The 57,671-nt window shown below is 65.8% G+C and carries 49 protein-coding genes, 1 tRNA gene and 1 rRNA gene; 28 read left to right on the forward strand and 23 right to left on the reverse strand.

What is annotated here, in order from left to right; all coding sequences use genetic code 11:
- The 5 genes from rrf to ehuA form a co-directional block, all read left to right on the forward strand.
- Nucleotides 1–88 (forward strand): 5S ribosomal RNA (gene rrf, locus MWU77_RS16000); the annotation flags it as partial.
- A 298-nt stretch (nucleotides 89–386) separates the two neighbouring features.
- The gene (ehuB, locus tag MWU77_RS16005) at nucleotides 387–1,286 is read left to right on the forward strand and encodes an ectoine/hydroxyectoine ABC transporter substrate-binding protein EhuB (protein ID WP_247274211.1); all 900 of its coding nucleotides are present in this window, start codon (nucleotides 387–389) and stop codon (nucleotides 1,284–1,286) included.
- A gap of 16 nt (nucleotides 1,287–1,302) precedes the next feature.
- A complete protein-coding gene (ehuC, locus tag MWU77_RS16010) occupies nucleotides 1,303–2,037 on the forward strand; it encodes an ectoine/hydroxyectoine ABC transporter permease subunit EhuC (RefSeq protein WP_169688482.1) in 735 nt (244 codons plus the stop codon).
- Complete coding sequence (ehuD, locus tag MWU77_RS16015) at nucleotides 2,034–2,678, forward strand: ectoine/hydroxyectoine ABC transporter permease subunit EhuD (RefSeq protein WP_169688483.1); 645 nt, start codon at nucleotides 2,034–2,036, stop codon at nucleotides 2,676–2,678. Before ehuC ends, ehuD begins: the two co-directional genes overlap by 4 nt.
- Before the next feature lie 61 nt (nucleotides 2,679–2,739).
- A complete protein-coding gene (gene ehuA, locus MWU77_RS16020; RefSeq protein WP_247274317.1) occupies nucleotides 2,740–3,504 on the forward strand; it encodes an ectoine/hydroxyectoine ABC transporter ATP-binding protein EhuA in 765 nt (254 codons plus the stop codon).
- A 10-nt stretch (nucleotides 3,505–3,514) separates the two neighbouring features.
- On the opposite strand, the gene MWU77_RS16025 is transcribed toward ehuA, so the two are convergent.
- Nucleotides 3,515–5,059: an adenylate/guanylate cyclase domain-containing protein gene (locus MWU77_RS16025; protein WP_247274212.1), complete on the reverse strand. Its 1,545-nt coding sequence runs from the start codon at nucleotides 5,057–5,059 to the stop codon at nucleotides 3,515–3,517.
- A 42-nt stretch (nucleotides 5,060–5,101) separates the two neighbouring features.
- On the opposite strand from MWU77_RS16025, the gene nucS reads away from it, so the two are divergent.
- Both nucS and MWU77_RS16035 read left to right on the forward strand, forming a co-directional pair.
- Complete coding sequence (gene nucS / locus MWU77_RS16030) at nucleotides 5,102–5,779, forward strand: endonuclease NucS (RefSeq protein ID WP_247274213.1); 678 nt, start codon at nucleotides 5,102–5,104, stop codon at nucleotides 5,777–5,779.
- 3 nt (nucleotides 5,780–5,782) lie between these two features.
- Nucleotides 5,783–6,121 (forward strand): ATP/GTP-binding protein, encoded by a 339-nt coding sequence (locus MWU77_RS16035; protein WP_247274214.1) that lies wholly within the window; start codon nucleotides 5,783–5,785, stop codon nucleotides 6,119–6,121.
- Nucleotides 6,122–6,173: 52 nt separating this feature from the next.
- On the opposite strand, the gene MWU77_RS16040 is transcribed toward MWU77_RS16035, so the two are convergent.
- Entirely contained in the window at nucleotides 6,174–7,364 is a 1,191-nt protein-coding gene (locus tag MWU77_RS16040; protein WP_240959232.1) for a hypothetical protein, read from the reverse strand.
- 79 nt (nucleotides 7,365–7,443) lie between these two features.
- Entirely contained in the window at nucleotides 7,444–7,929 is a 486-nt protein-coding gene (gene mce / locus MWU77_RS16045) for a methylmalonyl-CoA epimerase (RefSeq protein ID WP_169688487.1), read from the reverse strand.
- A 97-nt stretch (nucleotides 7,930–8,026) separates the two neighbouring features.
- Here mce and MWU77_RS16050 point away from each other — a divergent pair, with 97 nt between their 5' ends.
- The 3 genes from MWU77_RS16050 to MWU77_RS16060 all read left to right on the forward strand — a co-directional run bounded on the left by MWU77_RS16050 (nucleotide 8,027) and on the right by MWU77_RS16060 (nucleotide 10,685).
- Entirely contained in the window at nucleotides 8,027–9,217 is a 1,191-nt protein-coding gene (locus tag MWU77_RS16050) for an acetyl-CoA C-acetyltransferase (protein WP_247274215.1), read from the forward strand.
- A 105-nt stretch (nucleotides 9,218–9,322) separates the two neighbouring features.
- On the forward strand, nucleotides 9,323–9,682 hold the full coding sequence (locus MWU77_RS16055; protein WP_169688489.1) for a DUF3817 domain-containing protein: 360 nt from the start codon (nucleotides 9,323–9,325) through the stop codon (nucleotides 9,680–9,682).
- Nucleotides 9,683–9,794: 112 nt separating this feature from the next.
- Nucleotides 9,795–10,685 (forward strand): tetratricopeptide repeat protein, encoded by an 891-nt coding sequence (locus tag MWU77_RS16060; RefSeq protein ID WP_247274318.1) that lies wholly within the window; start codon nucleotides 9,795–9,797, stop codon nucleotides 10,683–10,685.
- Between the two features lie 69 nt (nucleotides 10,686–10,754).
- On the opposite strand, the gene MWU77_RS16065 is transcribed toward MWU77_RS16060, so the two are convergent.
- Genes MWU77_RS16065 through MWU77_RS16075 form a run of 3 tightly spaced genes read right to left on the reverse strand, consistent with a single transcriptional unit; the run spans nucleotide 10,755 to nucleotide 16,456 of the window.
- A complete protein-coding gene (locus tag MWU77_RS16065; RefSeq protein WP_169688490.1) occupies nucleotides 10,755–12,206 on the reverse strand; it encodes a metallopeptidase in 1,452 nt (483 codons plus the stop codon).
- Nucleotides 12,207–12,239: 33 nt separating this feature from the next.
- Nucleotides 12,240–14,441, reverse strand: a complete 2,202-nt coding sequence (gene glgB, locus MWU77_RS16070; RefSeq protein WP_247274216.1) for a 1,4-alpha-glucan branching protein GlgB — start codon at nucleotides 14,439–14,441, stop codon at nucleotides 12,240–12,242.
- Nucleotides 14,438–16,456 (reverse strand): alpha-1,4-glucan--maltose-1-phosphate maltosyltransferase, encoded by a 2,019-nt coding sequence (locus MWU77_RS16075; protein ID WP_247274217.1) that lies wholly within the window; start codon nucleotides 16,454–16,456, stop codon nucleotides 14,438–14,440. The genes glgB and MWU77_RS16075 overlap by 4 nt, the downstream gene beginning before the upstream one ends.
- Nucleotides 16,457–16,947: 491 nt before the next feature.
- Here MWU77_RS16075 and glgP point away from each other — a divergent pair, with 491 nt between their 5' ends.
- Nucleotides 16,948–19,524 carry an alpha-glucan family phosphorylase gene (gene glgP / locus MWU77_RS16080; RefSeq protein WP_247274218.1) on the forward strand — a complete coding sequence of 859 codons (2,577 nt, stop codon included), beginning with the start codon at nucleotides 16,948–16,950 and terminating at the stop codon, nucleotides 19,522–19,524.
- A 64-nt stretch (nucleotides 19,525–19,588) separates the two neighbouring features.
- On the opposite strand, the gene MWU77_RS16085 is transcribed toward glgP, so the two are convergent.
- The 3 genes from MWU77_RS16085 to MWU77_RS16095 are packed head-to-tail and all read right to left on the reverse strand — an operon-like array spanning nucleotide 19,589 to nucleotide 23,566.
- Nucleotides 19,589–21,622 carry an ATP-dependent DNA helicase gene (locus MWU77_RS16085; RefSeq protein WP_247274219.1) on the reverse strand — a complete coding sequence of 678 codons (2,034 nt, stop codon included), beginning with the start codon at nucleotides 21,620–21,622 and terminating at the stop codon, nucleotides 19,589–19,591.
- A 25-nt stretch (nucleotides 21,623–21,647) separates the two neighbouring features.
- Nucleotides 21,648–22,223, reverse strand: a complete 576-nt coding sequence (locus tag MWU77_RS16090) for a nicotinamidase (RefSeq protein ID WP_247274319.1) — start codon at nucleotides 22,221–22,223, stop codon at nucleotides 21,648–21,650.
- 5 nt (nucleotides 22,224–22,228) lie between these two features.
- Nucleotides 22,229–23,566: a nicotinate phosphoribosyltransferase gene (locus MWU77_RS16095; RefSeq protein ID WP_247274220.1), complete on the reverse strand. Its 1,338-nt coding sequence runs from the start codon at nucleotides 23,564–23,566 to the stop codon at nucleotides 22,229–22,231.
- A gap of 69 nt (nucleotides 23,567–23,635) precedes the next feature.
- Between MWU77_RS16095 and clpS the strand changes: the two genes are divergently transcribed.
- The 7 genes from clpS (at nucleotide 23,636) to rdgB (ending at nucleotide 28,668) form a co-directional block, all read left to right on the forward strand.
- Nucleotides 23,636–23,971, forward strand: coding sequence for an ATP-dependent Clp protease adapter ClpS (gene clpS / locus MWU77_RS16100; RefSeq protein ID WP_374229887.1), 336 nt, complete (start codon nucleotides 23,636–23,638; stop codon nucleotides 23,969–23,971).
- Between the two features lie 26 nt (nucleotides 23,972–23,997).
- Nucleotides 23,998–24,576: a DUF2017 domain-containing protein gene (locus MWU77_RS16105; RefSeq protein WP_169688497.1), complete on the forward strand. Its 579-nt coding sequence runs from the start codon at nucleotides 23,998–24,000 to the stop codon at nucleotides 24,574–24,576.
- On the forward strand, nucleotides 24,573–25,652 hold the full coding sequence (locus MWU77_RS16110) for a P1 family peptidase (protein ID WP_169688498.1): 1,080 nt from the start codon (nucleotides 24,573–24,575) through the stop codon (nucleotides 25,650–25,652). The genes MWU77_RS16105 and MWU77_RS16110 overlap by 4 nt, the downstream gene beginning before the upstream one ends.
- A 46-nt stretch (nucleotides 25,653–25,698) precedes the next feature.
- Nucleotides 25,699–26,322: a rhomboid family intramembrane serine protease gene (locus tag MWU77_RS16115; protein WP_247274221.1), complete on the forward strand. Its 624-nt coding sequence runs from the start codon at nucleotides 25,699–25,701 to the stop codon at nucleotides 26,320–26,322.
- A gap of 129 nt (nucleotides 26,323–26,451) precedes the next feature.
- Nucleotides 26,452–27,213 carry a cyclic nucleotide-degrading phosphodiesterase gene (locus MWU77_RS16120; protein ID WP_247274222.1) on the forward strand — a complete coding sequence of 254 codons (762 nt, stop codon included), beginning with the start codon at nucleotides 26,452–26,454 and terminating at the stop codon, nucleotides 27,211–27,213.
- 47 nt (nucleotides 27,214–27,260) lie between these two features.
- Nucleotides 27,261–28,049 carry a ribonuclease PH gene (rph, locus tag MWU77_RS16125; protein WP_169688501.1) on the forward strand — a complete coding sequence of 263 codons (789 nt, stop codon included), beginning with the start codon at nucleotides 27,261–27,263 and terminating at the stop codon, nucleotides 28,047–28,049.
- Nucleotide 28,050: 1 nt separating this feature from the next.
- A complete protein-coding gene (rdgB, locus tag MWU77_RS16130; protein WP_169688502.1) occupies nucleotides 28,051–28,668 on the forward strand; it encodes an RdgB/HAM1 family non-canonical purine NTP pyrophosphatase in 618 nt (205 codons plus the stop codon).
- Nucleotides 28,669–28,721: 53 nt separating this feature from the next.
- Here rdgB and MWU77_RS16135 read toward each other — a convergent pair whose 3' ends face one another.
- On the reverse strand, nucleotides 28,722–29,291 hold the full coding sequence (locus MWU77_RS16135) for a TetR/AcrR family transcriptional regulator (protein ID WP_169688503.1): 570 nt from the start codon (nucleotides 29,289–29,291) through the stop codon (nucleotides 28,722–28,724).
- A 116-nt stretch (nucleotides 29,292–29,407) separates the two neighbouring features.
- Here MWU77_RS16135 and MWU77_RS16140 point away from each other — a divergent pair, with 116 nt between their 5' ends.
- Entirely contained in the window at nucleotides 29,408–30,649 is a 1,242-nt protein-coding gene (locus MWU77_RS16140; RefSeq protein WP_247274223.1) for an oxygenase MpaB family protein, read from the forward strand.
- 51 nt (nucleotides 30,650–30,700) lie between these two features.
- On the opposite strand, the gene MWU77_RS16145 is transcribed toward MWU77_RS16140, so the two are convergent.
- Nucleotides 30,701–31,129: an ATP-binding protein gene (locus MWU77_RS16145; RefSeq protein ID WP_247274224.1), complete on the reverse strand. Its 429-nt coding sequence runs from the start codon at nucleotides 31,127–31,129 to the stop codon at nucleotides 30,701–30,703.
- A 39-nt stretch (nucleotides 31,130–31,168) separates the two neighbouring features.
- Nucleotides 31,169–31,552: an STAS domain-containing protein gene (locus MWU77_RS16150; RefSeq protein WP_247274225.1), complete on the reverse strand. Its 384-nt coding sequence runs from the start codon at nucleotides 31,550–31,552 to the stop codon at nucleotides 31,169–31,171.
- A gap of 162 nt (nucleotides 31,553–31,714) precedes the next feature.
- Here MWU77_RS16150 and MWU77_RS16155 point away from each other — a divergent pair, with 162 nt between their 5' ends.
- Genes MWU77_RS16155 through MWU77_RS16165 form a run of 3 tightly spaced genes read left to right on the forward strand, consistent with a single transcriptional unit; the run spans nucleotide 31,715 to nucleotide 34,994 of the window.
- Nucleotides 31,715–32,917: a PP2C family protein-serine/threonine phosphatase gene (locus MWU77_RS16155; protein ID WP_247274226.1), complete on the forward strand. Its 1,203-nt coding sequence runs from the start codon at nucleotides 31,715–31,717 to the stop codon at nucleotides 32,915–32,917.
- Nucleotides 32,914–34,557, forward strand: a complete 1,644-nt coding sequence (locus MWU77_RS16160; RefSeq protein WP_247274227.1) for an ATP-binding protein — start codon at nucleotides 32,914–32,916, stop codon at nucleotides 34,555–34,557. Before MWU77_RS16155 ends, MWU77_RS16160 begins: the two co-directional genes overlap by 4 nt.
- Nucleotides 34,554–34,994 carry a response regulator gene (locus tag MWU77_RS16165; RefSeq protein ID WP_247274228.1) on the forward strand — a complete coding sequence of 147 codons (441 nt, stop codon included), beginning with the start codon at nucleotides 34,554–34,556 and terminating at the stop codon, nucleotides 34,992–34,994. Before MWU77_RS16160 ends, MWU77_RS16165 begins: the two co-directional genes overlap by 4 nt.
- Before the next feature lie 10 nt (nucleotides 34,995–35,004).
- On the opposite strand, the gene MWU77_RS16170 is transcribed toward MWU77_RS16165, so the two are convergent.
- The 7 genes from MWU77_RS16170 to MWU77_RS16200 form a co-directional block, all read right to left on the reverse strand.
- Nucleotides 35,005–35,382 carry a DUF3817 domain-containing protein gene (locus MWU77_RS16170; protein ID WP_247274229.1) on the reverse strand — a complete coding sequence of 126 codons (378 nt, stop codon included), beginning with the start codon at nucleotides 35,380–35,382 and terminating at the stop codon, nucleotides 35,005–35,007.
- Complete coding sequence (locus MWU77_RS16175; protein WP_247274230.1) at nucleotides 35,379–35,795, reverse strand: transcriptional regulator; 417 nt, start codon at nucleotides 35,793–35,795, stop codon at nucleotides 35,379–35,381. Before MWU77_RS16175 ends, MWU77_RS16170 begins: the two co-directional genes overlap by 4 nt.
- Before the next feature lie 74 nt (nucleotides 35,796–35,869).
- The gene (locus MWU77_RS16180) at nucleotides 35,870–38,224 is read right to left on the reverse strand and encodes an arylsulfatase (RefSeq protein WP_169688511.1); all 2,355 of its coding nucleotides are present in this window, start codon (nucleotides 38,222–38,224) and stop codon (nucleotides 35,870–35,872) included.
- A gap of 57 nt (nucleotides 38,225–38,281) precedes the next feature.
- Nucleotides 38,282–39,661 (reverse strand): hypothetical protein, encoded by a 1,380-nt coding sequence (locus tag MWU77_RS16185; protein ID WP_247274231.1) that lies wholly within the window; start codon nucleotides 39,659–39,661, stop codon nucleotides 38,282–38,284.
- An 83-nt stretch (nucleotides 39,662–39,744) separates the two neighbouring features.
- Nucleotides 39,745–40,116, reverse strand: a complete 372-nt coding sequence (locus MWU77_RS16190) for a cupredoxin domain-containing protein (protein ID WP_247274232.1) — start codon at nucleotides 40,114–40,116, stop codon at nucleotides 39,745–39,747.
- Between the two features lie 286 nt (nucleotides 40,117–40,402).
- Nucleotides 40,403–40,489: transfer RNA gene (locus tag MWU77_RS16195), tRNA-Leu, on the reverse strand.
- A 17-nt stretch (nucleotides 40,490–40,506) separates the two neighbouring features.
- Nucleotides 40,507–41,004: an HNH endonuclease gene (locus MWU77_RS16200; RefSeq protein WP_169688514.1), complete on the reverse strand. Its 498-nt coding sequence runs from the start codon at nucleotides 41,002–41,004 to the stop codon at nucleotides 40,507–40,509.
- A 409-nt stretch (nucleotides 41,005–41,413) separates the two neighbouring features.
- Between MWU77_RS16200 and MWU77_RS16205 the strand changes: the two genes are divergently transcribed.
- Nucleotides 41,414–50,695: a type I polyketide synthase gene (locus tag MWU77_RS16205; RefSeq protein WP_247274233.1), complete on the forward strand. Its 9,282-nt coding sequence runs from the start codon at nucleotides 41,414–41,416 to the stop codon at nucleotides 50,693–50,695.
- A gap of 12 nt (nucleotides 50,696–50,707) precedes the next feature.
- On the forward strand, nucleotides 50,708–51,133 hold the full coding sequence (locus MWU77_RS16210; protein ID WP_247274234.1) for a holo-ACP synthase: 426 nt from the start codon (nucleotides 50,708–50,710) through the stop codon (nucleotides 51,131–51,133).
- A gap of 20 nt (nucleotides 51,134–51,153) precedes the next feature.
- Here the strand turns inward: MWU77_RS16210 and MWU77_RS16215 are convergent, their stop codons facing one another.
- From MWU77_RS16215 to MWU77_RS16225, 3 genes are all read right to left on the reverse strand, one after another.
- Nucleotides 51,154–51,939 carry a TetR family transcriptional regulator gene (locus MWU77_RS16215; protein WP_169688517.1) on the reverse strand — a complete coding sequence of 262 codons (786 nt, stop codon included), beginning with the start codon at nucleotides 51,937–51,939 and terminating at the stop codon, nucleotides 51,154–51,156.
- Nucleotides 51,940–52,029: 90 nt separating this feature from the next.
- Nucleotides 52,030–52,818 carry an ABC transporter permease gene (locus MWU77_RS16220; RefSeq protein WP_374229889.1) on the reverse strand — a complete coding sequence of 263 codons (789 nt, stop codon included), beginning with the start codon at nucleotides 52,816–52,818 and terminating at the stop codon, nucleotides 52,030–52,032.
- A complete protein-coding gene (locus MWU77_RS16225) occupies nucleotides 52,815–53,762 on the reverse strand; it encodes an ATP-binding cassette domain-containing protein (RefSeq protein WP_247274235.1) in 948 nt (315 codons plus the stop codon). The genes MWU77_RS16220 and MWU77_RS16225 overlap by 4 nt, the downstream gene beginning before the upstream one ends.
- 90 nt (nucleotides 53,763–53,852) lie before the next feature.
- On the opposite strand from MWU77_RS16225, the gene MWU77_RS16230 reads away from it, so the two are divergent.
- Complete coding sequence (locus MWU77_RS16230) at nucleotides 53,853–54,608, forward strand: TetR/AcrR family transcriptional regulator (protein ID WP_169688519.1); 756 nt, start codon at nucleotides 53,853–53,855, stop codon at nucleotides 54,606–54,608.
- Complete coding sequence (locus MWU77_RS16235) at nucleotides 54,605–55,960, forward strand: dipeptidase (protein WP_247274236.1); 1,356 nt, start codon at nucleotides 54,605–54,607, stop codon at nucleotides 55,958–55,960. Before MWU77_RS16230 ends, MWU77_RS16235 begins: the two co-directional genes overlap by 4 nt.
- On the opposite strand, the gene bcp is transcribed toward MWU77_RS16235, so the two are convergent.
- Nucleotides 55,961–56,434, reverse strand: a complete 474-nt coding sequence (gene bcp / locus MWU77_RS16240; RefSeq protein WP_169688521.1) for a thioredoxin-dependent thiol peroxidase — start codon at nucleotides 56,432–56,434, stop codon at nucleotides 55,961–55,963. It abuts the gene before it with no gap.
- Nucleotides 56,435–56,507: 73 nt separating this feature from the next.
- Between bcp and MWU77_RS16245 the strand changes: the two genes are divergently transcribed.
- Both MWU77_RS16245 and MWU77_RS16250 read left to right on the forward strand, forming a co-directional pair.
- Nucleotides 56,508–56,732, forward strand: coding sequence for a DUF3618 domain-containing protein (locus MWU77_RS16245; protein WP_169688522.1), 225 nt, complete (start codon nucleotides 56,508–56,510; stop codon nucleotides 56,730–56,732).
- Nucleotides 56,733–56,880: 148 nt separating this feature from the next.
- A complete protein-coding gene (locus tag MWU77_RS16250) occupies nucleotides 56,881–57,654 on the forward strand; it encodes a L,D-transpeptidase family protein (protein WP_247274237.1) in 774 nt (257 codons plus the stop codon).
- The last annotated feature ends 17 nt before the right edge of the window (nucleotides 57,655–57,671 follow it).

Raw genomic sequence — 57,671 nt, forward strand, 5'->3', positions numbered from 1 at the left:
CGGTCCCTTTCCGAACCCGGAAGCTAAGCCTCATTGCGCCGATGGTACTGCACTCGTCAGGGTGTGGGAGAGTAGGTCGCCGCCGTGCATTCGTTCCGAAGGGGGACTCACTTTGTGGGTCCCCCTTCGTGTTTTTCGTTGCCGTGTATTCGTTCCGGTGAGGGGCTCCACTTCGTGGGGCCCCTCACCGCGTTGTCTGAATATTTCTGTCTTCCCGCTGCTCTGGAACCTTCGCGCAGGTTACGAGATGGTAACAACGCGATTCTGGTTTCCGGTTTGACCCTTTCTGTCGGTAACGTCCGCTGGGCAGATCCGTTGGGTCGTGCTGCAAGGCGGTACGGATCCTCCCGGGTCGTTCCTAGTGACGACGAAAGGGATTTGGGACGATGAGTATGCGACTTGGTAGAAATGCGGCCGTGAGGTTCGCCGCTGGTGTTGCCGGACTGGGACTTGTCGGTGGATCTATCGCCGGCTGCACCAGTACGGACACCGGAAGCGCGGAGGGTGGGACAACCCTCGAGAGCTTGCGAGAGGCCGGAACTGTCACTGTCGGATTCGCCGGTGAGGCCCCGTACAGCTTCATGGAGGACGGCGAACTCACCGGTGCGACCGTTGCCCTTCACCGTGAGATCTTCAAGAACCTCGGTATCGAGAACGTGGAAGGCGTCGCCACCGACTTCGGTGCGCTCATTCCCGGTCTCCAGGCAGGTCGGTTCGACGTTGTCAGTGCCGGCATGTCGATCCTGCCGCAGCGATGCGAGCAGGCGCTGTTCAGTGAGCCCGAGTTCAACTACACGACAGCGTTGATGGTGCCTGAGGGCAATCCTCAGAACCTGTCGGACATCCAATCGGTCAGCGACTCGGGCGCCAGCCTGGCGGTCATGACAGGCGCGATCGAGTCGGATTATGCCGCGGAGTCGGGAATCGACGCGATGCAGGTCGCATCCGCGCAGGACGGCATGGACGCGGTGATCAACGGTCGTGCCGACGTCTTCGCTCTCACCGGTATCTCGCTCAACTGGATGAAGCAGAACAACGAGTCGGCACCGGTCGACGTCACGCAGTCGTTCGTCGCCGAGATCGGCGGAGTGCCTCAGGTCGGTGCAGGCGGCACCGTCTTCCGCTTGGGCGACGAAGAACTTCGCGACGCCTACAACGAAGAGCTTCAGAAGATCACGTCGGACAAGGACAAGTACCTGTCGATCGTCGGTGAATTCGGTTTCACCGAAGAGGAATTGCCCGATCCGGAACTGACCACGGCGATGCTCTGCGAGGGCGTCTCCTGAGAGCGGGTTCTCCAGAATGGATTTCGGTTCGAAGATCGAGGCGCTGACAAATGCGTTTCCTCGAATACTCGATGGAATCCTGGTCACTCTCTACCTCACGATCGGTAGTGCGTTCTTCGCGTTCCTGCTGGCCGTCGCCTTCGGGCTGGCGGCCGGCGCGAAGAACCTGGTCCTGAGGGGGAGTTCCCGGATCGTCATCGAGTTCTTCAGGGGTACTTCGCTTCTGGTGCAGTTGTTCTGGTTCTTCTATGTCATGCCGCTGTTCGGCTACCGGCTCGAGCCGATCGTGTGCGGCATCCTCGCACTGTCGTTGAACTACGGCGCGTACGGTGCCGAAGTGGTGCGCGGCGCGATCGCGTCGGTCCCGCGTCCGCAATGGGAGGCCGCGACCGCGCTGAATTTCAGTTATTGGCAGCGTCTTCGGAAGGTCATCTTTCCGCAAGCATGGGCAGAAATGATTCCCCCGCTGACGAACTTGCTGATCCAGCTGCTCAAGGGCACAGCGCTCGCAAGCTATATCCTCTTGCAGGATCTGACCTTCGAGATCGAGCAGTTGCGTCGCACCACCGGCGACACACTTTTCGCCTTCGGTGTCGGGCTCGTCTTGTACTTCATTGTGGGATATGCGTTGACGCTGTTGATGAATGCGCTCGAGGTGCGGGCGAAGAGCAGGCTGGGGACAGGGCCATCGATGCGTGAGATCTTCGGCCTCGCACCGGTTGTCGACAAGCCCGAGGAGGTGAAGACATGACCGTCGACTGGAGTTGGCAACGCGCCTGGGATGCGCTTCCGGTGTTGCTCGAAGGATTCAAGATAACCCTGCTCGCCACAGTCCTCGGTTTCTTTCTCGCCGCAGTGTTGGGCTTAGTTGTGGCAATCGCCCGACGAAGTTTGCCGCGTCCCTTGTCGATGGTGCTCGGAGCCGTCGTCGAGTTCATTCGCCTCACACCGTTGGTCGTCCAGTTGCTCTTCGTGTACTACATGCTTCCGCAGTTCAGTGCGCTGCAGATCGGTATCGCGGTATTGGGCATCCATTACGCGACGTACATGGCCGAGGTGTATCGGGCCGGGATCGAAGCCGTACCTGTGGGGCAGTGGGAGGCAGCAAGGGCATTGTCGTTGCCGAGCAGCCGTACGTGGCGGGCGGTCATCTTGCCGCAGGCCGTGCGTCGGGTGGTTCCTGCGCTGGGAAATTACGCAGTCTCGATGTTCAAGGACACGCCGTTTCTCTTCACCATTTCGGTGGTCGAGATGGTCACTGCAGCGCAGCAGTTCGGTGCCAGGAATTTCCAGTATCTCGAGCCGTTGACATTGGCCGGATTGATCTTCCTGATAGCGAGCTACCCGACCTCATTGCTGATTCGCCGATTGGAGCGTCGTCTTGCCTACTGATCTGACCAAGGACACCGGTGGAGCTGCGGATCCATCCGGCGGTGGAACGTCGGGCGAGCCGATGATCCGGTTCGAATCCGTAGTGAAGCAGTTCGGCGACAACGTCGTGCTCGACCACCTCGACTTCGATGTCGCCCCCGGCGACCGCGTGACCTTGATCGGGCCGAGTGGCTCGGGCAAGACCACGATCCTGAGGCTTCTCATGACCTTGGAGAAAGTCGACGGCGGAGTGGTATGGGTCAAGGGCGAGCCGTTGAGCCACGAGTACAAGGGAACCAAACTTGTTCCCGCGTCCGAGAAACACCTGCGCAAAGTGCGGCAGAGCATCGGCATGGTGTTCCAGCATTTCAACCTGTTTCCGAACATGAACGTGATGGAGAATCTCACCGAGGCGCCCATCCACGTGCTGGGTCGCAAGAAGGCCGATGCGGAAGCTCGGGCGCGCGAACTACTCGCGATGGTGGGTCTGTCCGACAAGGAGAAAGCGCACCCGACTCAGCTGTCGGGCGGTCAACAGCAGCGCGTGGCCATCGCCCGTGCACTGGCGATGGACCCCGACATCCTGCTGCTCGACGAGGTCACCTCGGCGCTCGACCCGGAGCTCGTCGCCGACGTGCTCGACGTTCTACGGCAGATCGCGGACACCACCGACATCACGATGCTGATCGTGACGCACGAGATGCACTTCGCCAGGGACGTCTCCAACCGTGTTCTGATGTTCGACAGGGGGCGAATCATCGAACAGGGCACGCCCGAGGTCATTTTCACCAATCCGAAAGAGGAGCGGACCCGCAAGTTTCTCGACGCAGTCCTCGCAGAGGAGTGAGGGAGCGAGGTCACTCGGCCGGTACTGCCAGCCGAGTGGCCTCCGCCCGGCCGCGCAATGTGATTTCGTCCTGCACGGTCCATTCGGACGCCTCGTCGCTCGTGGCGGTGTCGACGGCGCGACCCGATGCAAGGACGTAACCCGGCACGGTTTTCGCGAGGTCGGACAAACGCGCCGCCTCGTTCACCGGGTCTCCGATGACGGTGTACTCGAAACGTTCTGCGGCGCCGATGTTTCCCGCGACAGCCCGACCTGCCGCAACCCCGATTCCGGCGCGACACTCGGGGATCTCGTCGGCGAGTCGATGTGCCATCGTGCGAGCGGTCCGCAACGCACGACCGGACGCATCGTCGACCCGCAGCGGTGCACCGAAGATCGCCAGCGCCGCGTCACCCTCGAACTTGTTGACCGACCCACCGGCGCGGTGGACTTCCTCCACGACCACCGCAAAGAAGCGATTGAGCAAGGCGACGACCTCGACAGGGGGCCACTCGCTTGCCAGGGCCGTAGACCCGACGATGTCGATGAACAGCACCGCGACATCGCGTTCTTCGCCGCCGAGGATGTCTGCGCTCTCGAGAGCTTCGGCCGCGACATCTCTTCCGACGTGCCTACCGAAGACTTCTCTGATGCGCTCGCGTTCCCGCAATCCATCGGCCATGCGGTTGAATCCGGCCTGGAGTTCGCCGAGTTCGGTGCCGTCGTACACCACGATTTTCGTGTCCAGGTCGCCTTTCTCGATCTGTGACATGCCGTATTGCACCGATTCGATCGGGGCAATACTCGAGCGCACGCTGAGGAACAGCAGCAACGAACCGACGAGCAGGGTGATGCTTCCGAGCGCGAGGATGGTCACGGCGAAACGGACCGGGGTGACCGGACGAATGAAACTGAACACCGCGATCAGCATCAGTCCGATCACGGGGATACTGCTGCCGAGAACCCACGCGAGCATCACCCGACCGGTGGTTCCGGCAAGGCGATGACGTCGGGGTGCCCCTGCCTCGAGTGCCCGTGCTGCGATCGGCCGAAGCGCGAATTCGGTGAACAGATAGACGAACCCGCACACGGTGGTTCCGGCGAGCAGGATCGTGATGGACACCTTGGGAATAGTGTCGGGATCGATGATCCCGAGGCACGTGGTGAACAGGACCAGCCCGATGACCCAGAGGAAACCCTGTTGCAGGGTCATCCGCAGCGGGAGATTCAGGGCAGTGCGTTGCTCTCGGGCGGTGGGACGACGGCCGTCGAGAGCCCAGGCCAGATGATCCACACCGTAGCGGGTGCCGAGAACCGTCCCGACAACGATCGCCACGACCACATACGCCGGAGCGAGGACGGCGATCACAATGAGGAACTCCGAGGTGAGCAACGACGGCCCGGGGATCACGACATTGATGAGGGTCGCTGCGATCAAGGCGCCGACGATGTGAGTGCCCGCCAGCGAGAGAGTCAGCAAAGACTGGACCCGAATTCGGAGCCGCCGGACCGGCTCCTCAGGCTGTCCCAGGATCGCGGAACCGAGCGGCGCGGTACGGCTGTTGCGTGCTGACATGGTCGTTCGAGCGTAGACGAGGTCATCCCTTAGGGTGGGCGTGTGCGCCTAGTGATTGCTCGTTGCCGTGTCGACTACATCGGACGTCTGACCGCACACCTTCCCACCGCACGCCGATTGTTGTTGGTGAAAGCGGACGGGTCGGTGAGCGTGCATGCCGACGACCGTGCCTACAAGCCTCTCAACTGGATGAGCCCGCCGTGCTGGTTGTCGGAAGAGGCTCCGGAGGAGGACACCGCGGCGCTCTGGGTGGTCACGAACAAGGCCGGCGAGCAGTTGCGAATCACCATCGAGGAGATCGAGCACGACTCGAGCCATGAACTCGGAGTCGATCCGGGCCTGATCAAGGACGGTGTCGAAGCGCACCTACAGGAACTGCTCGCCGAACATGTGGAAACCCTCGGTGCGGGATACAGCCTGGTGCGGCGCGAGTTTCCGACGGCCATCGGCCCTGTCGACCTACTGTGCCGCGATGCCGACGGCGCCACGGTCGCGGTCGAAATCAAGCGGCGTGGTGAGATCGACGGGGTGGAACAGCTCACGCGCTATCTCGAACTGCTCAATCGGGATCCGCTTCTCGCGCCCGTGAGCGGAGTGTTTGCCGCCCAACAGATCAAGCCGCAGGCCAAGACGCTCGCGACCGATCGCGGTATCCGCTGCCTGGTACTCGATTACGAGGCGTTGCGGGGGACCGAGAGCACCGAGTTCCGGCTGTTCTGAGCCATGCCACGCCGGAATCGTCCACATGCGTCGCGTAAACACGCAAAGGCGAACACCGACTCGTCGGGCTCGGGGTCCTCGTCCTTCGGTTGGGCGACCACGCGGTCCGAGTCGGGCCCTGCCGGTGCGGAATCCGAACAGTTCACGGTGCGGACGGTGCCGGGGTCGCGAGCGACGAAACCGTATCGCTGTCCGGGATGCGACCACGAGATCGCACCGGGGACGCCCCACATCGTGGCGTGGTCGAACGACGTTCCCGGCGGTGCCGACGATCGTCGGCATTGGCACAACGGATGCTGGTCGGCCCGCGCACGACGGGGGCCGACCCGGCGTTGGTCCTGACCCGGCGTTGGTCCTGACCAGACGACGGTCCTGCTACCCGGCGTGGTTGCGACTACCGCCGCACTCTGCTCGCCACCGCAGGCGAACGACCACTGCCGCCGGGGCGCGGAGACTCGCCTCGGGCCGGAGCCGGCGGCTGAGTCTGCTTCGGAGCCTTCGGGGTTGTGCCTCGGTCGCTTACGCGTGCTTCGGCTTCGTCTGAGTCGGTGCTGTTGCTCGCACTCTTCTCGGTGTCGGGCTTGTCGGACCCCGGCCGCGAGTTCGTGGTGCTGGGCTCGCCGTTCTTGCCTCCGCGCCGGGCGCTGTCGGACTCGGCCTTTGCTGCGGGCTGGGCGGACGCGTTGTCCTCGACATCCGACGGTGCTGGGGTGTCGTCCGAGAGGTTGCGGGCAAGGAGGTCGGTTTCCTCGGTTGCTGCCGCGAGCATGTCGGGTACGCCGTCGAGCTGTTCACGGACGGCATCGAGCTGCCCGAGGATGCGTCCCCGCATGACGAGCAGTTCCTCGGTGAGCCCCTTGGCGTTCGCGATCTTGCGTTCGGAGGCCTCGGTGGCCACAGCGAGGCGTCGACTCGCTTCGGAGGTGGCCTGTTCGAGGCGACGCTCTGCTTCGCCCTTGCTCGAGCGCTCGAGCTCGTCGAGTGAACCGAGCAGTTTCGACCGGCGTTCGGACATCGTGATCTCGAAGTCCTGCTGCACCTGCTCACGCTTGCTTTCGGCCTCGGCGGCGCGACGGTCGGCCTCGGCGCGCGCGGCGGCGACGATCCGGTCGGCTTCGGTACGTGCGGCAGCCATCGTGCGGGAGTGTTCTTCCTCGCAGGCAAGGCGACGGTTCTCGAGGTCCTCGAGTCGCTTCTCGAAATCGCCGCGGAGGCGAATGCCTTCTTGCTCGGCGAGAGAGACCATCTCGGCGGCATCGCTCTCAGCGCGGGCTCGAAGCTCCGACGCTTCGTCGGATGCCAGTCGGAGCATCCGGGAGATGCGGTCGCTCATGCCTTCCGCGGTGGTCGGAGGCACCGAGAGGCGATCGACGTCCTTGCGGAGATCGTCGATCTCGTTCCGGGCATTCTCCAGCTGACGGGCCAGATCACGGGCCTGTGCGGATGCTGCGTCGCGGTCGGTTGCCGTCACGCGGAGCTCGGCTTCGAATCGGGCGAAGTAGTTGGTCACCTCGTCGCGGTCGAAGCCCTTCCGCACGATGGAGAACGGCAGGTGACTGGGAGCGCGATCACGATCGAAGACCATGAAGCCAATCTACCCGCTCGAATCCGGGATCACTTGGGCAGCTCCAGCACCACAGTGCTGGAGCTACTCACACATCGGGTCAGTGAGCGGGGTTCGCGGCGGGCTCGACGAGCTCGACGAGAACGCCACCGGCATCCTTCGGATGCAGGAAGTTGATCCGCGAATCGGCCGTGCCGCGACGCGGTGCGTCGTACAGAAGTCGCACGCCTTGTTCACGCAGGTGCGTGGAGATCGCATCGAGGTCGGTGACCCGGTAGGCGAGCTGCTGCAATCCGGGGCCGCTACGGTCGATGAACTTCGCGATGGTCGAGTTCTCGTCGAGCGGGGCCAGCAGCTGGATCTGGGTGGCACCGTCGGGGCTGCCCGGAACGGAGAGCATGGCCTCCCGGACGCCCTGCTCCTCGTTGATCTCTTCGTGCGTGGACACGAGCCCGACGTTCTCGGCGTACCACGTGAGTGCGGCGTCGAGATCGGGGACGGCGATGCCGACGTGGTCGATCGCCGTGACGAGCCCGGAGGACAGAGCTGCCGCGACAGGCGACGATGTGGGGGAGGTCTCGGTCATACCTCTGACGGTAGCGGTACCGTTGGTCAAGCTCATATCGGGTCCCGGGTATCCCACCGAGTGAGCATCCGCATTGTCTATTCGGAGGACATTTCCCGTGAGCAGTTCTGTCATTGTCGCTGGAGCCCGTACACCGATGGGTCGCCTGCAAGGTTCGTTGAAGGACTTCTCGGGAGCCGCTCTCGGCGGAGTCGCCATCAAGGGCGCCCTGGACAAGGCCGGGGTCGCGCCGGAGAAGGTCGATTACGTGATCATGGGCCAGGTGCTCACCGCAGGCGCCGGCCAGATCCCCGCACGTCAAGCCGCTGTTGCCGCGGGCATCCCGATGGATGTCCCCGCTCTGACCATCAACAAGGTGTGTCTGTCGGGCCTCAATGCCATCGCGATGGCCGATCAATTGATCCGCGCGGGCGAATTCGACATCGTCGTCGCGGGCGGTCAGGAGTCGATGACGCAGGCCCCGCACATGCTCGAGAAGAGTCGCGCCGGATTCAAGTACGGCGACGTGACTCTGCGCGATCATATGGCCTACGACGGTCTGCACGACATCTTCACCGACCAGGCGATGGGACTGCTGACCGAATCGGCGAATGCCGATTCCGATTTCGTTTCTCGTGAGGAACAGGACGCGTTCGCCGCGGCCTCGCACCAGAATGCGGCGCGTGCCTGGAAGGACGGTCTGTTCGACGACGAGGTCGTGCCCGTGTCGATCCCGCAGCGCAAAGGCGATCCGATCGTGTTCGCCACCGACGAAGGCATCCGCGCCGACACCACCGTCGAATCGCTCGGCAAGTTGCGTCCGGCGTTCGCGAAGGACGGCACGGTCACTGCAGGCTCGGCATCCCAGATCTCGGACGGTGCGGCAGCGGTGGTCGTGATGAGCAAGGCCAAGGCCGAGGAACTCGGTTTGAGCTGGATCGCGGAGATCGGTGCGTCGGGTGTCGTCGCCGGTCCCGACTCGACCCTGCAGCAGCAGCCGGCCCGCGCGATCGCCAAGGCGTGTGAACGCGAGGGCATCGCCCCCGCGGATCTCGATCTCGTCGAGATCAACGAGGCGTTCGCCGCAGTGGGTATCGCGTCGGCTCGCGAGCTCGGGATCGATGCTGCCAAGGTCAACGTCAACGGTGGGGCGATCGCACTCGGTCACCCGCTCGGTATGTCCGGTGCTCGCATCGCGCTGCATCTCGCGTTGGAGCTGAAGCGTCGAGGCGGCGGCATCGGTGCGGCTGCATTGTGCGGTGGTGGCGGGCAGGGCGACGCGCTGATCGTACGGGTGCCGAAGGCCTGATCTTCGAACTCGGATCCCTCGCGGCCCTCGACGTCCAGCGTCGAGGGCCGTGATGTCTCTCACTCCACTACGGGTCGTCGTAGATTAATGGGCACAATGGCCCTTATGACGACGATCTTCGACCTGTCCACTCCCGCGAAGAGGTTCCGCCTCGTAGCCATCTGGGAGGCGGTGACCTGGCTGGCCCTGCTGATCGCGATGTTCTTCAAATGGGTTCTCGGGTACGAGGAAGCCATCCGCATCCCCGGCATGGTGCACGGCGTTGCCGGATTCATGCTGTTCGTCGTCGTCACCTTCATCACCGCGTGGGCGCTGAAGTGGGACATCAAGACCACGTTCCTGGCGCTCGTGTCGAGTGTCCCGCCGTTCGGCACCATCGTCTTCGAGCGGTGGGCCGTCAAGACCGGCCGCCTCGCAGAACTCTCCGAGCCCGGTAGCCGCCAGGACGCACCCGCCACCGTCTGACCGTCCGCCACCGTCTGACCGTCCGCAGCTTCATCGGCCGCGGCATGCCAAACTGGAAGACGTGACTCGACCCGGTTCCCGTCCTTCACGTTCCGCCGCCGCGGCCGCGGCGCTGTCCGGCGCGGTGGATCTCGCGCCCCTCAAAGACAGGGCTGCTACGCCGCCCCCTCCGCCTCCCTCCGGTGACGGCACGCAAGGTGCACTCCCACCGATCGTGGACGTCACCGAGGCCACCTTCGAAACCGAAGTGCTCCAGCGCTCGACCCAGGTACCCGTCATCGTGGACCTGTGGGCCACCTGGTGCGAGCCCTGCAAACAGCTCTCGCCGCTTCTCGAGAAGCTCGCCACCGAGGCCGCAGGTGCATGGGTGCTCGCCAAAGTCGACGTCGACGCCAATCCTCGGATCGCCCAGGCCTTCGGAGTCCAATCTGTGCCGACCGTCGTGGCGATTGCCGCAGGCCAGCCGTTGGCAGACTTCCAAGGCGTCCAGCCCGAACCGGCTCTGCGGCAGTGGCTCGAGGCGATCGCCCAGGCTGTCGAAGGCAAGTTGTCGGGCCCACCCTCCGCAGAGGCCGAACCGGCCGAACAGCCCGAGGATCCGCGATTCGTCGCGGCGGAGCAGGCTCTCGAGCAGAACGATTTCGAGGGCGCCGAAGCTGCGTACAACCTCATTCTCAACTCCGAGCCCGACAACGCCGATGCCAAGGCGGCGCTGCGGCAGGTGAAATTCCTGGCCCGGTCCCAGGGCGTTCCTGCGGACGCGGTAGCGCGTGCGGATGCTGCTCCTGCCGATCTCGAGGCGCAACTCGCCGCCGCCGACGCCGAACTGTCCGCGCAGGACCCCGAGGCGGCCTTCGAGCGGATCATCGCATTCGTCAAGCGCAGTGCCGGCGACGACCGCACTGCAGCCCGCACACGACTACTCGAGCTGTTCGAGCTGTTCGACCCGGCGGAGCCATTCGTGGTGTCTGCACGTCGCAAGCTTGCTGCAGCGCTCTACTGACCGGTCCATTCGCGACCCGACCCCTTCGCGACCGGACCCCGTCGCCGCGAGGACTCACCGGCCGCTGTCTCAGCGGTAGCGGCCGGTGCACGAGTTCTCGCCGCCGAGTACTCCGGTGCGGAACGCATCCACCCGAGCGAACCCACTCGGGACGGTATTGCCGTTGACATCGCTCGCGGCGAGGCCGTCGCGGAGCAACCCGGACACGGCCTCGTCGAGATCCCCAGGGGAAAGCCACACCATCTCGGCGTCCGAGTCGAGTTCCGAAGCGACCGTGCTCGACGGGCTCAAGGCCGCGCTGATCACCCCCGACAGGCATGCAGCACGCAACGCGGTGCGGGCATCTGCGAGGCCTTGACCCGCATCCTTCTGCACCGCGAGCGCGTACCGGGACGCGACAAGGACGTAGGCGTTGTAATCACCGCGCACATCGGCACTGAAACCGTCGCGTCGCGAACTGTCCGGGGTGCCGACCGCGGCGAGTTCCTCGAGGTCGACCCCCACGGTGTTCGTTGCCGGACAGTACGACACCGGCACCGTCGTCTTCGCGTCGGGACAACCGAGATCCGCACCCGACAATTCCAGCTCGGGAGGCGATTCGAGGTCGAACACGTGGTGGAACGACTCGAAGATGGTCTCGACCGACTCCGCAGTCACCGGTAGTTCGCCGTCGTCGATGCTGTCGAAATACTGGGGCAGATCCGCGCGCCGGGATTCGATCTCTGCCGCATCGATACGCGGACAGGTCGCGGCACCGTCCGTGAAGCCGATCTGCACCGCCGTCACGCGTTCGAACGCGGATCCGTGGATGGAATCCGGATCGTTCGGGTCGCTGTCGCGAAACAACACCATCGACGCCAGGACATTGTTGAGGCCGTCCGCCGTGTTGAGTTCGAAGTGCTCGGAGTCGCCCTCGGCGACGTGTCGCATGAAGGCCCCGGCGAAACAGTCCGCCTGCTGCTCGAACACGATGCCGGGATCATCGTCGCCGACGATACCCGCCGTGTACTGGATGGCATGCCCGTACTCATGGGCGAGTACGGTGACCGCCGACATGGGGCCGAAGTCCTCGACGAGTTGCGGCATGAGGTAGGTGCGGTCCCAGCCGATGACGTCCCCACCGCTGCAGTACGCCGCATTGATGAAGTCATAGGTGGACTCACCGCAGAAACGGGGGCCGCGACGCTCGGAGGGATCCCACGAGATGATCGTGCCGACCGGCACGAAGTCGCCTCGCGCGACCGAGCTGTACTCCTGCCGCCAGTACTCTTCGAGGTCGGCGATCGCGTTACCCGCAAGGATGTCGATCGCACCGCCATCGGTGTTCTCGATCGTCACGTCGGCATCGGAGACACCACTGCGTGGCCCGGTCGGGCCCGACACCACGGGTAGACCTGCGACGGTGAACGGATTGTCGTAGATCGACACCGCTGTTCCCGAGACCTGCTGCGTACAACCGGCCACCAGGACAGCCACAAGAATCGGAAGTACCGGGGCGAACCATCGGCGTCGTCGTGTCACGTCGATCCATTCTCCATCAGTCGCTGCCGGCGATCACCGCCGCGGCGACAGCCAGATCGCGCCGTGCGCCGGAAGCGTCACCCGAGCCGAAGCCGGGCGCCCGTGCCACGAATGTGTCGTGGCGATCACCGCGCCGAGATTACCGGTGCCGCTTCCCTGATACGCGGTCGCGTCCGTGTTGAGAACTTCCTCCCAGGCACCCGGTTCCGGCAGCCCCACACGGTAGTCGGCCTGCATGCTGCCCGAAAAGTTGTACAGGCACGCGATCACCGAACCGTCGCTGCCGTAGCGCAGGAAACTGAGCACATTGTTGTGGGCATCGTTGGCATCGATCCACGAATACCCGCCGGGAGTGGTGTCGAGCGTGTACAGCGCCGGATGGTGGCGGTATACGCGGTTCAGATCGGCGACCAGCGTGCGGATACCCGCATGCAATGCTCCGGTGTGCGGATCGTCGAGCTGCCACCAGTCGAGACCGCGTTCCTCCGACCACTCACCGACCTGCCCGAACTCCTGTCCCATGAACAGCAACTGCTTCCCGGGGTGCGACCACATGTACGCGAGCATCGCGCGCAACCCGGCGGCTCTCGTGTGGTCGTCGCCGGGCATGCGCGTCCACAACGTGCCCTTGCCGTGGACGACCTCATCGTGACTGATCGGCAGCACGAAATGCTCGCTCCACGCATACATCAAGGAGAACGTGATCTCGTGGTGGTGGAAAGTCCGGTGGACCGGGTCGTGCATGAGATACCCGAGGGTGTCGTGCATCCAGCCCATGTTCCATTTCATCGAGAACCCGAGCCCCCCGACATTCGTCGGCCGCGTCACACCGGGCCACGCCGTGGATTCTTCCGCGATCGTCACGACACCGGGGTGGTGCTTGTGCACTGTCGCGTTGAGTTCCTGAAGGAACGCGACGGCATCGAGGTTCTCACGCCCACCGAATTCGTTCGGGGTCCAGCCGCCCTCGGGCCGGGAATAATCCAGATAGAGCATCGACGCCACGGCATCGACACGCAATCCGTCGATGTGGAACTCTTCGATCCAGTACAACGCGTTCGCGACGAGGAAGTTGCGTACCTCCTTACGGCCGTAGTCGAACACATAGGTACCCCAATCGAGCTGTTCGCCGCGCTGGGGATCGGCGTGTTCGTAGAGCGGAGTGCCGTCGAAACGGGCGAGTGCCCAGTCGTCCTTCGGGAAGTGCGCGGGCACCCAGTCCATGATCACGCCGACATTCGCGGCGTGCAGTCGATCGACGAACTCACGGAACTCGTCGGGCGTCCCGAACCGCGCTGTCGGCGCGTAGTACGAGGTGACCTGGTAACCCCATGACCCACCGAACGGATGCTCGGCGACGGGCATGAGTTCCACATGGGTGAAACCGGTTTCCCGCACGTATTCGGCCAGCTGGTCGGCGAGCTCGGAATAGGTCAGTCCCGGACGCCACGACCCGAGATGCACCTCGTACACACTCATCGGTTCCTGCCAGGGCTGGGCCTGGGCGCGCGAGGCGAGCCACTGCTCATCGCGCCACTCGTGCGAGCTGCGTGTGACCACCGACGCGGTCGCCGGTGGCACCTCGGTGGCGAATGCCATGGGATCGGCTTTGTCACGGATCGAACCATCGTGCCCGTGGACGCGATACTTGTAGAGCTGACCCGGCTCGACACCGGGCACGAACAACTCCCACACACCGCTCGACCCCAGAACGCGCATCGGAGCGGTACCACCGCCCCACAGGTCGAAGTCGCCGATCACCGTCACACCACGAGCACCTGGAGCCCACACCGCAAACGATGTGCCGGTGACCGTGCCGTCGGGAGTGTCGTACGAGCGGGGGTGGGCACCCAGGACTTCCCACAACCGCTCGTGCCGACCTTCACTGATCAGATGGCGATCGAGTTCGCCGAGAGTGGGCAGAAACCGGTACCCGTCTGCGACGACCACCGTGTAGTCGAGCGGATACGTCACGACCAACCGGTAATCGGCGGGATCGTGTATCGGAAGCAACGCGCTGAACACATCGTGTCCGACCGACTCGAGAGGATGATCCGTTCCCCCCACACGCACTTCGACCTTCTGCGCGCCGGGCCGCAACGCCCGGAACACCGTGCCCTCGGGGTGCGGATGCGCACCGAGGATCGAATGGGGATCGTGGTGCTCGCCGGCTGCGAGGCGTGCCAGTTCCTCGGGATGCGGCGCGTGACGCGGTGCTGACGGCGGCACGGTCACGGCTGCCTCCTGTGCGCGAGAGTTGTGCGGACGGGAACTCCGATGCGCGGCAACACCAGGATGTGAGCGACCGATCGCCACGGTTCGAGCCGTACGAAATTGGCCTGGCCCCAGTGGTATTGCTCGCCGCTCACTTCGTCGTAGACCGGCAGATGGTCGTGCCACTCGTGCCCGAGGGCGGGCATGTCGAGCCAGATCGTGCCCTGCTCCGCGGCATACGGATTCAGGTTGACGATGGTGAGCACCGTGTCGCCGGTCGTCGGGTCGAACTTCGAGTACCCGATCAATGCGTCGTTGTCGATGTGGTGGAACGTGATGTTGCGGAGCTGCTGTAGCGCCGGATGCGCCCGCCGGATCCGATTGAGCTCGGTCAGCCAGGGCTCGAGGGATTCCCCGCGACGGCGGGCGTCGTCGAACCGCCTCGGACGCAATTGGTACTTCTCCGAGTCGAGATACTCTTCGCTGCCGGGTCGCAGCGGAACATGCTCGTACAGTTCGTAACCTGAGTACACACCCCACGTCGGCGAAAGGGTTGCGGCCAACGCTGCTCGCAGTGCGAACATTCCTGGACCGCCGTGCTGCAGCGACTCGTGGAGGATGTCGGGGGTGTTGACGAACAGATTCGGCCGCGCCTCGTCCGCCTTACCTGCGATCTCCAACCCGAACTCGGTGAGCTCCCATTTCGCGATCCGCCACGTGAAATACGTGTAGGACTGCGCGAAGCCGCGGCGCGCGAGACCGTACATCCGTGCGGGCCGGGTGAACGCCTCGGCGAGGAACACCACATCCGGATCGCTCTTGCGGATCTCCTCGATCAGCCACTCCCAGAAGTCCGGTGGCTTCGTATGCGGATTGTCGACCCGGAAGATGCGTACTCCCGCTGCGATCCAGTGCCGGACCACACGTAGCACCTCGGCGTAGATGCCGTCACGATCGACATCGAAATTGATCGGGTAGATGTCCTGGTACTTCTTGGGCGGGTTCTCCGCATACGCGATCGTTCCGTCGGGCAGCACCGTGAACCATTCGGGATGCGACCGCGCCCACGGGTGATCCGGTGCGCACTGCAACGCGAGGTCGAGGGCAACCTCGAGATCGAGTTCGCGGGCACGCGTGACGAAGTCGCGGAAATCCTCCTCGGTACCCAAATCGGGGTGGATAGCGTCGTGGCCGCCTTCTGCCGACCCGATCGCCCAGGGCGATCCGACATCGTCGGGCCCCGCGACCAACGAGTTGTTCGGGCCCTTCCGGTTGATCTTGCCGATCGGATGGATCGGCGGCAGATACACCACGTCGAACCCCATCGCGGCGATGCGCGGAAGGTCGGCAGCCGCTGTCGCGAACGTGCCGTGCCGCGGGGTGCCGTCATCGTTCCAGCCCCCCGTGGACCTGGGGAAGAACTCGTACCACGAACCGAACAGCGCGCGGCGCCGCTCGACGATCGTCGTGTACGCGCGACCGCGGGTGACGAGCTCGCGCAGTGGGTGCGCGCGGAGGACCTCGGTGACGTCGGCAGAGTAGGCAGGCGCGACACGTTCGCCAAGTGTGCGATGCGACCGGAGCGCGGCGGACACTGCGAGCAGCGCCGGCCGGCTCCCGCGGGGCGCCGCCTTTGAGGTGCGCTCGAACAGCTGCGCGCCGATCTCCAGGTCGTTGGCCAGATCCTCCGGTCCCTGGCCCGCATCGATTTTCGCTTCGACGGCGTGACGCCACGTGGCGATCGGATCGCTCCAGGCTTCGATACGGTAAGTCCATCTGCCAGGGCTGGTCGGGGTGAACACCGCGTTGAACGTGTCGGGTTCGTGGCCCGGTGTCATGGGGATCCGTACGAGCTTGCCCATGGTCTCGGGGTCCGCGGCCGGACCGCGTACCACCAGCGTCGCCGCAAGAGCCTCGTGGCCCTCGCGCCACACTACGGCCGAGACAGGAACGACCTCACCGGTGACAGCCTTGGTCGGGTACCTCCCGCCGTCGATCGCGGGCCGAACGTCGTCGATGGCGAGACGACCTGTCACGTGTTCTCCGTTCGCTGGGGCGGGCGGGTGGCCCGCGCCGAAAATGAACCGTGGGTGTGCGACCACAACCCTATTCCAGGCGGCAGCAGAGTTCCCGGCCATGCATTCGGAAAGGGCGAAACGCACCCTTTGTTATGACTGCCCGTATCCGTTACTCGCGGGTTACGTCAGTTGACCGGACGGCAATACGTCGCCACCTAGCGTCGATTTCGTAATGCACACAGACGTCCGACAGGGCGCAAACGGAGGGATGAACATCATGGGTCTGGTTGCCGGATTGATCGGGGTTGTCGGGGATTTGCTGCACCTTCTGCTCGGCGGACTCTGACCCGTCGGCCGACCCGCGCGCGGGTCGGCCGTAGAAGTACTGACGGCCCCGTGGCGTGTGTCGCGGGGCCGTCGCACGTGTCGGACGGCCCCGCCGCAGTGAGCTCGACGGCCGCAAGTTCCACACCCGTCGCACACAAGAGAACCTGGGTAGGATTCGCGGGGTGAAAGCCTTGCGTCGGTTCACTGTCCGAGCCCACCTGCCCGAGCCGCTCGCCGCGCTGGAGGCACTGACAACCAATCTGCGCTGGTCGTGGCACCCGCAGGCACAAGATTTGTTCGCGTCCATCGACCCTGAACTGTGGGCGAAGGTCGACGAGGACCCGGTCCGACTGCTCGGTGAGATCGCTCCGTCGCGGCTCGATGCATTGGCCACCGACAGTGAATTCCTCGCGCGGCTCGAAGCGGCCGCCGCGGATCTCGACCACTATCTGTCGCGCCCGGCCTGGTACCAGCTCCAACGCGAACGCGGCACCGCCCTGCCAGAGGGCATCGCGTACTTCTCGATGGAATTCGGTGTCACCGAGGTCCTTCCGAACTACTCGGGCGGGCTCGGCATCCTCGCAGGCGACCACCTCAAGGCCGCCTCCGATCTGGGAGTGCCACTCATCGGCGTCGGATTGCTGTATCGCTCCGGCTACTTCAAACAGTCGCTGAGTGCCGACGGCTGGCAGCTCGAGCACTACCCGTCGTACGACCCCCAGGGGCTGCCGCTGCGGCTCCTCACCGAATCCGACGGCACCCCGGCGCTCGTGCGTGTCGATGTGCCCGGTGCCCGCACCCTCGATGCACGGGTGTGGATCGCTCAGGTGGGCCGCGTGCCGCTGCTGCTCCTCGATTCCGACATCGCGAGCAACGACGAGGACATGTGCAAGGTCACCGATCGCTTGTACGGCGGCGGGCAGGACCACCGCATCAAACAGGAGATCCTCGCGGGCATCGGCGGGGTGCGGGCCGTGCGCGCCTATACCCGTATCCACGGGCTTCCCGATCCCGAGGTGTTCCACATGAACGAGGGCCACGCCGGGTTCCTCGGGGCAGAACGAATCCGCGAACTCGTCACCACCACCGGCCTCGACTTCGACGAAGCCCTCGCCGCGGTGCGGGCCGGAACGGTGTTCACCACCCACACCCCGGTGCCCGCAGGCATCGACCGTTTCCCGATCGACCTCGTTCGTCACTACTTCGCGGGCCCCAACGGAGAGAACGAATCGGCTTTGCTGCCCGGCCTGCCGGTCGACCGGATCCTTGCGCTCGGTCGCGAGGACGACCCCCACGTGTTCAACATGGCTCATCTGGGTCTGCGTCTCGGACAGCGATCCAACGGTGTGTCCCGACTGCACGGTGAGGTCAGCCGAGGGATGTTCGAGGGGCTGTGGCCCGGATTCGATGCCGCCGAAGTGCCTATCGGGTCCGTGACCAACGGCGTCCACGCACCTACCTGGGCCGCCCGCGAATGGATCACCCTCGCCAATCGGCTCGCCGGCCCGGATCGCGTCGAGGAAGCCCGCGGCTGGGAGCTGCTGCAGGGTGTCGACCCGGCCGAACTGTGGTCCACCCGCAACGTGCTGCGCGGACAGCTCGTCGACGAGGTGCGACGCCGTCTGCGCAACTCGTGGCTCGAACGCGGAGCCACCGAGGCCGAGCTCGGGTGGGTCGGCACCGTCTTCGATCCGGGCGCCCTCACCGTCGGCTTCGCGCGCCGCGTGCCCACCTACAAGCGGCTGACACTGATGCTGCGCGACCCCGAACGACTGCGCGCCCTGCTGCTCGACGAGGAACGGCCCGTGCAGCTCGTCGTCGCAGGCAAGAGCCATCCCGCCGACGACGGCGGAAAGGGTCTGATACAGCAGATCGTGCGCTTCGCCGACCAACACGACGTGCGGCACCGCATAGTGTTCCTGCCCGACTACGACATGTCGATGGCGCGCTTCCTGTACTGGGGATGCGACGTCTGGCTCAACAACCCGCTGCGCCCGCTCGAAGCATGCGGAACGTCGGGCATGAAATCTGCGCTCAACGGCGGACTGAACCTGTCCATCCGCGACGGATGGTGGGACGAGATGTTCGACGGCGAGAACGGATGGGCCATCCCGACCGCCGACGGCGTCGACGACGTACGACGCGACGACCTCGAAGCCGGAGCCCTGTACGAGCTGCTCGAACGCTCGGTACTGCCCCGCTTCTACGAGCGTGATGATCAAGACGTGCCCACCCGATGGATCGAGATGGTGCGTCATACCCTCGAGAAGCTCGGACCCAAGGTCCTCGCCTCACGCATGGTGCGCGACTACGCCGTCGACTACTACACACCCGCTGCGGAGGCGGCGCGCGAAATCGTCGCCGACGACTTCGCGGGGGCCAAGGCGCTGGCCGATTACCGGCATCGCATCGACTCCGCATGGCCGGCGGTACGGGTCGCGCAGGTCGACAGTCACGGATTGCCGGAAAGCCCGGTGATCGGATCGAGCCTCGGCCTGATCGCCCACGTCCAACTCGGCGGACTGTCGCCCGACGATGTGCAGGTACAGGCGGTGTTCGGCAAGGTCGGATCGGACGACACCCTCACGGACACAGTGACGGTGGCGATGAAACACTCCGGCTCCGACCCGCTCGGGGAAGAGTTCACCGTCGACGTACCGCTGCCACTCTCCGGGGCGGTCGGATACACCGTCCGGGTACTCCCGCACCACGACCTGATGGCGACCCCAGCCGAGTTCGGCATGGTCGCACTGCCGTAAGTCGAGAAAGTGTGGTTCCGGGCCCGGAATCCTGGCTCGGAATCCGGGCTCCGGAACCACACCTTCACGAACCGGTGAGCCGGGAGAGCGACTTGCGGGCGACCTGAGGGTCGGCGGTCTCCCAGAACGGCGGGAGCGACGCGCGCAGATAGCCACCGTAACGGGCCGTGGCCAGGCGCGAGTCGAGCACGGCAACGACCCCTCGATCGTCGGTCGACCGCAACAACCTGCCGACACCCTGAGCGAGCAGTAGTGCAGCATGGTTCGCTGCGACCGCCATGAACCCGTTGCCGCCGCGGGACTCGACGGCACGCTGCCGGGCGACCAGCAGCGGATCGTCGGGGCGGGGGAACGGAATCCGGTCGATGAGGACGAGCGAGAGCGACCGGCCCGGCACATCGACGCCCTGCCACAGCGACAGGGTGCCGAACAGCGACGTCGCTTCGTCGGCCGCGAACTTGTCGACCAACGCACCCGTGGAATCGTCGCCCTGGCACAGAATCGGGGTGTCGATCCGCTCGCGCAGAGCTTCGGTGGCGGCCTTCGCCGCCCGCATCGACGAGAACAGACCCAGCGTGCGACCACCCGCGGCCGTGACCAGCTCGGCGATCTCGTCGAGATGAGACGGCGAAAGCCCGTCGCGGCCGGGAGGCGTCAGGTGCTTCGCGATGTACAGAATCCCGGATTTGGCGTGATCGAACGGGGATCCGACATCAACGGCATTCCACTTCGGATCACTGTTGTCGGCGGGTGGTTCGGCCCCCGATGCGGCAGTGGTCTCGCTGCGTGACAGGGCCTGCGGGGGCAACCCCCAATTGACGGCCAGACCGTCGAACGATCCGCCGACCGTGAGCGTCGCAGAGGTGAGCACCACCGTCGACTCGCCGAACAGTCGAGACCTCAGCAGACCCCCGACCGACAACGGCGCGATCCGCACCGTGCGGCGCACATTGCCGCGGAACTCGTCGGCCGCCAGCCACACCACATCCTGACGTTGTGCGGGATCGGGCTGCTCGAACGTCGTCAAAGCCCGCACCGCGCAATCGTGCACGTCGTCGATCTCGGAGAGAGCCTGGCTGCGGGCTGCAGCGGCCTCCGGGTCGGTGCCGGGCTTGGCCGGCCCGATGGCGGTGTGCATGGCCCACGCGGCATCGCGGATCGACGCCAGAGCAGCTGCCGCGCCCTCGGGCATCGAATCCCACCGCGCGGCAGGAAGCTCCTCGAGCAGCGACTCCCAGTTCTCGGCAGCACCTTCGAGCCGGTCGACGTCCTCGTCCTCGACGAGTTTGACGCAGCGCCGCGCGGCTGCGGAGATACTGCTGCCCGACAACTCGGCGGTGGCGACGCCCGTGACCCGGTCGACGAGTTCGTGCGCTTCGTCGATGACCACGACATCGTGTTCGGGCAGGATCGCGAGCCCCGTGATGGCGTCGATCGCGAGAAGCGCGTGGTTGGTGACCACCACATCGACCTGTGAGGCCTCGGTGCGTGCGATCTCGGCGAAGCAATCGTCGCCGACCGGGCAGCGTGCCTTGCCGAGGCATTCGCGTGCAGTGACACTGAGCTGACGCCACGCCTGGTCGGAGACGCCAGGGGAGAGGTCGTCGCGGTCGCCGGTTTCCGTGCTCGACGACCATTCCGTCACGCGGCGCACCTCGCGGCCGATGCGTGAGAGTGTGAACGCGTCGAAGAGCTGGGCCTCGGCCGGTGCCTCCTCGGCGAGACCCGTGTGGATCTTGTTCAGGCAGAGATAGTTTCCGCGGCCCTTGAGGATCGCGAAGCGAGGTCTCCGGCCGAGGGCGTCCTCGAGTGCCTCGGCGAGACGCGGAAGATCGCGGTCGACGAGCTGACGTTGCAGCGCGATCGTCGCGGTGGACACGACAACCGTGCGGCCGGTCTGTACCGCGTACCGGATGCTCGGAACGAGGTACGCGAGCGACTTGCCCGTGCCGGTGCCCGCCTGCACCGCGAGGTGCTCACCGGTGTCGATGCTGTGTGCGACCGCGGACGCCATGGTCAGCTGATTGCGCCGCTCCCTACCGCCCAGAGCGTGCACCGCGGTACGTAGCAATTCGGGGACATCGGGGAGTTCAGGCACCGAGCCAGGGTAGCGGGACCCACCGTCAGATTTCGGCGCCGACCCATTCGACCAGCTCGACGCCTGCGCTGCGCATCTGATCGAGCGCGGACTCGACGGTCGCCTCGGCGACACCGGACGTGTACCCCAGCAGCACCCGCGTCCCGAATCCCGCCTCGACGGCATCCAACGCGGTCGCACGCACACAATGATCGGTGGCGATCCCGACGACGTCGACGTCCGTCACACCGCGCTCGCGCAACCACTGCGCGAGGGGCTGCCCCGACTCGTCGACACCTTCGAAACCGGAATACGCGGCCTCGTACGCGCCCTTCGAGAACACCGCTTCGATCCGGGACAGCTCCAGATCCGGATGGAACCGGGCCCCGACGGAATCAGCGCGACAGTGCGGCGGCCAGGTATCGACGAAGTCGGGCTCGTCCGAGAAGTGCTCACCCGGATCGATGTGATGGTCGCGTGTTGCGACCACATGGGAGTAATCGTCCCCACGCTCGGTGAGGAAACACGTGATGGCGGAAGCGACCGCGGTGCCACCGGTCACCGCGAGCGCGCCGCCCTCGCAGAAATCGTTCTGCACATCGACCACGAGTAGTGCTCGCACCGACCTCACCTCTGCTCCGTCGAAGTCACGAAACGAGTGGGAATCGCCGGGTCGCCGGCCGAAATCGTCAGCCCTTCCCACGGCAGACTCACCATCGAACGCCTCAGGTACTCCCTGCTGTCCTCCAGGGTAGGGAGACCGGGGACCGGCTCGCCACCGCGAACCAGCGGAACCGTCAGGTCGGTCGCAGACCGACCCTCACCCGTCGGCACCTCGAGGTGTACGGGGTAGACGACCTCTTCGACGAGGGTGCCGGTGCTGCGCGCGTACCGCACGGCGCGCTTCGCGCCGCCCCGCGATTCCTTGGCCGTACTGCGTTTCTCGACCGGAATACCGTCGACCTCGACGAGCTTGTAGACCATTCCCGCGGTCGGTGCACCCGAACCCGTGACCACGGAGGTCCCCACTCCGTAGGCGTCGACCGGCTCGGCACGCAGTCCGGCGATTGCGTATTCGTCCAGGTCGCCGGACATGACGATCTTCGTCCGCCGAGCACCGAGGCCGTCGAGCTGCCTACGCACCTGACGTGCAAGGACCCCGAGATCGCCGGAGTCGATCCGGACACCACCGAGCTCGGGACCCGCCACCTCGATCGCCGTCGCCACACCCTGCGTGATGTCGTAGGTGTCGACGAGCAGGGTCGTACCGACACCGAGCGACTCGATCTGACTGCGGAACGCCGACGCCTCGTCGCGGCCGTGCGCAGTGGTGTGCAGAAGCGTGAACGCGTGGGCAGCGGTTCCGGCTGCGGGAACACCGTAGCGACGCGCGGCTTCGAGGTTGGATGTCGAGTCGAATCCCGCAAGGTACGCCGCGCGCGCTGCCGATACGGCTGCTTCCTCGTGCGCGCGGCGCGAACCCATCTCGATCAATGTGCGGCCGTCGGCCACGCTCACCATGCGCGCCGCAGCGGATGCGATAGCGCTGTCGTGATTGAAGATCGACAGAGCCAGCGTCTCGAGCAGGACGCATTCGGCGAACGTGCCGTGGACGGACAGGATCGGCGAGCCGGGAAAATAGAAGTCGCCTTCGCGATAGCCGTCGATGTCGCCGCTGAACCGGAAATTGCGCAACCAGTCGACGGTCGACGGTTCGAGGAACTCCGCCGCCACAGCGAGTTCGGCGTCGCCGAATCGGAATGCAGGTAGAGCATCGAGCAACCGCCCGGTGCCCGCGACCACACCGTACCGGCGGCCGGCCGGAAGCTTGCGGGCGAACAATTCGAAGACGCAGGGCCGGCTGCCGGAGCCGTCGGCCAGTGCGGCTTCGAGCATCGTCAGTTCGTATTTGTCCGTGAACAGTGCGGTGCTCACCGGCTTCGTACCGGCGGATGTGACAGCCATCCGCTCACTCTAGAGCGAGCGCGGTGACGGCGGGTTTTTCGAGCCGCGAGAACGCCGTACCCTTGACGCATGGCGCCGTGTTCCAGGACAACCCCCCTCGACGTCCACTTGATCACCGCGGGCCAGGCCATGCCTGCCGAAGCGGAAGTCGTCGAAGAAGCCGAGGCGATCGATCGACCGTGGGTGACGGTTGTGTGGGACGACCCCGTCAACCTCATGCACTATGTGACGTTCATCTTCCAGAAGCTTTTCGGCTACAGCAAGGCCAAAGCCACCGAACTCATGCTCAAGGTGCACAACGAAGGTAGAGCCGTTGTGTCGAGTGGGTCCCGTGACAAGATGGAACACGATGTACAGCGTCTACATGCCGCAGGGCTGTGGGCCACGATGCAACGAGACGAATAAGGCGCCTACAGGAGGATCCGACCGACGTGCGGCAGTGGACCAGGAAGAATTCGCTGAGCGGCCCCAAACTTCGCTCGGAGATGGACGGCCACGAGGCCTCCGTACTGCGCTCCCTCGTCGCATCGGTGCTCGGGATGCTCGAGGATCGTTCCGCGCAGGCACCTCAGGACGATCTGGCGGAACTCACCGGGCTGCGCACAGGTAACTCGACCCCACCCGAGATACCCGCGCTCGAGCGTCTGCTTCCCGATTTCCACCGACCCGACGCGGACGCCGAAGTCAACCCCGACGACGAGGCCGGCGACCTCAACGGTGCGCTCCGCAGCCTCCACGAGCCGAGCATCATCGACGCGAAACTGGCCGCCGGAGCCGTCATCCTTCGGACCGTTCCCGAGGACGGCGGAAAGGTCGTTCTCAACCCGGAACAGGCCGAAGCCTGGCTGTACGGGCTCAACGACGTACGACTCGCGTTGGGTACCACGCTCGGCATCGACGCCGACACTCCCGAAACCCTCGATGACGACGACCCCCGCGCACCGCACCTCGACGTCTACCACTGGCTGACCTGGATGCAGGACTCGCTCGTCCAGGCACTGCTGCCATGACCCCCGGCCCCACGGATTCCCTGCTCGACGTGCCGGGCCTTCGTGTCGGGCACTGGCAGCAACTCGACGACCACGTCACCGTCGCCGGAGAACAACCCGGCACCGGAGCCGCCACCGGCTGCACCGTGATCCTCGCGGACCGACCCACGGTCGGGGCGGTCGATGTGCGCGGCGGAGGGCCGGGCACCCGCGAAACCGACCTGCTCGACCCGAGTCACTCGGTTCAGCACGTCGACGCCGTCCTGCTCACCGGGGGAAGCGCGTTCGGCCTGGCTGCCGCAGACGGAGTGATGCGCTATCTCGAGGAACAGGGCCGCGGAATCCCGATGGGCGCGCCCGGTGCCGTGGTGCCGATCGTCCCCGGCGCGGTGATCTTCGATCTGCCCGTCGGGCGTTGGCACACCCGACCGACTGCCGACAGCGGCCACGCGGCGGCCGTGGCGGCCACCGACACGGAACTACGGCGAGGTTCGGTCGGTGCTGGAACCGCAGCACGAGCCGGTGTTCTCAAAGGCGGCATCGGTACCGGGAGCGTCCGCCTCACTGCGGGGCCCGCGGCGGGTGTCACCGTCGCCGCGCTGGTCGTGGCGAATCCTGTCGGGTCGGTCTTCGACCCCCACACCGGTCTACCGTGGGGGCTCGACGCGGTTCGCGCCGCCGAACTCGGGCTCGGCGTCCCTGATGCCGACGAACTCGCCGCCGCCAATGCGCTCGGCAACAAAGGCACTGTGCTCAACACGACCATCGGTGTCGTCGCCACCGACGCACCCCTGACGAAAGCTGCGTGTCGCCGGGTAGCCGTGGCCGGACACGACGGGCTGGCCCGGGCGATCCGACCCGCACACTCGCCTCTCGACGGCGACACGCTCTTCGCGCTCTCCACCGGCACCGCGGAGCTCCCACCACCGGAGGGCGTGCCCGACGCCTTCCCCGCCGACCTGCCGATTCTCGCTGCCGTCTGCGTCGCCGCGGCCGACGCGGTCGAACGCGCCATCGTCGACGCCGTGCTCGCAGCCGAATCCATCGCAGGAATCCCGTCCTATTTCGACATCTTCCCGTCCGCCCGGACACTGTGACCACGACAGACCCACACGTCACCCGGACAGACGTCACAATGGACGCATGACCATCCCGACAGGTACACCACCGACCGAACGGCCGACGTGGCTGCGTTCCGGACTGTGGATCGGCGGCTTCGTCGCGTTCCTCTACGTCGTCGAGATCGTCGACCGGATCCTGCCCGCGAACTTCGAGAACGCCGGAATCGAAGCGCGCACCGGCGATGGACTCTGGGGGATCCTGTTCGCTCCCATCCTGCACGGTGACTGGACGCACCTGACCGCAAACACGGTGCCCGCGCTCGTCCTCGGTTTCCTCGTCCTGTGGTCGTCGGGAATCACCCGCGGCATCGTGGCGACCGCCATCATCTGGGTGGTCGCCGGTGTCGGTACCTGGCTGTTCGCCGGCTCCGGGGACACTCACATCGGCGCGTCCTCGCTCATCTTCGGCTGGCTGACCTACCTGATCATCCGCGGGATCTTCACCCGCAAGGGCGGACAGATCGTGCTCGGGCTGGTTGTGCTGTTCTTCTACGGCGGCATGCTGTGGGGTGTCCTTCCCAGCGATCCGTTCGTGTCGTGGCAGGGGCACCTCTTCGGAGCCATCGGCGGAGTCATTGCGGCGTGGGTGCTCTCGTCGGATGCGCGCCGCGCACGATCGGTGAGAACCGCAGACCGGGTGCACTGAGCACAGCGACGGCCGTCACGCCCCGACCGGGTGTCGAACCCTGGGTCACAGCTCCGTTGTCATTGTGAGTCCGGCCGGAAACCGGGTGTTGGCTTCATCGGAGCCCTTCGGCATGGCAGCATGAGCCATATGCGCATGACCGTTCTGGGGTGCTCGGGCAGTGTGGCCGGGCCGGATTCTCCCGCATCCGGGTACCTGCTCACCGCGCCCGACACCCCGCCCCTGGTCATCGACTTCGGACCGGGAGTGCTCGGAGCACTGCAACGCCACGCCGACCCCGGCGAAGTGTCCGTACTCCTGTCGCACCTGCACGCCGACCACTGCCTCGACATTCCGGGTCTCCTCGTGTGGCGCCGCTACTCCCCGAATGCCCCCGTCGGCAGGGTCCAGGTCTACGGTCCTGCCGGCACCGCGCAACGCCTCGGTGTCGCATCGGCCGAGGTGGCCGGAGAGGTGGATGACGTCTCCGACACCCTCGACGTACGACCCCTGAACGACGGCGGAACGTTCCGCTTCGGTGCGCTCACCATCAGTCCCACCAAGGTCAACCATCCACCCGAGGCCTACGGATTCCGCATCACCAGCGACTCCGGTCGCACACTCGTCTACACCGGTGACACAGGCATGTGCGATCAGGTGGTCGAGCTGGCCCGTGGCGCGGACGTCCTGCTGTCCGAAGCGTCCTGGACCCACGCGCCCGGGGTGCGGCCCGAAGGCATCCATCTCTCGGGAACCGAGGCAGGGCAGGTCGCCGCCCGTGCGGGGGTCGGCGAACTGCTGCTCACCCACATCCCCCCGTGGACGTCTCGCGAGGACGTCATCGCGGAGGCGAAGGCCGAGTTCCACGGTCCGGTACATGCAGTGACCTCCGGAGACGTGTACCGCATCTGAAGCGGTCCTCCGAGTCGGTTCGACACGCATCCCCTAGGCTCGTCCGGGTGACGACACGAGCAGACGGCAGGGAAGACGACCAACTCCGCAACATCAAGATCACCCGGGGGTTCACCAACCACCCCGCGGGTTCGGTCCTCGTCGAATTCGGACAGACCCGCGTGATGTGCACCGCTAGCGTCGAAGAAGGAGTGCCGCGGTGGCGTCGCGGATCGGGTCTGGGCTGGCTCACCGCCGAGTACGCGATGCTGCCCGCCGCAACCCATACCCGCAGCGGACGTGAATCGGTCAAAGGCAAGGTCGGCGGTCGTACCCAGGAGATCAGCCGGCTCGTCGGTCGCTCCTTGCGGGCGTGCATCGACCTCGCCGCCATCGGTGAGAACACCATCGCCCTCGACTGCGACGTCCTGCAGGCCGACGGAGGAACCCGAACCGCGGCCATCACAGGCGCCTACGTGGCACTCGCCGACGCGGTCACCTGGCTCCGCGCGGCAGGTCGCCTCGCGGACCCGCAGCCGCTCTCGTGCCAGATCGCGGCCATCAGCGTCGGTGTCGTCGACGGCCGAGTCCGGCTCGACCTGCCGTACGAGGAGGACTCGCGCGCAGAGGTGGACATGAACGTCATCGCCACCGACACCGGAACCCTCGTCGAGATCCAGGGCACCGGCGAGGGTGCCACCTTCCCTCGCACGACTCTCGACAAACTGCTCGACTCGGCGCTCGGTGGCATCGAAGAACTGTGCCGCATCCAGCGTGAGGTCCTCGAGCAGCCGTACCCGGGTGTTCTGCCCGAACCCCTCGTCGCCGAGCCGGCGAAGAAGAAGTTCGGTGCCTGACATGGCCACGCGGGTGCTCGTGGCGAGCCGGAACGCGAAGAAGCTCCGAGAGTTGCGGCGGGTCCTCGACGCGGCGGACATCGCGGGGATCGAACTGGTCGGTCTCGATGCAGTCCCGCCATACCCCGAGGCCCCCGAGACCGGCGCGACGTTCGAGGAGAACGCGGCCGCGAAAGCACGAGACGGCGCTCGCGCGACCGGGATGGCGTGCATCGCGGACGACTCCGGTCTCGAGGTCGACGCGCTGCGGGGAATGCCCGGTGTGCTGTCGGCGCGTTGGAGCGGCACTCACGGTGAGGACGCTGCGAACACCGCGCTCGTGCTCGCACAGATGAGCGATGTACCCGATCCGCGGCGCGGGGCAGCCTTCGTGTCCGCCTGCGCCTTCGCAGTCCCCGACGGCGACGACGTCGCGGTGACCGTGGTGCGCGGTGAATGGCGTGGCGCGATCGCCCGTTCCCCACGCGGCGAGAACGGATTCGGCTACGACCCCGTCTTCGTGCCCGAAGGGGAGCACCGCACTGCAGCGGAACTCAGCGCCGAAGAGAAGGACGCCGCGTCGCACCGGGGTCGCGCGCTCACCTTGCTGGTGCCCGCCCTCGCCGCATTCTCGGGCTGATCCCTCGGCCCGGGATGCGACTTGCCGCATCCCGGGCATCCACCCCGGACGCGCTACCCGCCACCGGTCATCTCACGTAGGTACGCGGTGACCATCGCGGTGAGTTCGTCGGCCACCTGCTCGCGGGTGATGTCCGGCTGTTCCAGAACGTAGGACACCGCGACGTTCTCCACGGTGCGCACCAACATCCACGCGATCGCGTCGACAGGACGAGAACCGCGGTCGGTGAGGTGGAACCGCAGCCACATTCCGAGCAGCGCATCGATTCGCTTCTCGAAATCGGAGAGGCGACTGTCGGGAGCTTTGGGCAACTCTTCGATCAACACGCGGAGCAGTCGCGGATTCTCGCCGAGCGCGTCCAATAATTCGAGGAGTGTCTCGCGCACCGACAAGTCTTCCGCAGGGCCTTCCAGCGCCCTCGTGAACACACGCGAAATGCGAGTGTGCAACTCCGCAGTCCATCTGTCTACGACCTCGGCGACGATCGCGTCCTTGTCCGGGAAGTACTGGTACAACGACCCGGGACTGATGTGTGCTTGCGCCGCGATGCGATTGGTGGATGCACCGTCGTAGCCGCGTTCGAGCAGTACGGCCCGGCCTGCGTCGATGATGCGCTCGACCATTGCGCGTGAGCGATCCTGTCGAGGCGCCCGGCGGGTTCGGCGTCGTTCCGGCGAGGTCATGTCGCGGCCTGAAATGCGAATTGAATGCGAGTAATCACTCGTGTGAGCATAGCGACATGACGACGCAGGAACTCGACACGCACCTCGAGGCATCCCCGTACCCGAGCCGCTACGAGGGCAACCGACCCCGTAACGAAGCCATCGGCAGGCCTCTGACGCGTTTCGCGAAGATTCGCGAGGTCGACGACGAACTGCTCGACCGGATCGGACGCCGCATGTATGCCCGCGACGAGGTGGGCGCCGCTCTCGTACAGGCCATGCGCCTCGACCGCAACGACCCCGAGCGCGTCACCATGCGCCAGTTCCATCAGGCACTCGAGCACGGGGCCGACACCGTCCCGAACGCCCCCGCGGCCCTCCGCGCATTCTTCTCACACGTCGAGCAGGTTCCCGACTGGGTGGACTGGAACCTGCTGGACAGAGGAGCACGCGCATTCCGGCGGATCGGGCGGACACGCAACGACGTGCTGCTACAACTCGCGCTCATCGGTGGTTACCGATTCGGTGGACCTCCCGACCTCCTGGTCGAAACCGGCGGCCTGACCGGATCCACTGCGATGCGACGCCTCGGCGAAACCCAGAAGTGGGGCACCGCGGTGGGGGAGCCCGGCGCCATGCGTCGTGATGGCGACGGATTCAAGCTCACCGTGCATGTGCGCGCCATGCACGCCCTCGTCAACCAGCGGTTCGAAACGAACGGCCGTTGGGACGTCGAGCACTGGGGACTGCCCATCAACCAGACCGACCAGGCCGCAACACTCGGATTGTTCAACGGCACGCTACTGATCGGCGCGCGCGCCCTCGGCTATCGGGTCACGCGTGAGGAATCCGCCGCGATCATGCACATGTGGAAGTACATCGGATGGCTCATGGGCGTCGATGACGACTTCCTTTTCGATACGGAGCGCGAACAACACCACTTCAACTACCACGTCGTGCTGGTGCAGGACGACGTCACGCCCGCGGGTGCCGCTCTCTCCCGCGCTCTCGTCGACGGACACCGCACCCTCGACTACGGGAGGTTCTCGGGCCTGGTCGGTCGATACGAGCGACTGAGGTTGCTGAGCATGCTTCGGTTCTTCCTCGGCAAACGAGGCCTCGAGGATCTGGGGCTGCCGTCGGTCCCGCCTGTGGCGGTGGCACCGGTCATCGCGAAGAACATCGTGAAATCAACCCTGATCAAGAGGACATCGGAGGGGCGGCGTTTCCTCGAGTATCTCGGCGACCGGGCTGCACGACGAGAACTCCGGCTCAAATTCGCGGGTGCGCGCGCCGACGTCGGAGCCCTCGAACTCTGAGCGGAATCGAGGGTGGAGGACGAGGTCCGGAATTCGGGACCGCGTAGGTGGTCAGAGCGCCCAGCGCATCGCGACGTGGGTACCGTCCGACCCCGGGGTGACCACCATCTCCGTCGTGAGTTTGCGAATCAGGGCGAGGCCGTGTCCGCGTGAGGCATTCGGATCGTGGATCATGTCGCGCCAACGCCCGTGATCAGCGACAGTGACCTCGAGATGACGCTCCTGCGGGCGAAAAGTCACTTCCAGGTCTACCGTGGCCATCTCGTCGTCGGCCGAGTAGGCATGCTCCACCGCATTGGCCAGCGCCTCGTAGCTGGCCAACACCACATCATGCTCATGGTCCGGTTCGAGGTGCAGAGTCCCCAACCATTGCCGTACAGCCTGGCGCAGGCCGGCGATCTGAGTCGCGTCCGCGCGCACACCCCGGAAGAAGATCCCCCCGGAGGTGAACGATGCGGACCCGTCGGTGTGAGTCTGCATGGCTCCTCGGTTCTAGACGGACAGCGCGTGCGCAGTTGCCTACTTCTCAGGCATCTCCGCCGGCTTCACGGCTGCGAGCGCGTCCTCGAGGCGCGGATGGATGGAGAGGACATCGCCGAGCCCGAGCAGCTCCAGCGGCCGCGCGGTGGCGTTGCCCTCTGCTACCACGGCGAAGGCGACGCTGTCGGCCGCGCGCTTGGACAGGTCCACAAGTAGTGCCATACCCATCGACGCGAGGAAATGCACATCGGTGAGATCGACGATCAGGCCGGACAGATCCTCGTCGAGCAACCCGAGAGCTTCCTCTTCCAGCAACGGAGCGCTCGACAAGTCGACATCGCCACTCACCGACAACACCGCGACGGAATCCGAGCGGGTCATCTTCAGGCCCATATGCGGATGTTCGCTCGATCGTTCATTCACGTGGCCATCATGCAGGATGGCGCCCGGACATGCGAGACGCACAGGCAGAGGCCCTGAGGACGTGCGCACATGTGTACGAGAAGGTTGGGTATTGTTCAACGGTGGCGTCGGCGGTGTGCCGATCCTCGGGAGGGATCCACCGCCGAAGGAAGGACGACCGCCGTGCACACGCATGGACGACCGCACAACTCGGGATCACCCGCGTCCTTGTTGCTGATCGAGGACGACGCCGGCGACGCGTTACTCGTCGAGGAACTCGTCGCGGACAGTGCGCCCGAGATGAACGTCGTGTGGGTGCAGTCGCTCGCTGCCGCACGTGACGCTCTCGCGGCCGGACTACCCGACTGCGTGTTGCTCGATCTCCACCTCCCCGACGCGCACGGCCTCGAAGCTGTCGCGCAGGTACAGGAATACGCCGAATCCGTCCCCATCGTCGTGCTCACCGGTATGGCGGAGGAAGAGACCGGACTCGCAGCCGTAGCTGTCGGCGCTCAGGACTACCTCGTGAAGGGCAGAGTCGAGCCGGAGCTGTTCGGGCGCGCAGTGAGTTACGCGATCCAGCGCAAACAAGCCGAACAGAACGCCGCTGCGTTGCAGGCCAGCCAGCTGCACGCCCAAGAGAACGCCCGGCTCGAGCGTGGGCTGCTGCCATCCCCGCTGTTGTGCACCGACGAATTCGAAGTGGTCTCGCGTTACCGCCCGGGGCGTGCCTCCGCCCTTCTCGGAGGTGACTTCTACGACGTGGTGCAGACCGGAGACGGCACCGTTCATGTTCTCGTCGGCGATGTCGCAGGGCACGGCCCGGACGAGGCCGCCCTCGGCGTCGGTTTGCGAATCGCGTGGCGCACACTCGTTCTCACCGGCATCAGCGGAGAACGGCAGTTGGCGAAGCTCGAAGAGATCCTTGTCGCAGAGCGAGCGGCCGACCGGGTTTTCGCGACCGTCACCAGCCTTGCCATGACGCCCGATCGCCGAACCTTCACGGTGATGCGAGCAGGCCACCCCGGGATTCTCGTGCGTCGTGGACGTGAGGTGGAGTGGGTCGAAGCGCCCGGTGGGCCCGCTCTGGGACTCCTGCCCGGTTCGGCGTCGTGGCCGGTTCACAGACTGGAGCTGCCCGCCGAGGGAGCTGTCGTGTTGTTCACCGATGGACTCTTCGAAGGCCACACCGGCGCCGGACGCCAGAGACTCGGCGAAGAAGGACTCCTCGAGCTCGCCCGCCGGTGCGGGCACCTCGCACCCGACGACTTCGCCGACACTCTCATCCAGGGTGCGGAAGAGCTCGCCGATGCCCACGGCGGATTGACCGACGACGTAGCAGTCGTGCATGTGCGATGGAACGGGAAAGCGACACCGGCCGAATGACGAACCCGACAGACACCGAAGCCTCGGACGTGCCGAGCGGGGCACCGCAGACGACGCGACGATCCCAGGTGGCAGTGCAGGGCTGGATTCTCCTGGTGCTCGGTTTCATGGGGGTGCTTGTGGTGATCGGCACCGTTGTCGGTAGCCACTTCCTGTCCCGTACCACCGAGGTCTCCAATTACCTGAGGGATGTGCTGCAACCCGCACGAGTCGAGGCCCACCGGCTTCAAGCAGCGTTGATCAGTCAGGAGACGGGGGCGCGCGGGTACATCATCACCGCCGATCCCGAGTTCCTCGGACCATACGAGACCGGACGGGCCGAGGAACAGGACGCCGCCGACACGATGCGTGCGCTGATCGAGCGTCCCGGGCCGATGCCCGGGGTGGAAGGGCCGCTGCTCGACGACCTCGGTGCAATCGAGAACGCGGCGGACGAATGGCGCAGGATCTACACCCTTCCCCTCGTCAGTAACGTGGTCCCGGGCGATCCGCAGCCTGTGGATGTCGGCGCTGTCGAAGCGGGCAGTGTGGCATTCGACGAGTTGCGGGCCCTGTTCGAGATCCAGAACAAGCATCTGGAGGAGGTCAGAGCACAAGGTATCGCCGAACTCGAGCATGTGCGGACCGTGCGCGATCGTGTCCTCGGCTTCATGGTTGCGGCATTTCTGCTCAGCGGTGTGGGTGTCACCGTGCTCGTTCAGATTCTCGTTGTGCGTCCACTGGACAGATTGCGGGAGCAGACCCGCATGGTCGCCGGAGGCAGATTCGACGAGCAGATCATCCCGCAGGGACCGGCAGACATCAGGGCACTCGCCGCGGATGTCGACGGCATGCGTGAGCGGCTCGCAGCGGAACTCACGATCTCCCGCGAGCGTCACGAGCAGGTCGAAAGTCAGGCGATCGACCTGCGCCGGTCCAACGCCGAACTCGAACAGTTCGCGTATGTCGCGTCGCACGATCTGCAGGAGCCGCTTCGGAAGGTCGCGTCGTTCTGCCAGCTGCTCGAGAAGCGATACGGCGACAAACTCGACGAGCGCGGCGTCCAATACATCGACTTCGCGGTGGACGGCGCCAAGCGGATGCAGGTGCTCATCAACGATCTGCTCACGTTCTCACGCGTCGGGCGGGTCAGCGACGCGCACGTACGTGTCGGTCTCGACCGGGCACTCGATTCGGCTCTGAGCAACCTCGAACAAGCCCTCGAGGATTCGGAGGCCGTGATCGAACGTCCAGAATCACTCCCGGAAGTCCTCGGAGATCCGACTCTGCTGACCATGTTGTGGCAGAACCTGGTAGGAAACGCGATCAAATTCCGGCATCCCGACAGGACTCCGGTGGTGCACATCGCATTCGAGCAGACCGACGCCGTGTGGACGGTGAGCGTGACGGACAACGGTATCGGTATCGCCGAAGAGTTCGCGGAGAAGGTGTTCGTCATCTTCCAGCGTCTGCACGGTCGGGAAACCTATGGAGGCACCGGCATCGGACTGGCACTCTGCCGCAAGATCGTGGATTACCACGGTGGCGAGATCTGGATCGACCGCGCGCACACCGACGGTACTCGCTTCTGCTTCACAATCCCGGTCGAGGCCGATGAAGAACCTGCGACCGACACTGCTCTGGAAGGAGCATCAGCATGACCCCTACCGGTAAGCCGATCGATGTCCTGCTCGTGGAGGACGATCCCGGAGACGAACTGATGACGCGTGAAGCGTTCGAGGACAACAAGATCGGAAACTCCTTGCACGTTGCCCGCGACGGTGAGGAAGCGCTGGACTTCCTCTATCGCCGAGGCGCTCACGCTGATGCGCCCAAACCGGACCTGATCCTGCTCGACCTGAATCTGCCCAAGTACGACGGCCGCCAGGTGCTCGAGCGGATCAAGTCCGACCCCGACCTCGCGCCGATCCCCGTGGTCGTGCTCACCACGTCGTCGGCCGAGGAGGACATTCTGCGGAGCTACCGGTTGCACGCCAACGCGTACGTCACGAAACCCGTCGACCTCGACCAGTTCATCAAGGCCGTCAAACAGATCGACGAGTTCTTCGTGCAGGTGGTGCGGCTACCCACGCGTTGACCGCGGGCAGTCAGACCCCGAAGTCGGCCTTGACCTGCTTGGTGCGCTGGTGCTCGACGTAGAACGACAGGAACGGGATGGTGCCCGCGAGCAGCGTGCCGATGGTGCGGGAGACCGGCCAGCGCACCTTGATCGACAGGTCGAAGGTGAGTACGAGGTAGACCGCGTACACCCAACCGTGCACGATTGCGATCCACGACGGCACGTTCTCGATGCCGATGACGTACTTCGCGATCATCTCGCCGGTGAGGACGAGCAGCCAGATACCGGTGGCGTACGCGAGGACGCGGTACCGCAGCAACGCGGAGCCGATCTTCTTGCGATCCGCGTCGCTGACGTTGCGGGGGGTCGCGGCTGCCTGATCGGACGCCTCGGGGGTGGTGCTCACTGACCGCTCCTATCGGACCCGCGCGAGAGCTGCGCGAGGTATTCGTTGTACTCCTGGACCTGCTTCGCCTCGAGATCGTCTCCGGCGTCCTCGGGCTCGTCGATCGCGACCTTCGGGCGGCTCGGCAGAAGATCCGCCGGGATCTCTGTGGGTTCCTCGGGGTTCGACGCAGGGGCGCCGTCCGGGTCGTCGGCCTGAGCCTCTACGGCCTCGAGCTTGACGAATCGCCGGTACGCGTAGATGCAGAAGAACGCGAAGGCCGGCCACTGGAACGCGTAGCCGAGATTCTGCCCGTTACCGCCGACCGCTTCGAAGCGTGTCCATTGCCAATAGCCGAGAGCCAGGCATCCGCCCGCGGCGACGATCACCAACACGATCAGGGCCACGCGGCGCGGCGGACGATATTCGGACACGAACTCGACGGTACCTGAGCACTGCACCGACCTGCCAAGACGGACCGGGCGCCGTGGGCGAGGTCACGAAGATCTCACTGCCGTGAAGTCGCGACGCGCGCAACCTCTGCGGGGTCTATCAGATGGGAATGATCGTCATCGCCGACGTCGATCTGCACGACGTCGATGCGGCCGTTGAACTTGCTGCGGCCCGCGTAGTCGTGGCTCACCGGCATACCGAAATCGTCGCCGATGTCCGTCGTCTCGTCCGCGGAGAAAATCATCGGCTGAGTGCGGTCGACACGGCCCCCGCCGACACTGCGTCCGTCGATGGAGAGGGTGACGTCTCCGCCCTTCGCGAGGCCACCCCCGTCATACGCAAAATGAACGCGAATCTGGTGTACGCCGGAGGGGAGATCCTCCGTGGCACCGATGACGAATTCATGCATTCCGAGCAGGTTGTAGACGAACTTGACGCAACCCTCCCGTAGGTAGAGTGCCCAACCGCCGAAACGGCCACCTTGCGCGATCACCACACCGTTGGCGGGCGTCTCCTTCGGTGTCTCGATCGCCGCGGTCACGGAGAACGACCGGTTCTTGATGTCTATGACACTGTGTTCGCTGAGCCGCTTCATGCCGGGGAACAACACCTGCCTGCTGCCCGTCACCAATTGCGGCCTGCCTGCGATGGTCGGATTCAATCGTTCGAATCGGCGGTCGTCGATGGGCAGCACGTTGTATTTCACCGCCTCGATCAGCCAGAGACGTTGCAACGACGCGAGTCGCTCGGGCATTTCGGCAGCGAGATCGCGTGCTTGCGACCAGTCGGTCGTGCCGTCGTAGAGTTCCCAGACATCGTCGTCGAGGGCCGGAAGCTCTTCGTTCGGCAGCCACGGTGTGCTGTGCCGGGTGACCGCGCTCCAGCCCTTGAAATAGATCCCACGGTTGCCCGCCATCTCGAAGTACTGCAGGTCGTGCCGCTCCGGCGCGCCGGGATCGTCGAAGGTGTACATCATGCTCGGACCTTCGAGCGGGGATTGCTGTACTCCGTTGACGAAGGTCGGTTCCGGCAACCCGGCCGCCTCGAGCACAGTCGCCGCCACATCGATGACGTGGGTGAACTGTGACCGGATCTGGCCCTTGCTGCGGATTCCGGCAGGCCAATGGACGACTGCGCCGTTGCGAGTACCACCCCAGTGGGATGCGACCTGCTTGGTCCACTGGAAGGGCGCGCACATCGCCCACGCCCACCCCACCGAATAGTGGTTGTAGGCCTCCGGGGTACCGAGCTTCTCTTTCATCGCGGCCATGAACTCGGGAGTTTCGATAGCGGCGAGGCCATTGAAGTTTGCCATCTCGTTGAACGCCCCGTTGACGGTTCCCTCCGCCGAGGCGCCGTTGTCGCCGACGATGTAATAGACGAGCGTGTTGTCGAGAGCACCCAACGACTCGATCGCATCGACGACACGACCGACGTGGAAGTCAGTGTGCTCGAGGAAGCCCGCGTAGACCTCCATCTGGCGTTCCAGCACCGGTTTGAGTGCTTCATCCATCTCGTCCCATGCGGGGATCGCATCCGGCCGTGCAGTCAGCTCCGTGTCCGCAGGCACCACACCACGCCGCTTCTGCTCCGCGAGAATCGACTCGCGCTGCGCATCCCAGCCGTCGGCGAACCGGCCGGCGTACTTGTCCGCCCATTCCGGCGGGACATGATGGGGTGCGTGGGTGGCGCCGGGAGCGAAATAGACGAAGAACGGCTTTTCCGGAGCAAGTGATTTCTGAGTACGAATCCAGTCGATCGCATGGTCGGCGAGATCTTCGGTGAGATGGTAACCGTCCTCCGGGCTCTTCTCCGGCTCGACCGGGACGAAACCGTCGTAGAGCGCGGGGTAGTACTGGTTGTTCTCGCCGCCGATGAAGCCGTAGAAGTGCTCGAAGCCGCCCCCACCGGTGGGCCACGCGTCGAACGGCCCGACGGGAGAGGTCTGCCACGGCGGAACCTCGTGACACTTGCCGAACTGGGCCGTCGAATACCCGTTGAGTTTCAAGGTCATGGCCAACGCCGCCTTGGTGTTCGGCCGAAGCCCCGACGACCCCGGTGCCGAGGTCGCCGTCTCGGTGATCATGCCCATTCCCACCGAGTGATGGTTGCGGCCACTGAGCAAGGCGGCGCGGGTCGGTGCGCACAGGGCAGTGGTGTGGAACCGGTTGTACGTGAGACCGCCGCGCTGCAGACGCTCCGCGGTCGGGTTGTGCACCGGACCGCCGAACGCGCTGCTGGCGCCGAAACCCACGTCGTCGAGGAGGACCACCAGGACATTCGGTGCGCCCTCGGGCGGTAACAGAGGTTCGATGGGCGGGAAGGCCGTGTCCGGGTCCTTCGCGTCGTACGTGACCAGTCCGAGGTGCTGCCGGTCGGGAATCGGAAGGACCTCACGCTTCTTCGTCATGGTGCAAAACATCCCCTTCGTCGAATGGAGTGCTTGTGAATACGCGGTCGGTAATGGTCAGGCCGAGCCGAGCGGCTCGCGTGCTCTTGTGACGATCGGCCGGACAACGACCTCGAGGAGCAGCAGCGCGACCAGAGCGATCACCACGGTCCATCCGACGACCGCCCCGGTCGGGTAGTTCCAGAACACGATCACCAACACCGCCACGGCGATGATCGCCGCACGCACCGGAACACGGGCGTGCGCCAGCCACACCTCGACGGTGCTGGGCACGCGCGTGCTGTTCGGGTTCCTCAGCTTGTTCATCCCGTAACCGAACCCGCGACGCACCGCCATCGCCGAGGACGATCCACCGATCAGATAGGCGCCGACCGCGACCACCAGCCCCGCGACCAGCACCGCGCGGAGCATCGTCCGCAAGGGCGTCGCGGTGGCGTCGAACAACACCGCCGCAGCGTCCGGCGAACGCACCTCGGCCGGCAGATTGTCCAGATACAGCGACCGGCCGATGAGGATCGCCGATGCGAGGACCAGCATGGCGACGACGAGAGTCGCACCCACGGCCGACAGCGCACGAAGGCGTGAACCCCGTGGGGCGGCCCAGACCGCGGCAGCAGCAACGAGCAGCGTCAGCCATGGAAGGACACCGGAGGCATTGTCGAGGGCGTTGACGGCGCGCTGAGCTTTCACGAGTTCGGGAGATTCGAACAGTACGAATTGCTTGTCGATCTCCGGGATCTGGTCGGCAAAAGAAAAACCGCGTTCGACCAGGAGCGCCTTGACTCGCTCGATGATCGGGGCGAGGTTCAGGCTCACCGTCCCGCTGTCGTCGATTGCGATGGCCTCCACACGGGTATCACCGGTCAACACCGCCGCGAGCTTGTCGTGCGCCGTGCGGTTCGCTTGGATCCACAGGGTCTCGAACTGGTCCGAGGCGACAAGGCTACCGACGGTGTCGTGCACGAAGCTTTCTGCCTGGCCGGCGATGACCGGTGCCAAACCCACTACCGGTTCCAGACGCGGTCTGTCTTCGGTCAGCGCCGTCAAGGCGTCCGTGGTGAGTCCCTCGACGTCGACCTGGGCGAAGATCTCGTCGGTCACCCGGTCGGTGACCGCGCCTTGCATCACCGGATCGGAGGCGAGCGGTGTCACCATGGCCACGTAGCGGTCGGTGTCGAGGATCTCGCTGCGCGCGAAGCGGGCGGCCACCGAGCCGATGGCGAGCAGACCTACGAGCACCAGCAGGATGACCACCGCGCTCCAGCGGAGTGCGTGTCCGCGCGGGGAAGGCTCGCCCGTGGTCTGTGGGGGAGGCGCCGGGGCGTCGACGAGGGCCTTCCCGCGCAGTTCCGCGACCTCCAGGCGAAGCTGTTCGAGCTCACGGCGCTCGTCGGAGCTCAGCGGGGCATCCTCGGACGACTGATTGGGCTCTGTCATGTGGGTGTCTACCTTCTGGTAGCCGTGTCCACTTCACCTCAGTGTTGGTTGTGAGGGGGGATGAATTCGACCGCCGCGGCTGCTCAGGACACAGTGAGCTGTCCCGTCATGTTCGGGTGGTAGGTGCAGTAGATGTCGTAGGTCCGTGCGTCCGCCGGCGCGGTGAAGGTCACCGTCTCGCCGGCCTCCACCTCGACGTCGAAGGTGTCGTCGCGTGCGGTGACGCTGTGTTCGACATCGTCTTCGTTCCGGACGGTGACCGTCGTGCCCGGACCGACCGAGTCCGGTACTTCGAATTCGAACCCGGTGATGAGGATCGTTGCGGTCTCCGTACTCCCGTAATCATCACCGCGTACCCCGGCGTCGTCGGACGATTCAGTGTCGGACTCTCCGCACGCCACCAGTGCAAAGGCGGCGATCAACAGTGTTGCGAGGAGCAATGCTGCGCGCTTCATGGGTGCCTCCGGTTTCGGGCCCACCAAGAATTCAACACCTCGGGCGCGATTCCGGAGGCGAAACACGAATACATACTCGAAAACGGACTTCAGGTCTGCGCGAAGTTGCTCATGTTCACCGATCCCGAGGCCCCGGGACAGAGGATCGGACGACGGCGTCGACGAGGCCCTTCCACGAGTGGCCGATGTGGCGGGAAACGAGGTTCTGCGCTCGTGGTGCATACGAAAACGGGGTCGCGACCTCATGTGAGTTCGTGACCCCGTATGCAGTTCATGGAACTGCCCGTGGTGCGCGAGGGGGGACTCGAACCCCCACGCCCGTAAGGGCACAGCGTCCTAAGCGCTGCGCGGCTGCCAATTACGCCACTCGCGCGTCACGGACACAATACGTCATGACCCGGACAGATCCGAGTTGAAGCTGAAGCGTCGCCTTCCGGCCCAGGTCGGGGTTTGGCTGTGACAGTTGGGGCAAAGAAAACGGACGTTCTCGGGGCGGGAGTCGTTCGGGTTCCCGTCGATGTGGTCGACATGGAAGACCAGTGCGTCTCCATTCCACATGGAATCGATACCGCAACGTTCGCACAGATGGTCACGGCCTGCCTCTATCAAGGCCCTGCGCAATAGGTGGGGTTTGACGCGAGGGGAGCCGGTGGGCCGCTCCGTGAGGATGGTGGTCCAGTGACGTCGAACGGCGGATCCTCCAAGAACGCGCGGACGACCTGTGAAATGTGACGTGTCGATGCCCAGTGCTCTGATCCTGCGGCTCAGGTGAGTGTGATGACCACCGTTCGGCTTGAGTCCGAAGTATCTGAGCACTTCGGCGAAGTTGGTGCATTGCTGCACGGCCTCCTCCAGCATTTCCTTCGTGTACTTGACCGCCCTGCTCATATTGCCCCCTGCGTCGAATGGATGTTCGGACATGAAGGAAGTTAGCTGGGAGGTCCGACATGTTTCCGCCCGCGGCAACGCACGGCCACGGCGTGCCGTCAAGAGGTAACGTTTTGATAACAATAAAACGTGAGGGTTCCTCGGGTTCGTGGACGTCCACGCATCGGTGCGGCCTGCGTCAATCCGAGTTACTCGCCGGTCGCTTCATCGGTGGGTGTGAGTGAAATCACTGGTAGAGGGTTCGTGCGGCGAGGTACGCGAAACGAAACATGAGGAACCCCTCATGATTTTGTGCGAACCTTGGCATGCCCGTACGAGCAGAACACCAGTCCATGCAACACACCGGCGCGGGCAGCGCTGCAACACGAAATGCCTCCACGCAGGGGTGTTCAGGAGAGGAACCACACGCGTGACGATCGACGAGACCACACCAGGCGACAACGGACGGAACTCGAAGGCATCACGAAGCACCGGCCGGCGGGCGGCAACCGCCCCGAACGGTGCACTGGTCGACAAGCTTCTCGCGGGTGAGCCCTACGCACTCGCCTTCGGCGGTCAGGGTGCGCCCTGGCTCAGCTCCCTCGAGGAGCTCAGCCGCGACAACGGCCTCGAGCCGGCTCTGACCGAACTGGTCAACGCTGCGGCCGCACACCTCGCTCCTGTCGCCGGCGACCTCATGGTTGTGCGCCCGGCCGGGTTCGATCCCATCGCGTGGATCCTCGAGCAGGAACTCGTCGACGACGAGGACGACGCTCCCGCGGCAGGCCCGTCCGAAGCGACCCTCACCTCCGCCGCGGTGTCCAAGCCCGGCGTCTTCCTCACCCAGATCGCTGCGCTGCGCGCACTCGCGAACCAGGGACTCGATTTTGCAACCCACGCCCCGAGCGCCGTCATCGGCCACTCGCAGGGCGTTCTCGCCGTCGAGGCCGTTGCCGCCGGTGGCCGCAAGGACGCCGAGATCCTCGCAATCGCCCAGCTCATCGGTGCCGCTGCCTCGCTCGTCGGTCGTCGCCGCGGGCTGATCGCCGGTGCCGGTAAGTTCCCGATGCTCGCGGTGTCCGGTGTCGACGCGGAGCGTCTGAGCACCATCGTCGCCGAGGTGTTCGAGGGCCAGGACCCCGAGCGCAGCGCCGTTGTCGCCATCCGCAACGGCCGTCGCCGCGTCGTGCTGTCCGGTCCGCCGGCCGCGCTCGAGCGCGTGCAGCAGCGTTGCGAGGAGATCTCCGCAACCGAGACCCGCGAGCGCGATTCCAAGAAGCGTGGTGGCGCGGTGTTCGCGCCCACGTTCGAGCCGGTTCCGGCCGAGGTCGGCTTCCATCACCCCGCGTTCGCCGCTGCCGTCGATCAGGTCGCGGACTGGGCGTCGCGTTGCGACCTCGACGTCGATCTCGCCCGCAAGCTGGCCGAGTCCATCCTCGTCACTCCGGTCGACTGGGTCGAGCAGGTCGACGGCGCTGTGGCGTCCGGCGCTTCCTGGATCCTCGATCTGGGCCCGGGCGAGCTGCTCACGCGACTCACTCAGTCCGGTCTGCGCGGTCAGGGCGTCGGAATCATCGCCGCCGCGACCCGCGGTGGTCAGCGCAACCTGCTGACCCCGGGTGCCGAGCCCGAGGTGCCGCGCGCATGGTCGGAGTTCGCCCCGAAGCCGGTGGCGTTGCCCGACGGCCGTGTCGGTGTCGAGACGTCCTTCACCCGCCTGACGGGCCGTTCGCCGATGCTGCTGGCCGGCATGACGCCGACCACTGTCGATCCGAAGATCGTTGCGGCCGCTGCGAATGCGGGTCACTGGGCCGAGCTGGCCGGTGGTGGCCAGGTCACCGAGCAGATCTTCGCCGATCACGTCGCGGAGCTGACCGATCTGCTCGAGCCGGGTCGCGCTGCGCAGTTCAACTCGATGTTCCTCGACCCGTACCTGTGGAAGCTGCACGTGGGCGGCAAGCGTCTCGTGCCGAAGGCGCGTGCCGCGGGTGCACCGTTCGACGGTGTCGTGGTCACCGCGGGTATCCCGGAGCTCGAGGAGGCCGTGCAGATCATCTCCGATCTGCGTGACGCCGGCATCGAGCACGTCGCGTTCAAGCCGGGCACGGTCGCGCAGATCCGTTCGGTGATCCGCATCGCGAACGAGGTCCCGAGTTACCCGGTCATCGTCCATATCGAGGGCGGCCGCGCTGGTGGCCACCACTCGTGGGAGGACCTCGACGATCTGCTCCTCGACACCTACGCAGAGTTGCGCACGCGCTCGAATCTGGTGCTGTGCGTCGGTGGCGGTATCGGTACGCCGGAGAAGGCCGCCGATTACCTGACGGGCCGCTGGTCGACCCAGTACGGGTTCCCGGCGATGCCGCTCGACGGCATCCTTGTGGGCACCGCCGCGATGGCGACTCTCGAGGCCACCACGGCTCCTGAGGTCAAGCAGCTGCTGGTCGACACGCCCGGCACCCCCGATTGGGTGGGTGCGGGTACCGCGAACGGTGGCATGGCTTCGGGTCGTAGCCAGCTCGGTGCCGACATCCATGAGATCGACAACGCTGCGTCCCGCACGGGTCGTCTGCTCGACGAGGTCGCGGGCGATGCGGACGCTGTGGCTGCCCGCCGCGACGAGATCATCGCCGCGCTCGACATCACTGCGAAGCCGTACTTCGGTGACGTCGCCGAGATGACGTACCTGCAGTGGCTGACCCGCTACCTGGAGCTCGCCATCGGCTCCGATTGCGCGACCGAGTTCGATTGCGGTAGCGACCTGGGCGATGCCGTCGCCGACGCGCATGTCAGCCCGTGGCTGGACGTGTCGTGGCGTGAGCGTTTCCGCGAGATGCTGCAGCGCGCCGAGGCCCGTCTGCATCCCGTGGACCGCGGCCCGATCCCGACGCTGTTCGACGACGATGCAGTGCTCGAGCGCCCGTACGCGGCGGTCAAGTCGCTCACGGCTCAGTACACCGATGCCGGCGACGTGGTTTTGCACCCCGCGGATGTCGCGTTCTTCGTCTCTCTGTGCAAGACCCCCGGCAAGCCGGTGAACTTCGTGCCGGTCGTCGACCAGGACGTGCGTCGCTGGTGGCGGTCGGACTCGCTGTGGCAGGCACACGATCCGCGCTACACCGCCGATCAGGTCTGCGTCATCCCCGGCACCGTCGCCGTCGCGGGCATCACCCGCGTCGACGAGCCGGTCGGTGAGCTGCTCGACCGTTTCGAGAAGGCCACGGTCGATGAGCTTGTCGAGTCCGGTGTGGAGCCCACCCCGGTGGTTGCTCGTCGTCACCGCGATGTCGCGACCGGTCTGCTCGATGCTGTGCTGTCGTCGCCCGATGTCGCGTGGGCCGGCCGCCAGACGCGCAATCCGATCGATCGTCTCGGCGATCTCGACGAGTGGGCCGTCGAGTCGGAGGCCGCTGCGGTGCACGCGCCGACCGGCGCGACGCTGACGGTCCTCGACGGTGAGCACGTCGGCCTTCGGGTGCCCCTCGGCAACGATCGCGTCGTCGAGATCCGTATCACGGTGCCCGCATCCGTGAGCACCGGCGGCGCACCTGTCATCACCGAGGCCGACGCCGACGCCGCCATGTCGGCGCTGCTCGGTGTGGCTGCGGGACAGGAGCTTCCGGTCGTCAAGAAGGGTGCCGCGCGCATCACTCTCGGCTGGCTGCCGGAGAAGATCGCCGACCACGCCGGTGTCACCGGCGCGGGTCTGCCCGAGAATCTGAGCCCGAGCACCAACGGTGTGCCCGACGTCCTCGTGGGCGCCTGCTGGCCGGCCGTGTTCGCTGCGCTCGGCGCTGCCCGCACCGACGAGAACCTGTCGGTCATCGAGGGCATGCTCGATCTCGTCCACCTCGATCACGCGATCGACGTGAAGAACGGTCTGTCCACCGACCCGTCGATCCTGGGGGTCAAGGCGCTGGTCGAGAACGTCCTCGACACCGATCTGGGCCGTGTCGTCGAGGTCCACGTGACCATCTCCGCCGACAACGGTGACGGTTCGGGCGACAACACGGTTGCGACCTTGATCGAGCGTTTCGCGATCCGCGGCCGCACGGGCACCGCAGAACTGGCCGATCCGGTCCGCGCCGGCGGTTCGCTGAGCGACGACGTCCTCGAGACGCCGCGTCGCCGTCGCCGCGACGCCGTGATCGTTGCCCCCACCGACATGAGCGCGTTCGCGCGCGTGTCGGGCGACCACAACCCGATCCACACGTCGGACAACGCCGCGCTGCTGGCCGGTCTGGGTAGCCCGATCGTCCACGGCATGTGGCTGTCCGCCGCTGCGCAGCAGGTTGCCACGGCCATCGAGTCCGATGCGAAGCTGCCGGTGCGTCGGATGACGGCGTGGACCACGCGATTCCTCGGCATGGTTCGTCCGGGCGCGAAGATCGACGTGCGCGTCGATCGCATCGCAACCGATCGCGGCGCCGAGATCGTCGAGGTGGGCTGCCGCGTCGACGGCGACGTGGTGATGGTGGCGACCGGTCGTATCGCCGCACCGAAGACCATCTACGCCTTCCCCGGCCAGGGCATCCAGCGCCCCGGCATGGGTCTGGACGCTCGCGCCCGCAGCAAGGCTGCCCGTGAGGTCTGGGAGCGCGCCGACAAGCACACCCGCGAGGCCCTCGGCTTCTCGATCCTTGCTGTGGTGCGCGACAATCCGACGGTCCTCAAGGCTCGCGGTGTCACTCATAAGCACCCGGACGGTGTGCTGCACCTGACCCAGTTCACCCAGGTCGCGATGGCGACGCTCGGTGTCGCGCAGATCGCGGAGCTCCGCGAGGCGGGCGCGTTCGTCGAGGGTTCGCTGCTGGCCGGTCACTCGGTCGGCGAGTACAACGCTCTCGCGGCGGTCGCCGGAGTGCTTCCGCTCGAAGCGGTTCTCGAGGTCGTCTTCCAGCGCGGCTCGGCGATGCATGCTCTTGTGCCGCGTGACGAGCAGGGTCGCTCGAACTACCGCATGGCCGCGATCCGGCCGTCGCAGTTCGGTGTCGCCGATGAGGACCTGCAGGATTTCGTCGCCGAAGTCGGAGCGAGTGCTGAAGAGTTCCTGGAGATCGTCAACCTGAACCTGCGCGGTTCGCAGTACGCGATCGCGGGCACGGTGGCGGGGCTCGAAGCCCTCGAGGTCGTCATCGAGCGCAAGGTCGCCGAATTCGGTGGCAAGCGCGCGTTCATCCTGGTCCCCGGCATCGATGTGCCGTTCCACTCGACCGTCCTGCGTGGCGGTGTGGACGATTTCCGTGAGCGGTTGCTGAACCTGCTGCCCGAGGAGATCGACCCGAACATCCTCATCGGCCGCTACATCCCGAATCTGGTGCCCAAGCCGTTCAACCTGGGCCGTGAGTTCATTCAGGAGATCGCCGATCTGGTGCCGTCGGAGCCGCTCGCCGAGGTCCTTGCGGACTTCGATGCGTGGGCCGCGAAGCCGGTCGCGTTGACCCGCGTGGTGCTCGCCGAGCTTCTGGCGTGGCAGTTCGCGTCGCCGGTGCGCTGGATCGAGACGCAGGACCTGCTGTTCGCCGACGAGGCCGACGGTGGCCTGGGTGTGGAGCGCTTCGTCGAGGTCGGCCTCGGCGCCGCTCCGACGGTCGCGAACCTTGCGTCGCAGACCCTCAAGCTGCCGGGTCGGTTCGGTCAGCCGGTCGAGGTGCTCAACATCGAGCGTGAAGCGTCGATCGTGTACTCGACCGATGTGGATCCGGCCCCGGTCGAGGACGACGAGCCGGAAGCGCCGGCGCCCGAGGCTTCGCCTGCTGCTGCGGCCACACCGGTTGCTGCTCCGGCAGCGCCGACCGGTGGTCCGACCCCGGACGACATCGTCTTCAAGGCTGCGGACGCCACCAAGGTGCTCATCGCTCTGTGGACCAAGCTGCGTCCTGATCAGATCGGCCCCGTCGACACGATCGAGGCACTGTGCGACGGCGTGTCCTCGCGTCGTAACCAGCTTCTCGTCGACCTCGGTTCCGAGCTGTCGCTGGGCGCAATCGACGGTGCCGCCGATGCAGACATGGGCGCACTGGCAGGCACGGTCGACCGCCTTGCCCGCACCTACCGCCCGTTCGGTCCGGTGCTGTCGGATTCGATCAACGATCACCTGCGCAAGGTGTTCGGCCCGTCGGGCAAGCGCCCCGGTTACGTCGCCGACCGCGTCACCAAGGTGTGGGGCCTGGGCGAAGGCTGGACCCAGCACGTGACCGCGGAGGTTGCTCTCGGTAGCCGCGACGGATCGTCGATCCGCGGTGGAGATCTGGGTGGTCTGTCCCAGGGTGCACTCGGTGACACGGCCTCGGTCGACGCATTGATCGACGCCGCGGTCCAGTCGGTCGGTTCACGTCGCGGTATCACGGTGTCGATGCCGTCGGCCGGTGGTGGCGGGGGAGCGACTGTCGATGCCGCTGCTCTCGGTGAGTTCACCGAGCAGATCACCGGTCGCGACGGTGTGCTCGCCAGTGCCGCGCGCCTCGTGCTCGAGCAGCTGGGACTGAATGAGAAGGTGTCCGGTCTCGCCGACAAGGCCGACGACGAACTCGTCGATCTGGTCTCGGCCGAGCTCGGTTCCGACTGGCCACGACAGGTTGCACCCGCGTTCGACGCCCGCAAGGCCGTCCTCATCGACGACCGGTGGGCCACCGCGCGTGAGGATCTTGCACGTGTCTGGCTCGGTGACACGGTGGAGGTCGAGCGCTTCGACGGTGCAGGCAAGACGGTTGCTGCTCATGCGACCTACTGGCAGGCCAAGGCGAGCGATGCAGGTCGCACGCTGCTGGCCGAGACGTTCGGGCGTATCGCGACGGCTGCGGCAAACACGGGCGACGCCGAGTACGCAGGTGAGGTCGCTGTCGTCACGGGCGCCAGCAAGGGTGGTATCGGTGCGGCTGTCGCAGCGAAGCTGCTCGGCGGCGGCGCGACGGTGATCGTCACCACGTCGCGTCTCGACTCGAACCGTCTCGGGTTCTACAAGGACCTGTACGCACGCCACGCTCGTACCGGTGCGGCCCTGTGGGTCGTGCCCGCCAACATGGCCTCGTACGCCGACGTCGACGCTCTGATCGAGTGGATCGGCACCGAAACCGTGGAGAACGCGGGCGGCGCCAAGAAGCTCATCAAGGATGCGCTGACCCCGACGCTGCTGTTCCCGTTCGCTGCGCCTCGCGTGGCCGGTTCGCTCGCCGACGCCGGTGCGCGCGCCGAGATGGAGATGCGGGTTCTGCTGTGGTCGGTCGAGCGGCTCATCGCCGGTCTGTCCGGTATCGGTGCCGATCACGACGTCGACACCCACCTGCACGTGGTGCTGCCCGGGTCTCCGAACCGCGGCATGTTCGGTGGCGACGGCGCGTACGGCGAGTCGAAGGCCGCGCTCGACGCGATCGTCACTCGCTGGGGTGCCGAGCGCACGTGGGCCGAGCGCGTCACGCTGGCGCACGCGCTCATCGGCTGGGTGCGTGGCACGGGACTGATGGGCGGCAACGATCCGCTGGTCGAGGCCGCCGAGGCCGCCGGTGTACGCACGTGGTCGACGCCCGAGATGGCGACCGAACTGCTGAAGCTCGTCGGTCCGGAGGCCAAGCGTCTTGCGAAGGACGCACCGCTCGTCGCGGACCTGACCGGCGGTCTCGCCGAGGCGGGTCTCGATCTGCCTGCGCTGGCGAAGCAGGCACAGGACGCGGCCGATGTCGCCGAGGAGGCCGACGAGGACGGTACCGCGACCATCGCGGCACTGCCTGCGGCCCCGCGTCTCGATGCGGCCCCGATTCCCGAGTGGAGCGAGGTCACCGCGGATCCCGAGGACCTCGTGGTCATTGTGGGTGCGGGCGAGCTCGGCCCGTACGGTTCGTCGCGTACTCGCTTCGAGATGGAGGTCGACGAGGAACTGTCGGCTGCCGGTGTGCTCGAACTGGCGTGGGTCACGGGTCTGATCGAGTGGGAGAACGAACCGAAGCCCGGCTTCTACGATGCCGAGACCGGTGAGCTCGTCCCCGAGTCGGAGATCGCCGACCGTTACAACGACGCGGTGGTCGAGCGTTGCGGCATCCGTCGCTACGCCGACGACGGAGCAATGGTCGACAACACGGCTCCGCTGATGACTTCGGTGTTCCTCGACAAGGATCTGTCCTTCGTGGTCGGCTCCGAAGCAGAGGCCCGCGCGTTCGTCGATTCCGATCCGGAGAACACGGTCGCTGCGGTCGATTCCGAGTCCGGAGATTGGACGGTCACCCGCAAGGCAGGCACCGAGATCCGCGTGCCGCGTAAGGCGAAGCTGTCCCGCACTGTCGGTGGCCAGATCCCGACCGGGTTCGATGTCACCCGCTGGGGCATTCCCGCCGACATGGCGGATGCGGTGGACCGAGTGGGTCTGTGGAACATCGTGTCCACGGTCGATGCGTTCCTCACCGGCGGCTTCACCCCGTCCGAACTGCTGCGCTGGGTGCACCCGTCGATGGTGGCGAACACGCAGGGCACCGGTATGGGCGGCATGACCTCGATGAGGTCGCTGTACATCGACACGTTGCTCGGCGAGAACCGCGCGAACGACATCCTGCAGGAAGCCCTGCCGAATGTCATCGCCGCGCACGTCGTCCAGTCGTACGTCGGCGGTTACGGTGCGATGGTGCACCCGGTCGCGGCGTGCGCCACGGCTGCCGTGTCGGTCGAAGAGGGTGTCGACAAGATCAAGCTGGGCAAGGCCGAGTTGGTTGTCGCCGGTGGTTTCGATGATCTCGGTATCGAGGGCATCGTCGGCTTCGGTGACATGTCGGCGACCGCGAAGTCCGACGAGATGACCGCCAAGGGCATCGACGATCGCCGCTTCTCGCGGGCCAACGATCGCAGGCGCGGTGGGTTCGTCGAGTCGGCCGGTGGCGGCACTGTGCTGCTGGCGCGCGGGGACCTCGCACTGGAGATGGGGCTACCTGTTCTCGGTGTCGTGGCATATGCCAGTTCGTTTGCCGACGGTGTCCACACCTCGATTCCGGCGCCCGGCATCGGTGCGCTCGGCGCAGGTCGCGGCGGACGCGAGTCGGCTCTGGCGAAGGAACTGCGCAAGCTCGGTGTCACTGCGGACGACATCGCGGTGGTCTCCAAGCACGACACGTCGACTGCGGCGAACGACCCCAACGAGTCGGAACTGCACGAGCGCTTGGCCGGCTCGCTGGGCCGCAGTGAGGGCAACCCGCTGTTCGTGGTCTCGCAGAAGTCGCTGACCGGACACGCCAAGGGTGGCGCAGCCGCCTTCCAGTTGGTCGGTCTGTGCCAGGTGCTCAGCCAGGGTGTCGTCCCGCCGAACCGCAGCCTCGATTGTGTGGACGAGAAGATGGCCGAGTACGAACACCTCGTGTGGGCACGTACGCCGATCCGTTTCGGCGAGCAGTACGCGCTGAAGGCGGGCCTGCTGACCAGCCTCGGCTTCGGTCACGTGTCCGGGTTGATCGCGGTGGTGCACCCGCAGGCGTTCGTGGAGTCGCTGCCGGCCGATCGTCGTGAGGCGTACCTCACGCAGGCTGCGGAGCGCACGGTCGCGGGTAAGCGGCGCTTGGTCTCGGCGATGACCGGTGGCGCGGCACTGTACGAGCGTCCCGCGGATCGCCGGTTCGGTGGGGACGCGGTACCTGCCGCTGCTGCACGTCAGCTCGAAGCGGATGTGCTGCTCACCGAGGAAGCACGCCTCGGTGACGGCGACGTGTACCGCTCGGGTCTGCCGGGCTGCAAGTAGGTAACAGCAGAGATGGGAGTTGCGGGTATCGGGTTCGACCTCGTGTCGGTGCCGGAGTTCGCCGAGCAGTTGCGGCGGCCGGGCACGACGATGTTGGCGAACTTCACCCCGGGTGAGCGTCGCGATGCGAATACCCGCAGCTCCGATCCTGCCCGGCATTTCGCCGCGCGCTGGGCGGCGAAGGAAGCCGTGATCAAAGCGTGGTCGGCGTCGTTGTTCGGGAGCCCGCCGGTGCTGCCGGAGACGATCCACCAGCAGATCGAGGTGGTGTGCGACGCGTGGGGACGGCCGAGCATTCGGTTGCATCGTGAGGTTGCGGAGCATCTCGGCGGTCGGCGGATCCATGTGTCACTGACGCACGACGGAGACATGGCCGGTGCGTTCGTGGTACTCGACGATGCCGCCCGCGAAGACTCGTCCGGGGAGGACGACAGGTAGCAGCGGAGTGCTACACGAGATCAGGCCGAGGGAGCGGACGCTTCCTCGGCCTTGGTCGTTCCGGACCCGGCGGCGCGTGCGCGTTCGGAATCTTCACGTCGCTTCTGTCGTTTCGCCTGGGCACGCGAGTCCTGTTCGGCGACCTGCAGATACGCGACCATGATCCGCTTGAGTTCGGCCACGGCGTCGGCGTGGGTCTGGTCGTCCTGCACCGAGAAGTTCAACATCGAGTACACGATGTGCACGAGAACCTCGGCCATGAGCTTGCGGCGCGCGCGGGGCGTGTCCGGGGTGAGGGGCGCCAGCATCCGCGCGACCTGTTCGGCGAATTCCTTCTCGTGGATGGCACCGGTGGCACGCGTCGACGGGGTGGACTGCATCGCCAGCCACACTTCGCGTCGGGATGGATCGGTGGTCCACAGACCGGCCATGTGATCGACGAAATTGTTGAGGAAGCGTAGCCAGTCGACCGACGGGATCCTGCCGTTGAAGGTGGCGAGTTCGTTCTGGACGCCGACGAGGTCCTGCCGATTCAGTTCGCAGACGATCACGTACTTGTTGGCGAAGAACTGGTAGAGGGTGCCGATGGGGACGTCGGCGCGGGAGGCGACCTCTTCGCACGTGAACGACTCGAATCCGACCTCGGTGAGCAGGTCGCGGGAGGCTGCCAGGAGCGCGTCGAACTTGCGCCGGCTGCGTTCCTGCGTCGGACGTCGTCTGGGCACGAGTTCCTGCGGCTCCGCCTGGACCTCGAGTGCGGGGTCGATCCGTTGCGGGGCGCGGCGGCCGTTCGTTGCTGACTCCACGCGCCCAGGCTAGCGGCACACTGTACGAAAGCCGAACATGAGTGTGAAAAGAGGTGCCACCAAACGCGGTGTGTCTCCCGCGGAGGGGGTTCACCGCGCGGTTCGACGGCGGAACAACGCCGTTGCCGCGACCAGTCCGACGGCGGTGAACGCCACACACCACCCGACCGCGACCACTGCCGAATTGCCGATCGGGGTTCCGGTGAGCAGGCCGCGCACCGTCTCGATGACAGGTGTCACCGGCTGGTGTTCGGCGAATCCCCGCAACCAGCCCGGCATCGTGTCCGGCGGTACGAATGCGCTGCTCACATAGGGCAGGAAAAGCAGGAAGAACGTGAAGCCGCTTGCGGCCTCCTCGTTTCCGGCGAGCATCCCCAGCGCAGCCGAGACCGCGGAGATCGCGAGGATGAACAGTGCGATGACCCCGATGGCTGCAATCCACTCGACGAGGGTGGCATCGGGCCGGAACCCCATCAGGACGGCGACGGCGAACACCACGGCGGTGCTGGCGAGGTTGCGGACCAGGCTCGCGACGACGTGGCCGGTGAGAACGGCCGAACGTGCGATGGGCATGGATCGGAACCGGTCGACGATGCCGCGCTGCATGTCGGACGCGACGGCGACTGCGGTCTGTGCAGCGCCGAACGATGCTGACAGCAGCACGATGCCCGGGACGACGTAGTTGAGATAGTCGGTGCCGGTGTTGATGGCGCCGCCGAACACATACACGAACAGCACGAGCAGCAGCACCGGAAGCGCGAGACCCATGAGCAGTGCGTCGGGGCTGCGGAGCATGCGCCTGAGATTTCTGCCGGTCACCGCCGCGTAGTCGCGGGGCAGGTAACCGAGAGTGTGGGTGGGGGAGTCGGTGAGCGTCACTGCGAGACCTTCTTTCGGTTGGCCGTGCCGGTGAGAGTGAGGAAGACGTCGTCGAGCGTGGGGGAGTGGAGGCCGAATTTCTCGACCGGAACTGCGTCGTCGGCGAGGCGGGTGAGTAGGGCGGCCACGTGGGGGAGATCGCCGTCGGTGGGGACTTCGAGAGTGAGGGTGCTCGGGTCGGTGTCGCCGCCGAGGAGCGTCGCAGCGCGAGCGAGGTCGGGTTCGGTGGTGAAGCGCAATTCCAGGTGACCGCCCGGCACCAGTGCTTTGAGCTCGTCCGGTGTGCCGTCGGCGACGATGCGTCCCGAATGCAGCACTGCCACTCGATCTGCGAGGCGATCGGCCTCTTCGAGGTACTGCGTGGTGAGAAAAACGGTGACTCCCTCGGCGGCGAGTTCGCGGATGACCTCCCACATGATGAGGCGGCTGCGGGGATCGAGACCCGTGGTGGGCTCGTCGAGGAACAGCACCTGCGGTGAAGCGACCAGGCTCATTGCGATGTCGAGCCGGCGAGCGGTGCCGCCGGAGAGGGTGCCGGCGCGCCGGTCGGCGACGTGCCCGAGATCGAATCGTTCGATCAGTTCTCGGACACGGCCGTCGATCGTCGCCGAGGGCAGGTGGGCCAGCCGCGCCGCAAGGCGAAGATTCTCGGCGCAGGTGAGGACGTCGTCGATGGCAGCGTACTGGCCGGTGAGAGCAATTCGTTCTCGCACACCTCGCGCGTGTGCGGGTAGGGCGAGCCCGGTGACTTCGACGGTGCCGGAGTCGAAGGGTAGGAGCGTCGTGAGGATCCGCACGGTTGTGGATTTTCCGGCGCCGTTCGCGCCGAGCAGGGCGAAGACGGACCCTTGTTCGACGCGGAGGTCGATGCCGTCGAGCACCGTGGTGGCCCCGAATGTCTTGCGCAGGGCCTGCACTTGGAGAGCGGCGAAGTGATCGGACATGACCCGGTCCTTAACTGTGTATGCGATATACGAATGTGTACAGGATACGCAGTTTTAGGATTGCGGCAAGACCCCGACAGACGGAGAAGCATGAGTAGTCCCGGATCAGAAGACGAGCTACCGCGCAGCGTGCGGCTGGCATGGGGTCTGAGCGACCCCGGCACCCGGGGGCCACGTCGGGGCCTGACGCTCGAGCAGGTGCTCGACGCTGCGATCGCCGTCGCGAACACCGAAGGACTCGAGGCGCTCTCGATGAGCCGCGTCGCGAAGGAACTCGGTTTCACCACGATGTCGCTCTACCGCTACGTCGACAGCAAGGATCAACTCGTCGAACTCGCGTGGGACCGCGCGATCGGGCCGCCGCCCGTGTTGCCATCCGGGGGCTCCTGGCGGGAGCGATTCGACGCCTGGGCAACAGCCGAATACCGGGGGCTGCGCGCCTACAGATGGTTGACCGAGCGTCCGATCCGAACGGCCCCGTACTGGCCCAACAACATGCGCTGGCTCGATGCCGGTCTCGGTGCCCTGTCCGAGACCCCCCTCGATGAGGAAGCGAAAGTGCAGATCACCCTGACGGTCTCGCTGTATGTCATCAGCCGAGCGCGCTTCTCGTGGGAACTCGAATCCGCCGTCATGGACGACGGGCTGGACTACCCCGCGGTGATGCCTCGCATCCTCGACCCGGAGAAGTACCCGTGGGTGCTCGCTGCGGTTGCCGCGGGAGCATTCGATGCCGACGAGGGCGACGCTCCTGAGGCATGGCACGAACAGGATTTCCGGTTCGGACTCGAGCGGCTGCTCGACGGAATCGACGTATTCATCGGACATTCGGAGGAGAAGCGATGACAGATCCGACCCGACGCATGCGCGAGCGCGTCAGCGCAGCGATGCCTGCGGCCCGTGAAGAGCTCGCGACCATGGTCGCGTTCCGCTCGGTCGCAGACCCCCGACAGTTCCCCGTCGAAGAATGTGTCGGAGCTGCAGTCCGGGTTCGTGATGCATTCGCCGAAGCGGGGATCGACCACGTCGAACTCATCGAGACCTCCGACGGATCGCTCGCGGTCGTCGGGCACACCCCCGCCCCCGCCGGAGCCCCCACCGTCCTGCTGTACAGCCACTACGACGTGCAGCCCCCGGGCAACGAAGACCTCTGGGACAGCCCGCCGTTCACGCTCACGGAACGCGATGGCCGCTGGTACGGGCGCGGCGCCGCCGATTGCAAGGGCAATATCATGATGCACCTGCTCGCGCTGCGGGCGGTCCTCGAAGACGGGCGCATCCCCGTGGGTGTACGGATCGTGATCGAAGGATCCGAGGAAATGGGCGGCGAAGGGCTCGACCATCTGGTCGAGGAGCGCCCCGAGTTGTTTCAGGCCGACCTCATCATCATCGGCGACAGTGGCAATGCCGAAGTGGGAAAGCCGACATTGACCACCACCTTGCGCGGTATCGCGAACGTCGACGTCCACATCGAGACGTTGAAGGGCGAAGTGCATTCCGGCATGTACGGAGGAGGGGCACCCGACGCGCTCGCCGCATTGGTGCACCTGCTCGCCACAATGCGCGACGCCGACGGAAACACGGTCATCGACGGTCTCGACGCCACCGCGACATGGGACGGAGTGCCGTATCCCGAGGACAGATCTCGCGCCGACGCCGGTGTGCTCGACGGAGTGACGCTGCCGATCTCAGGCTCGATCGCCGACGCCGTCTGGGCCCGGCCTGCACTGACCGTGCTCGGAATCGATGCGCCGCCGGTCGTCGGTTCTGCCGCCGCGATCGTGCCCCGCGCATCGGCGCGCCTGAACCTGCGGGTACCGCCCGGGGTCGACGCGACGGCCGCGCAGGACGCGCTCGTCGCCCACCTCGAAGCGCATGTGCCATGGGGCGCCCGCTTGCGGATCGAGCGCGAAGCCGTCGGCGAACCCTTCCGCGCCGTGACCGACGGGCCCGGATACACCGCTCTACGGTCCGCGCTCGAGGCTGCGTACGGACGTGAGGTGGGCACCGCCGGTCAAGGCGGGTCGATCCCGTTGTGCACTGCACTCCAACGCGCGGTGCCGACAGCGGAGATCGCCCTGATCGGGGTCGAGGAGCCCCGCTGCGTCATCCACGCCCCGAACGAGAGTGTCGATCCATCCGAGATCGAGAACCTCGCTGTTGCGGAAGCGGTGCTGCTGAGTTCCCTGGCCGGATAGTCAGACGGACAGATCGCGTCGCAGTTTCGCGACGTGTCCGGTCGCTCGCACGTTGTACTGCGCAACCTCGATTTTGCCTTGCTCGTCGACGAGGAAAGTCGATCGGATCACGCCGGTCACCGTCTTCCCGTACATCTTCTTCTCGCCGAAGGCACCCCATGCGGTGAGCGTGGTCTTCTCGGGGTCGGAGAGCAGTGGGAAGTTCAGCTCCTGGTTGTCGCGGAACTTCGCGAGCTTCGCGGGCTTGTCCGGGGAGATCCCGAGCACGTCGAGTCCGGCGTCGTTCAATTCCGCGAGGTTGTCGCGGAAATCGCAGGCCTGCTTCGTGCAGCCGGGCGTACTCGCGGCGGGGTAGAAGTACACGATGACCTTGCGTCCCCGGTAGTCGGACAGCGACACTTCGTTGCCGTCGGCGTCGGCAAGCCTGAAGTCGGGAGCGGTGTCGCCGGGAGTGAGTCTGCTGTTTTCCGTCATGTCCGCGACATTAGTGGACCGATTGTCCATTACCGTGGTCGCAGCACACTGCAGCGACTTTCTGGAGGATCACGTGGCTAGGGACACCGGCGACATCGAGCGGGACATCGAAAAGGCCCGCAACCAGCTCGCGAGCACGCTCGACGAACTGAGCCTCCGCGCCAACCCGAAGACCTTGGTGGCGAACACCAAGCAGAGCGTCGTCGCGAAGGTCAATCAGCCTCAGGTCAAGAAGTACGCCGCCATCGCGGTGGGTGCGGTGGTGGGACTGCTCGTATTGCGCAAGATTCTGCGCTGACCCCATTCGCTGTGCACAGTGCCCGCGTCTTCTCGGACGCGGGCACTGTGCATTCGTGCACGACAACCTTTCATCTGCCGCGCCCGTAGGTGTGACGTGCTTCACTGGATGGGTCGGGGTCCGTCCTGGTTCTAAGGAGGCGACCGTCATGAGGGGTTGTCAGCGGAGCGCACGACTGCTTCTGGCCACGATTCTCGCCACCGCCGTGTGGTTCGGCTCCGGAGCCGCCGCCGCTGCGGGAACTGTCGCCGAGGCGCCGCCAGGTGGAGTCGGTCTCGGTGTCTCGTCTGTCGAGCCCGCTACCGGGAACGTGGTGGGTGTCGCGCATCCGGTGATCGTGCGTTTCACCGCACCTGTCGCGGATCGGGCAGCGGCCGAGAACGCAGTGCAGATAATCACCGCTGCGCCCGTCGACGGGCACATCTCCTGGGTCAGCGATCGGGAGTTGCAATGGGCACCGGACGGTTTCTGGCCCGGAGGTACCGACGTCACAGTCCTGGTAGGCGGGTCGCGGACCCACTTCCAGGTCGGTGACTCGTTCATCGCGGTCGCGAATCGGTCGACGCACCAGTTCACGGTCAGTCTGAACGGCGAGGTCGTGAGGACGATGCCCACGTCGATGGGAAAACCGGGATACGAAACCCCTGTCGGCACCTTCCCGGTGCTCGAGAAGTTCCGACATCTGGTGATGGACTCGTCGACCTACGGAGTGCCCATCGACGCGCCCGAGGGGTACCGCATCGACACCGAATATGCAGTGCGGCTCACATGGGGCGGAATCTTCGTGCACGCCGCACCGTGGTCGGTGGATTCTCAGGGATACGCGAATGTCAGCCACGGCTGCATCAACCTCAGCACCGAGAACGCCGGCTGGTACTACGAGAACGTGAAACTCGGGGATCCCGTGATCATCGAAGGGTGATTCTTTCTACAGTGCTG

The organism is Rhodococcus sp. F64268, assembly GCF_023015605.1.
Lineage (GTDB): Bacteria > Actinomycetota > Actinomycetes > Mycobacteriales > Mycobacteriaceae > Rhodococcus.

Coding starts and splice junctions, on each gene's coding strand:
- ehuB (WP_247274211.1), top strand. CDS start 387: ATGAGTATGCGACTTGGTAGAAATGCGGCCGTGAGGTTCGCCGCTGGT.
- ehuC (WP_169688482.1), top strand. CDS start 1,303: ATGGATTTCGGTTCGAAGATCGAGGCGCTGACAAATGCGTTTCCTCGA.
- ehuD (WP_169688483.1), top strand. CDS start 2,034: ATGACCGTCGACTGGAGTTGGCAACGCGCCTGGGATGCGCTTCCGGTG.
- ehuA (WP_247274317.1), top strand. CDS start 2,740: ATGATCCGGTTCGAATCCGTAGTGAAGCAGTTCGGCGACAACGTCGTG.
- MWU77_RS16025 (WP_247274212.1), bottom strand. CDS start 5,059: ATGTCAGCACGCAACAGCCGTACCGCGCCGCTCGGTTCCGCGATCCTG.
- MWU77_RS16035 (WP_247274214.1), top strand. CDS start 5,783: ATGCCACGCCGGAATCGTCCACATGCGTCGCGTAAACACGCAAAGGCG.
- MWU77_RS16040 (WP_240959232.1), bottom strand. CDS start 7,364: ATGGTCTTCGATCGTGATCGCGCTCCCAGTCACCTGCCGTTCTCCATC.
- mce (WP_169688487.1), bottom strand. CDS start 7,929: ATGACCGAGACCTCCCCCACATCGTCGCCTGTCGCGGCAGCTCTGTCC.
- MWU77_RS16055 (WP_169688489.1), top strand. CDS start 9,323: ATGACGACGATCTTCGACCTGTCCACTCCCGCGAAGAGGTTCCGCCTC.
- MWU77_RS16095 (WP_247274220.1), bottom strand. CDS start 23,566: ATGGCTGTCACATCCGCCGGTACGAAGCCGGTGAGCACCGCACTGTTC.
- clpS (WP_374229887.1), top strand. CDS start 23,636: ATGGCGCCGTGTTCCAGGACAACCCCCCTCGACGTCCACTTGATCACC.
- MWU77_RS16110 (WP_169688498.1), top strand. CDS start 24,573: ATGACCCCCGGCCCCACGGATTCCCTGCTCGACGTGCCGGGCCTTCGT.
- MWU77_RS16115 (WP_247274221.1), top strand. CDS start 25,699: ATGACCATCCCGACAGGTACACCACCGACCGAACGGCCGACGTGGCTG.
- MWU77_RS16120 (WP_247274222.1), top strand. CDS start 26,452: ATGCGCATGACCGTTCTGGGGTGCTCGGGCAGTGTGGCCGGGCCGGAT.
- rdgB (WP_169688502.1), top strand. CDS start 28,051: ATGGCCACGCGGGTGCTCGTGGCGAGCCGGAACGCGAAGAAGCTCCGA.
- MWU77_RS16135 (WP_169688503.1), bottom strand. CDS start 29,291: ATGGTCGAGCGCATCATCGACGCAGGCCGGGCCGTACTGCTCGAACGC.
- MWU77_RS16140 (WP_247274223.1), top strand. CDS start 29,408: ATGACGACGCAGGAACTCGACACGCACCTCGAGGCATCCCCGTACCCG.
- MWU77_RS16145 (WP_247274224.1), bottom strand. CDS start 31,129: ATGCAGACTCACACCGACGGGTCCGCATCGTTCACCTCCGGGGGGATC.
- MWU77_RS16160 (WP_247274227.1), top strand. CDS start 32,914: ATGACGAACCCGACAGACACCGAAGCCTCGGACGTGCCGAGCGGGGCA.
- MWU77_RS16165 (WP_247274228.1), top strand. CDS start 34,554: ATGACCCCTACCGGTAAGCCGATCGATGTCCTGCTCGTGGAGGACGAT.
- MWU77_RS16180 (WP_169688511.1), bottom strand. CDS start 38,224: ATGACGAAGAAGCGTGAGGTCCTTCCGATTCCCGACCGGCAGCACCTC.
- MWU77_RS16185 (WP_247274231.1), bottom strand. CDS start 39,661: ATGACAGAGCCCAATCAGTCGTCCGAGGATGCCCCGCTGAGCTCCGAC.
- MWU77_RS16190 (WP_247274232.1), bottom strand. CDS start 40,116: ATGAAGCGCGCAGCATTGCTCCTCGCAACACTGTTGATCGCCGCCTTT.
- MWU77_RS16200 (WP_169688514.1), bottom strand. CDS start 41,004: ATGAGCAGGGCGGTCAAGTACACGAAGGAAATGCTGGAGGAGGCCGTG.
- MWU77_RS16210 (WP_247274234.1), top strand. CDS start 50,708: ATGGGAGTTGCGGGTATCGGGTTCGACCTCGTGTCGGTGCCGGAGTTC.
- MWU77_RS16225 (WP_247274235.1), bottom strand. CDS start 53,762: ATGTCCGATCACTTCGCCGCTCTCCAAGTGCAGGCCCTGCGCAAGACA.
- MWU77_RS16230 (WP_169688519.1), top strand. CDS start 53,853: ATGAGTAGTCCCGGATCAGAAGACGAGCTACCGCGCAGCGTGCGGCTG.
- MWU77_RS16235 (WP_247274236.1), top strand. CDS start 54,605: ATGACAGATCCGACCCGACGCATGCGCGAGCGCGTCAGCGCAGCGATG.
- bcp (WP_169688521.1), bottom strand. CDS start 56,434: ATGACGGAAAACAGCAGACTCACTCCCGGCGACACCGCTCCCGACTTC.
- MWU77_RS16250 (WP_247274237.1), top strand. CDS start 56,881: ATGAGGGGTTGTCAGCGGAGCGCACGACTGCTTCTGGCCACGATTCTC.